Raw genomic sequence first — 55,179 nt, 5'->3', positions numbered from 1 at the left:
GCGAAGAGTCGGGGATGCGCCGGTAGAGCGCGATGGCGCCCTCGCCGTCTTTCAGCTGTTCGGCAACGGCGGCGAGTTGCACGAGGGCCGCATCACTATCGGGCTTCAGAGCCAAGGCGTATTGCAGATAGAGGCGCACGAACGGCTCGCCCCCGCCGCGGTTGAGCGCGGTGGCAAGATCGAGCAGGATTTCAGAAGCGCCGTCGGACGGACCGGATACGAAGGGCGCGATCTTCTCGCCCTTGTCGATCTTGTCGCGCAAGGCGACGATTTCCAGCTTGCCCGGCGAAAACGCCTCGGCCTGATCGAGTACCGAGATCGCCTTGGCCTTGTCGCCCTTGCGGGCCAGGAACGAGGCATAGGCCTGCGCGTTGCGCATCCAGGTTTCGGGAGCGGCGCCGCCCGCGGCGGTATCCTGCATCGTCGCGGCGTAGATCGCCTCGGCCTTTTCGGGCATGTTGGCGGCATCGGCGATCAAGGCGCGGTGGAAGGATTTGAACAGGCCGAACCAGTCCGGTCCCCGCAGCTTGTCGATCGATGCCATTGCGTCGACCGCCTGACCGGCACCCTGCTGGGCCCAGCCGGACATGACACCGGAGATCAGCCTGTCGAGATCGGATTCCAGCGATAGCTTGAGCCAGTACTGCGCCTTGCTGAAGTCCTTCTTGTGGAAGGAATCGACAGCCAGCGCCAGGCGCGAGAAGCGCTCGACATCGGGCACTTCCTTGAGCTTGTCGGCATAGACCAGCGATTCGTCGAAGCGCCCTTGAGCGATCAGCGACAGCATCAGGCTCTGCTGCAGTGTGGTGTCGTTCGGATTGAACGCCAAGGCCTGCTTGTAGTACGCGATGGCGCTGTCGAGGTCGTTGTCGCCTTCGGCGATCCGGGCAGCCAGATATGCGCCCGAGAACGACGATATCTTGACCGGTTCGGTGGATTGCTTGGCATAGGCCGGCAAAGCCGAGATCGCCATGCCCGTCACAATTGCCAGCCTTGTCAGCCAGCGCGCACGTCCTTGCTGCATCGTATCCCTTTCAGCCATGCGCCATCTCCGCGTCAGCGGGATCGACCCAGACTCGATCTTTCCGGGCAAAGCATGGCCTTTTTGGGGTCGCGCTTCAATCCGCCCGAAATTCACAATCGGGTCACCCGATTAACAAATCATGGCTAGAAGGGACAGCTTGGCGCGTCAACAAGACGTTGCAGCCGCGTATCGCGATAGCCGCCGCTTGCGACCGCGCCGCACAGCCCGCTCCATTCGCAGCCGCCGCATGCCTTGCGCACGTGGCCGGCCGAGAACGCCCGCCGTAGCCGTATCAGCATCGCGCCATCGAGATCGAGGCGGACGCCGTCCCGGATCGGACGCGCCAGCAGCGCTTCCACCTCATCCGCGGCCTGCCGGTCCCGCCCGGACGCGCCGTCGCGCAGGCAGTGCGGTTCCGGCCCGTCAAGCAACGGAGCGCATATGTCGTCCGGACCGGAAACGAGGAGGATGTCCTCGCCCCGGCTCAGCCGCTCCGCGATCTCGTCATAATTGGCGGTGAAAGCGGGGCTGTATCCCTTGCCCACATAGGTGAGCAGGCAAAGGAGGTGATGCGCGCGCAGCCTGATCGTCACGGCCCGATAATCACATATTGGCCGGCTTCGCCTTGCCGCCGCGAAGAGCCATGAGCGTCGCCGCACCGAGCGCCGACTTGAGCAATCCGCCGACGATGAACGGCACGAAGCCGAAGGTGATGGCCTTCTCGGTACCGATCATGACGGCAAGCCAGGCCGTGCCGAGAACCAGGCAGGCGAGATTGCCGAGCAGCATGGCGGCGAAGGCGAATAAAACCCTGTTGCCGTTCCAACCGCGTTCGGCCAGCCAGCCGACCAGCGCGCCGGTGACGGGGAAGGCAAAGAGATAGCCGCCCGTCGGGCCGACGAAATGCTGTATCCCGGCAGCGCCGCCGGCCAGGACCGAGAAGCCGGCCGCGCCTTCGACCAGCCATGCGGCGATCGTCACGGCGCCAAGCCGCCAGCCGTAGAGCGCGCCGATAAGCGTCACGGCGAACGTCTGCATGGTCACCGGAACCGGCACCATCGGCACCTCGATGTAGGACGACAGCGCCAGGAACAGCGTGCCGAGCATGACGGCGCCGGCCTGCCAGCCGAGCGATCGTTGCTGCAGGCGCAGCGGGCTGAAGGACGGTCTGGCGGACGAGAATGCGAGGTTGGTCATAGGCTTCCCTTCGATCGATCTAAAATTATAGATAATTTCTGTGTTCGATCTATTATCGAATCCACATTTTTGGATCGGTAGCAAGCCCGAGGTGGGGAAAAGGTCGCTCAACCCACGATGGCGAAGGCCTCGCGCGTGGCGCCGGAGGCCGTCCTGACCGGTTTGCGGCCAATCCATTGGACATGCCGCCCCAATGTCGCAGCGGCCGATTCGGCGTTTCCCTGCCGCAAGGCGGTGAGGATCGCCCGGTGGTCCTGGTCGGTGCGCGTCTCCCACTCCGAGCGCCAAGCCGCGAACAGGAAGCGGGCGCTTGCCGCGTGCAGGTCATCGATGGTGGCAAGCAGGCGCGGCATGCCGCAAGGCGTGAGGATCAGCCGGTGAAAAGCCCGGTTGGCTTCTTCCCATGACCTGACGTCGTGGGATTTGTCGCCGGCTTTTGTCGCCTCCTCGGCCCGGTCGAGAATGGCCGAAGTCAGATGCGGCGCGGCGTGGCGCAGTGCCAGCACTTCGAGCGCGGCCCGCATTTCGGCGACTTCCTTGACTTCGCCGAGATCAAAAGCCGCGACACGGACGCCACGGCGCGGCTCGCTGACGGCGAGGCCTTGCGCCTCGAGGCGGCGGAAGGCCTCGCGCACGGGTACATGGCTGGTGTTGAATTCCTCGGCGACATGATCCTGCCGCAGCCTGGCCCCCGGCTCGATCGCGCCGGAGATAATGCGGTCCGCCAGTGCCTTGCTTATGCGCACCGCTATGGTGTCGTCCGTGCCCTTTGCCATGGTTTATAGATAATTTGCGGCAAGGTGGCTTGTCGAGGCCGCAGGGACGAATTCGAAGGCGTCCTTCTACCGATGCAGCCCGGAAGAAGCCGCCGTGACAGTCGGTCTCCTCAGTTCACCCGGCTGATGCAGAAATCGATGACGTCGATCAGCGCCGATTTCTGCGGCGTCTCTTCAAGCGGCGCCAGCGCGTCGCGGGCGATCTCGCCGAAATGGCGGGCGCGCCCGATCGTGTCGGCAATCGCGGCGTGGCGGGTCATCAGGCCGATCGCCTTCTCCAGCCCGGCGTCATCGACGACATTGTCCTCGATGGCACGCTTCCAGAAGGTGCGTTCGGCCTTGCTGCCACGCCGGTAGGCGAGGATGACCGGCAAGGTCACCTTGCCCTCGCGGAAATCGTCGCCGACATTCTTGCCGAGATCCTTGCTGGTGCCGCCATAGTCCAGCGCATCGTCGATAAGCTGGAAGGCTAGGCCGAGATTCATGCCGTAGGAGCGCAGCGCCGCGCGGTCGTTGCGGGTCGCCAGGGCGATGACCGGGCCAACCTCGGCGGCGGCCGAAAACAGCGCGGCGGTCTTGGCCTTGATAACGGCGAAGTGCTCGTCCTCGGTGGTTTCGAGATTCTTGGCGGCGGCGAGCTGCATCACCTCGCCCTCGGCGATGATCGAGGCGGCGCTCGACAGGATGTCGAGTGCTTCGAGCGAGCCGACATCGACCATCATGCGGAAGGCCTGGCCGAGCAGGAAGTCACCGACCAGCACGCTTGCCTGGTTGCCCCAGATCATGCGGGCGGTTTTCTTGCCGCGCCGCATGCCGCTTTCGTCGACGACGTCGTCGTGCAGGAGCGTGGCCGTATGCATGAACTCGACCGAAGTGGCGAGCTTGACATGGCCCTCGCCGGCATAGCCGAACATCTGCGCCGCGGCGAGCGTCAGCATTGGCCTCAGCCGCTTGCCGCCGGACGAGATCAGATGGTTGGCGACCTCGGGAATCATCTCGACGTCGGAGCCCGCCTTGGACAGGATCAGTTCGTTGACGCGCCCCATATCGGCCGCCGTCAGATCGATCAGATCTTTAATGGAGGCGGGTTCCCGCTTCCCGTTTTCGATGTTGAGAACGACACCCACGACAATCACTCCCGTCTTGGTATAACGCGTGCGACGGCACCCTTAGTCCCGGCATTGACTCTAGGGCGGCGGATGCGGACACGGCAAGAGGCGAATTGGCGCGGCGGCGATGACAGCGTGTCAACTCCGGGAAATGCGGGAATGGGGCCACACGTTTACATGCATGCTGCAACCTGCGAGTTTCCTGCGATGGTAGAGCTCATCCGCACCAACGACGCCGTCATCATCTCCTTTGTCGAATCGCTGATGCGCGATGCCGGCATCGGCTGCTTCGTCGCCGACCAGAACATGAGCGTGCTCGACGGCTCGCTCGGCATCCTGCCGCGGCGCGTCATGGTCGACGCGGACCAGGCCGACGCAGCGCGCCGCATCCTGACCGATGCCGGCATCGCCAACGAGATCCGCCAGAAGTAATGTCCGCCGCGCCATCCGCCCTCGCCACGGATACGCCGGCCCACACGGTCGATGCCTTCCACCGCGGCCGGTTCTGGCTCGTGCAGCCCAAGCATGGCGGCCATCGCGCCGGGATGGATGCGATGATGCTGGCCGCAGCCGTGCCATCCTCCTTTGGCGGACGTCTCGCCGATTTCGGCGCCGGCGCCGGCGCTGCCGGTCTGGCGGTGCTGTCGCGCTGTCCGGGCGCCCAGGCTGTGCTGGTCGAACGCGCGCCCGAGATGGCGGCGTTCGCGGCGGCCACGCTTGCCCATCCCGGCAATGCGCACCTCAGCGATCGGGCGGCCGTGCTCGTCGCCGATGTCACCGTCTCGGGCCGGGCGCGGGCCGCGGCCGGCCTTGCCGACAATGATTTCGACTTCGTCATCATGAACCCGCCTTTCAACGCCGCACGGGACCGCGCCACACCGGACCGTCTGCGGAAACAGGCCCATGTCATGGAGGATGGGCTGTTCGAAAGCTGGATCCGCAGTGCGGCGGCGGTTGTCAGGCCGCGTGGCGGGCTTGCCGTCATCGCCCGGCCAGAACAGCTCGGCGCCATTCTCGACGCGATTTCAGGCCGCTTCGGCGAAGCCGAGATGCTCGCCGTGCATCCGCGCCCGGACGCGGCGGCAATACGCATCGTCGTGCGGGCGGCGCTTGGAGCACGGGGAAAGCTCGCCATCCGTCCGCCCCTGATGCTTCACGCCCGATCGGGCAACGGCCCCGACGAGCGCAGCGAAATGATCACCAACGGGCTCGCCTCGCTGTTCGGAGACTGAGCTGATCCTGGCTTGCTCATTGCCCTTGGCGGGGAAATTCCTACATCCCTGCAACCATCGCCGGAGACCACGTCATCGTGAAACGTCTTTTCAACCGTCTGCTGCCGAAGTCCTGGCGCTCCACCGTCGTCACCATCCCGGTCATCCGGCTGCACGGCACCATCATGGCCGGCGGCGGCCAGTTCCGGCCGAGCCTGTCGCTCGCCTCCACCGCCGGACTGATCGAAAAGGCGTTCTCCTTCGACGCGCCGGCGGTCGCCCTGTCGATCAATTCGCCGGGCGGCTCGCCGGTGCAGTCGCGGCTGATCTTCAGGCGCATCCGCGATCTTGCGGTCGAGAAAGACAAGAAGGTGCTGGTCTTCGTCGAGGATGTCGCGGCGTCTGGCGGCTACATGATCGCGGTCGCCGGTGACGAGATCTTCGCCGATCCCTCCTCCATCGTCGGTTCGATCGGCGTGGTGTCGGCCTCGTTCGGCTTTCCGGAACTGATGAAGAAGATCGGCATCGAGCGCCGTGTCCACACCGCCGGCCAGAACAAGGCGGTGCTCGATCCGTTCAAGCCCGAGAAGAAGGAAGACGTCGAGCGGCTGAAGGCGCTGCAACTCGAAGTGCACGAGACCTTCATCGATCTGGTCAAGGAACGGCGCGGCACCAGGCTCAAGGACGATCCGGACCTGTTCACCGGCCTGTTCTGGACCGGCAAGCGAGGCCTGGAGCTTGGTCTCGTCGATGCGCTCGGCGACATGCGCACGGTGCTGAAGACCCGTTTTGGGCCGAAGACCCGGCTCAGGCTGGTGGCGGCGCCGCGCGGTCTGTTCGGCCGCTTCGGCCTGTTCGGCTCAAGCAAGGGCTTTTCGGCGCCCGACATCGCCGCCGCTGCCGCCAGCGGCATCATCGATGCGGCGGAAGAGCGCGCATCGTGGGCGCGCTTCGGGCTTTGAAAAACCCATGAAAGCGTCTAGCATGGCTGCCCGAAAGACCCGATCGGCCGCCCTTACCGGCCCAGCGTGGCAGGAGTTTTGAACATGCCGCAGCTCATCTTCTTCGCCGTCGTCGGCGTCGCAGCCTATTTCGGCTACCGCACCTTCGTGCGCGAGGCTGAACGCGTGACCGCCAAGGTGCGGCGGACCGAAAAACAGGCGGCCAACGGCGCGATGGGAACGCTGGTCAAGGATCCGAAGACCGGCGAATACCGGCTGGCCAAGGACTGACCCTCATTTCACTCGCAATCGAGACTGTGGAATCCGGTCCGCGTGTCCGGACATGGGCGGCACCCGCCAAGATAAACCTTGCCCTGCATGTCACCGGCAGGCGCCCCGACGGCTACCACTTGATCGAAAGCCTCGCTGTGTTCACGCGATTTGGCGACCGGATCGAGATCGCGCCGGACGAAAGCGACGATTTCAGCGTGTCCGGCCGCTATGCGCCCGACGTTCCGCTCGATGGCGGCAATCTGGTGCTGAAGGCCCGCGACGCATTGCGGCATGCCGCCGGCATTCGGAGCACGCCGCCCGTGGCCATCAGGCTGGAAAAGAATCTTCCAGTCGCATCCGGCATGGGTGGAGGATCGAGCGACGCGGCGGCCGTGCTGCGCGGGCTGGCGGAGAGCTGGGGGCTGGACATCGATAGCGCCGAGCTGGCGCGGATCGCACTTTCGCTTGGCGCCGATGTGCCGATGTGCCTGGCGGCAAAGCCGCTGGTGGCACGCGGCATCGGTGAGGAGTTGTCGATGGTGCCGGATTTTTCGGCGGTGGGGCTCGTGCTGGTCAATCCGGGGATGCCTATCTCGACGGCGGAAACCTTCGCCGCGCTGTCCCGTCGCGACAACGAGCCACTGCCGCCGCTGCCGCGCGGCGTCGACTTTCACAGCCTGCGCAACTGGCTGGAGGTCACCCGCAACGATCTTCAGCCGGCGGCCCTTGCGATGCAGCCCGCCATAGGCAGGGCGCTTTCATGGCTTGATAAGGCCGGATCGGGGTTTTCACGCATGTCGGGATCGGGCGCGACATGCTTCGGCCTGTTCGAGACCGGCAATGTCGCCAAGCGCGCTGCTGCCGAAATCCGCAGCCGCCAGCCCGACTGGTTCGTAGCGGCAACGCGCAGCATGGCATCGGAGGCCGGGTAAGATGGCCAGGATCGACGAGAGCCGTGCCTTCATTCCGGTGCGCATCGCGGTGCTGACGGTTTCCGACACACGCAGCCTCGCCGACGACAAATCCGGCCAGACGCTTGCCGATCGCATCACCGCGGCCGGCCACATCCTAGCCGGCCGCAAGATCGTCACCGACGACCGCGAAAAAATTCGCGACACCGTTTTGGCATGGTCGCGGGACGAGGCCATCGACGTCGTGATCACCACCGGCGGAACCGGCTTCACTGGCCGCGATGTGACGCCCGAGGCGTTGGAGCCCATCTTCGAAAAGCGCATGGACGGCTTTTCGGAGGTGTTCCACCGCATCTCCTACGACAAGATCGGCACTTCGACGATCCAGAGCCGGGCGACCGGCGGTGTCGTCAACGCCACCTTCGTCTTCGTGCTGCCAGGCTCGCCCGGCGCCTGCAAGGACGCCTGGGACGGGATCATCGAGGCGCAACTCGATTATCGGCACATGCCCTGCAACTTCGTCGAGATCATGCCGCGCCTGGACGAGCATCTGCGGCGCGGCAAGACCGCTCCATAGCAGCCGAGGCGCGCACTCGTTCCAAACCGGATCTTGGAGAACAACAACTGCTCGTGAAACGCCGCAGGCGACAACGAGAGCAATGACGGCTTCGGACAATCAGCTTCAGCGAATGACCGGTTCGCCATGAAAGCGCCGGCGCGACGGACGAGAAACACCGAAGCCGACTTCCATCATCAGCCGTGGCGTCCGCGTCGGCACGGTGCCCATGTGGAAACCGAAGGGGTCCTCGACGAAGCCGAGGCCAGCCTCTCCAGTCAGGGTCACCGGGCTCTGCTCGCCATAGACGTCCAGCACCTCCTGGGCGGGATGGCCGACCAGCAGCGTCAGCTGATGTTTTATGGCGCGGCGCCTGTGGCTGCCCCTGACGTAGACATGCGGGCCGGTCTCGGCGTCGACCGGCAGCAGATAGAAGAAGAATTTCAGCATCCGCCAGTCGTCGAGATCGAAATGATACTTGCCAAGCGAGGCCAGGTTCTTGTCAGCGTCGGAGGCCTCGCCTGTCGGAAAGCTCCACCAGACGCGCGTCGTGATCAGCTTCGCCTGAGCGCCGAGATAGTGCGCCGCGATGTCGAGCAGCAGCGGATCGCGCTGTATGGCAAGGGCCGCCGGGCAGTCGAGGATGCGCTCGAAATAATGTCCGCTGAGCAATGAGCGGCCCAACCGCTTCTCGGCTTCAGCATGGTCGCCCGGCATGAATTCGAGCCGGCGGTCGAAATTGCCGTAGCAGGGCGTGCGCCGGGCGAAACCTGCAATCTCCTGGTGGATATCAGGCGGCAGGATCAGCCCCGAGAATAGCCCGTCCGACCGCAACGCGCCGACGACGGCCTCGCGCTCGACGCCCCTGAACATCGTATCCCCTGCATTGTCGGCCGGACGAGGGCGCTTCGCGGCCAGCCAGTGCAAGCGGCGCCCGGGCATGGTGCGCGCCAGCACGAACATCGGCAGCCAGGCGGGGTTTTCACGCAGGTCCTTCAGATAGGTCGGGATGCGCACGGCGATGCGGCGCAGCAGGCTGCCATTGCGTGCGATCGCTTCGAGACTCGCCGTGCCGGATTTGTCAGGGGTCGAAAGCTTCATCGGATCCTCGGCTGCGATAACGCCACCCATGCCGCGTCAGTACTTACAGCCCGGCATGACCCAAACCCAACTTGCCCACCTTGCAGGAAGGCTATCCCCGCGTCGGTTCTTGTGCAACGCACTATGGACAGAGCAGTTGCAAAAATTATTTCGAGGAGCGGTGCTGATGCCTTGGCGGCGCCGCCCATATCTCGGCGTCGAGTTTCCTTGTCGCCAGGCCGCGCGCCAGCGCCTCGGCGTTGCCGGCACTTTTCGACAAGGAAGCGGCCTGGCGCTTGCTGATCACCAGCCCGTCAGCCAAAGCACGGTTTCCCGAAAAGACCCGGGCCAGGAAGGGCATGCGGTTGCCGCGTGCGCGAGAAAAGCGCGCCGCCATGGTTTGCCTGGCGGTGTGGGCGACGACCGCCTCGATCCAGCCCTCCGCCAGCCGCGCCCCAGGCTCCAGCAACAACAGCCAGTCGCCCTTGGCCTGTTTTATCCCGGCGGCGATGCCGCCGCTTCCCAGATACTGGCAGCCGGCATGCTCGGCGACACGATGCGTCTGGTCGGAGGAACCGGCGTCGCAGACGACGACCTCACGCACCACGCCTTCGACCGCGCCGCCAATCAGCGTCGCCAGCGTGCGGGCGAGCCCCTCCTCGTCATTGCGCGTTTCGATGAGAACACTGAGCATCATTAGCCGAATAGCGGAAAGCGTTGGGCGACGCCAGTTTTTGCAGCGCACCATAGAAAGTTCTTGCTTTGTTCTCATCAAGCAAATAGGAATAATTTCATGAGCAGAGCGATTCGACACAACATGGACAGTCCCTGGGAGCGGGCGAAGATGGAACCGATCATGCGCGCCGACATTGCAGCCTTCGGGGCAGGACGAGCCGAGATGGCCAACGCGATGATCGAGCAAAGTGGCATGCGGGTCCGTCCGGATCGCAACCGCGGCCGGTCGGCAGGCATCAATCCGTCCGGCCGGTTCGAACCCGTCAGCCGGCATGTCTTCGACGACGGCTGGAGTTCGCTGGAGGAACTGCCGCCGTTCAAGACCGAAGTGCAGGTAGAGAAGCCGCGCACCATCATCACCCGCAACGAATCGCCCGACATCTCCTTCGATCGGTCGATCAACCCCTATCGCGGCTGCGAACACGGTTGCGTCTATTGCTTCGCGCGGCCGACGCACTCGTTCATGGGCCTGTCGCCGGGCCTGGATTTCGAATCCAAGCTGTTCGCCAAGCCGGACGCTGCACGCCTGCTCGACAAGGAGTTGTCGAAGGACAGCTATCAGCCGCGCACCATCGCCATCGGCACCAACACCGATCCTTACCAGCCGATCGAAAAGCAGTACCGGATCATGCGTGAAATCCTCGAAGTGCTGGAGGCACGCGGCCATCCGGTCGGCATCGTCACCAAGTCGGCCCTGGTGGTGCGCGACATCGACATCCTGTCGCGCATGGCCGAGCGCGGGCTCGCCAAGGTGGCGCTGTCGGTGACGACGCTCGACCGGATGCTGGCGAGGACAATGGAACCCCGCGCATCGACACCGACCAAGCGGCTGGAGGCGATCAGGCAGCTTTCGGATGCCGGCATCCCGGCATCGGTGATGGTGGCGCCGATCATTCCGGGCCTGACCGACCAGGAGATGGAGCGCATCCTCGACTCGGCATACCATGCCGGTGCGCGCGAGGCTGGCTATGTGGTGCTGCGCCTGCCGCTGGAGGTCAGCCCGATCTTCAAGGACTGGCTGCTGCGCCATTATCCCGACCGCTATCGCCACGTCATGTCGCTGATCCGTTCGATGCGCGACGGCAAGGACTACGATTCGGAATGGGGCAAACGCATGAAGGGCGCCGGACCCTATGCCTGGCAGATCGGCCGGCGCTTCGAGATCACCGCCAAGCGGCTCGGCCTCAATGCCGAACGGCGCACGCTGCGGACCGACCAGTTCATCGCCGCCGGCAAAGACCAGGAGCAGTTGATGCTGCTCTGAAGCCGAAAACCGCCGCGGCTGTCACTGCCGCCGTTGCAAGAAATTCCGTCCGGCCTGCCCCGGCCCGCAGACGGTGCCCTCCCGGTCCGGCGCCCCACCCGACCCGGAGGGACTTGCGGAGAATCGGAGCCGATGCGAACCTCGCCGCAACATGGCTCGCGCGCGTTCCGATTCTCCGCTTCTCTTCGAAATGGTAGAGAAACCCGATTTCTCCTTCGAGACGAAGGCGATGGCCGATGGTTTGTGGCCGGTCGCCGGGATGGATGAAGCCGGCCGGGGCCCGCTGGCCGGTCCCGTCGTCGCGGCGGCGGTGGTGCTCGACCCAGCCAACATTCCCGATGGGCTAGACGATTCCAAGCGGCTTAGCCACTTGCAACGCGAAGCGCTGTTCCTGCGCATCATCGGTTCCGCGCTCGGCGTCTCGATGGCGTCGATCAGCGCAGAGGGCATCGATGGCAGCAACATCCTGAAGGCGAGCCTCGAAGCGATGCGCCGCGCGCTGGTCGGGCTGCCGGTTCAGGCGAAGCTCGCGCTCGCCGACGGGCGCGACGTGCCGCCGGGATTGCCCTGCGAGGGGCGCGCGCTGATCAAGGGCGATCAGCGCTCGCAATCGATCGCCGCCGCCTCGATCGTCGCCAAGGTCATGCGCGACCGCATGATGTGCGGCTGCGGCAGCCATCACGACCGCTACGGCTTCGAAGTCCACATGGGCTACGCCACGGCCCGGCACCGCACGGCGATCGAGGCGCATGGCCCCGTCGCTCGGCTGCACCGCGTGTCCTTCGCGCCCTTCAGGCTTGGTGGGGTTGAAGTCGAAGAAGAGAGCCTCGCAGGGCTGGATTAAACACTTAGTCCGCTATCGGCCACTTCCCGCATAACGCGCAGCCGAATGGCTGCTTCCGGTTTCGATTAGCCAATAACGGCATCGACCGGCGCTGACCGCCAGAGGGTCGCGATTTCATTGGGTGACCACCAAGGGTTAGGCTCAGCGCTGACCTTGTCGCAGCAACGGCCCAAGACAACTCAGCCGCTGTCCAGTGATTTCCCACCAGCTTTCAGGTGTGCACCGCTCCCATCGCGCGATTCTCACCCTTGGGAGCATTGAATACGAAGGTGACCAGGAGAACCGCAGCGCCGTTTGCCCAGTAGTACAAGGCGTCCAGACCCTGGAGGCCGAGCGCGAAGGGCACTGCGACGAAAACAATTCCGACGAGACGGTCAACCGCCAAATGCAGCCAATATGGCAGCACACGGAACACACCGGTCCTATGATCGGTGAACAGGGTCAGGATGAACGCGGCCATGCCGGCTGCGACCGACACCCAGAGCGCCGGCGGATTATCGCGGCCAAGTCCGAGCAGGAACGGCGTGGCTGCCAGGCTCAGCGCAACGGGATAGTCGAGGAAGGCGTGAACGGTCTTTGTGACGAAACGAATATTCATGACACTCTCCGATTGCGTTTGAAGGTTTTGAGGCAAACGGGCGCGGCGCCGGACCGATTGTGCGCCGCGCCCATCGGGTCAGGCGGCAGAGCGCAGTTCGACGTCGACCTTGGGGAAATCGATCTCCGTCAACGCGACGTTGTTGGTGTAGTTGGTCAACACATTGATGGCGACATTTGCGACAACCTCGATGATGTGCGCATCGCCGAGACCGGCCGAACGCGCTGCGACAAGATCCGCATCCAGAACCTGCCCCCGCACGTCAATGAGACGACGCGCCAACGAGGCAACGGCGGCGTCCAGCGCGGTTTCGGCGTTGCCCTCGCGGGCTTTGCGAATTCCTTCCGGGGACAAGCCTGCGCCCTTGCCCATCAGCGTATGAGCCGAGAGACAATAAGAGCATTCGTTCGCCTGCCCGACAGCGAGCGAAATGATCTCGCGTTGCTTCGCCGTGAGCACGCCCTTGCCAAGGGCATCGGACAAAGCGAGGTAGCCGTTCAGCACGGCGGGCGATTGGGCGAAGGTGGAAAAGAGATTCGGCACCATGCCGATTTTGGCTTTGACGCCCGCCAGCGTGGTCAGGACGGCAGCGTCGGCATGGGCAGTGTCGATAGGAGCGATACGGGGCATGTCAGAGTTCCTTGTGTTGATTGCACGCCACTCCTATATGCAGCACTCCAAGTACTCTTCGGTGCCAATAACTTTGCTGATCGTCCCAATGGACCCGTTAGCCGCCCTCTTTACCCATGTTACGCCAACCGCTCGGACGTTCTTCACCGGGACCTTGTGCCAGGCGCTGCAATTCACTGGTGTGGGTCATCTGCACATGCTCAAGGCTGGCGAGCTCAGGGTCAGCCGGAGCGGAGAGGCCGATCTTGAATTCCTTGAGCCAACCCTGCTGTTTTTTCCGCGTGGGCGGACCCATGACTTCGCAGTTGATTCCAGGCGCGGGGCCGACCTCGTGTGCGCAACCGTCGAACTCGGGGGTGCGGAGGGCAATCCCATTGCACTGGGCCTGCCAGAATGCGTGGTCCTGCCGCTCGCAGAGCATCCGGCGCTGCGGCCGGTTTGTGACCTGCTGGTCGGCGAAGCGTTCGCGGAAGGTGGTGGTCGCCAGACGGCGCTCGACCGGCTCTTCGAGTATCTCCTGATCCTGATCGTGCGACACGTCATTGAATGCGGCGTTGTCTCGACTGGCGTTCTCGCCGGGCTCGCCGACCCACGCCTCGTCAAAGCGCTGACGGCGATACACGAAGCGCCGAAGAAGCCCTGGAAGCTCGAGGAGCTCGCCGAAGTCGCAGGCATGTCACGCACGCGTTTCGCCGAGCGTTTTCGGAAGCTGGTCGGTCGGCCACCGATTGAATACCTGACGGTCTGGCGCATCACGATCGCGCGCCAGCTTCTTGGTAAGGGCAAACCTGTCAAGACCGTCGCAGCACAGGTCGGCTACGACAGCGCGGCCGCCTTCTCGCGGGTGTTCAGCCGAGTCACCGGGCACCCGCCGCGCGATATTAGCCAACCACAGTAGGATGCTCGCCGAAACCTTCGAAGGCGGCGGCTCCATTGCCTCCTCGCAGTCGGAACGGGAGAGATTATCGCTGCACAACAAAAAAGCCGCCAGGTTGCCCGGGCGGCTTCATGTCGGCGGCTTAGGCCCGCTCAGTTCAGCTTGGCCTTCACGTCCGCGAGCGAAGCCTTGAACAGGTCGGCCCCGGCCTTGACGTCGATCTTGGCGGCGAGCAGCGCGCGGGCGGCCTCGACGGCGATGTCGACGGCGCTGGCGCGCACTTCGCCGATCGCCTCACGCTCAGCCTGGCCGATCTTCTGTTCGGCCAGCGCGGTGCGCCTGGCAACGTAATCCTCGGTCTTCTTGTGGGCATCGGCGGCGAGCAGTTCGGCCTCGCGCTTGGCGGCCGCGACAATGTCGGCGGCTTCCTGCTCGGCTTCCTTGCGCTTCTTCTGGTACTGGCCGAGCAGTTGCTGTGCTTCTTCGCGCAGTTTGCGTGCCTCATCGAGCTCACCACTGATCCTGGCGGCGCGGGCGTCGAGCGCCTTGGTGATCATGCCGGGTACCTTGATGTAGACGGCGATGGCCAGGAAGATGATCAGGGCGATCGTGGCCCAGAGCGTTGCGAGAGATGTAGCGTCCATGATGCGCTCCTCACCGGGCCACGGATTTGACCGCGGCCGCGATCTCGGCCTTGCTGGCCTTGCCGCCAACGAGTGCCTCGACGATCGCCGAAGCGGTGTCCTCGGCGATGCTGCCGACTTCCTTCATGGCATTGGCCTTGATGGCGGAAATGCGCGCCTCGGCCTCGCCAAGCTTCTCGTCGAGCGCGGCCTCGATCTTCTTGCGCGCGGTATCGGCTTCCGCCTTGGCCGCATCGTTGGCCTGCTGGCCGATCGAGTTGGCGTTCTTCTTGGCCTCAGCCAGTTCCTGCTCGTAAGCGGCAACGGCGGCATCCGCCTCGCCCTTCAACCTGGCTGCCTGGTCGAGGTCCTGGCTGATGCGGTCGTTGCGGACATCGATGATGCCACCGACACGCGGCATCACCACCCTCTTCAGGAAGAGGTAGAACAGCCCGAACGTGATCGCCAGCCACAGAAGCTGCGACGGAAACGTCTCCGGATTGAATGGCGGAAACGTGCCGTGCGCTTCGGCAGGCACGCTGGTGCCGGAATGCGTGTCGCCTCCGGTCGCAGCGTGGCTGGTGTCGGCGGCAGGCGCGGACTCTTGCGCGAAGGCAGATGTCACGAACATGGACTATCCCCAGATATCAGGCCCGCCGCTTGCGCGGCCGGCCTGTCCAATCTTCCCAGTTCTCAGCCGAACAGGGCCAGCAGTGCGATGAGAAGCGAGAAGATGCCCAGAGCCTCGGTCACGGCGAAGCCGAAAATCAGGCGGCCGAACTGGCCGTCGGCAGCCGACGGATTGCGCAGCGCGCCCGACAGATAGCTGCCGAAGATGTTACCCAGGCCAATGCCCGCGCCACCCATGCCCAGGCAAGCGATGCCGGCGCCGATGTACTTTGCTGCTTCTGCGTCCATTTGTTCAACTCCTTTGATCTGAAAATTCTGTTGCGATTTCATCCGGCACCAAAGTTGAAGACTCTTGGGCCGAAACTCTTGCCTCAGTGCCCGGGATGCAGGGCGTCGTTGAGATACATGCAGGTCAACACGGCAAACACGTAGGCCTGCAAGAAGGCGACCAACAGTTCAAGTGCCGTCAGCGCCACCGCCATCGCCAACGGCAGCACCGAACCCGCCACACCGACCGCGCCCAGCGCGGAAAGGCTGACGACGAATCCGGAGAACACCTTGAGCGTGATGTGGCCGGCGAGCATGTTGGCGAACAGACGAACCGAGAGGCTGACGGGTCGCGATACGAAGGAGATGACCTCGATCAGCACCACCAGCGGCAGCAGGAACGCCGGAACGCCATGCGGCACGAACAGCTTGAGGAACCCAAGACCATGCTTCATGAACCCGTAGACCACCACGGTCCCGATCACCAGGACCGCGAGGCCGAAGGTGACGATGATGTGGCTGGTAACGGTGAAAAAATAGGGGAACAGGCCGAGCAGATTGGCGACCAGCACGAACATGAACAGCGAGAAGACGAAGGGGAAGAATCTCATGCCCTGAGTGCCGGCGGCGTCGCGCAGCATGTTGCCGACGAATTCATAGGCCATTTCGGAGACCGACTGCAGCCGGCCGGGAACCAGGCTGCGGCTCGACGTCGTCAGGAACAGGAACGCCGCGGCAACGACCACCGTGGCGACCATGAACAGAGCGGAATTGGTGAAAGACAGGTCATAGCCGCCGATCTCGATCGGTATCAGCTTGTTGATATGGAACTGGTGGATCGGATCGACCTTGTCAGCTGCCACGTTCAAACCCCGTCAATGCCGCGTACGGCCAAATTACCTTTGCCGCAGGAAGCGGCTATTTCCAAATGCCGCCTGAAGGGCGGCTATTTGCTTTCGTCCCGGTCAGAGCGCGATTTATTGCCCTGTCCGAATTCTGCCACAACGCCTGCGGAACGCATGACATTGAGCACGCCAGCGCCAAAACCAAGCAGCAGGAAAACGATCAGACCCCACGGCGATGTCCCCGCCATACGGTCGATGATCCAGCCGATCCCGGCGCCCACCACCACCCCGGCGACAAACTCGCTGGACAGCTTGACCGCCTGACCGTATCCGGTCACTGGTTTCGCGTCGTCTTTCCCCTCGAGCCGTTTCGGCAGCCTTGTCGCAAGCGATGCTTCAAGTTCACGCCGACGTCGTTCAAGATCGTCATCGCGGATACCGGTTTCATGCTGATTGCCGCGGCCGGTTTCTCCGGTTCCGTCTGGCCTGTTTTTCTTGGCCATCGCAACCCCCCTGCCCGGGCAGACCGTCACCGTCCGTCCGCTTCTAAAGTCGCCGGCAACATAGTTAGAGGGTTTGCGCCCGTCAAGCCACGGATGGAAGTTCATCGCCATGTATTTTAGCTAATAAAATCAGCCCACTAGCGAGGTGCGACATCGTGCCCGCCGTGGTGACGGGGATGCATCGCGCGAATCCCCGCGGCAATGGCTCGCCAATCGACCGCCCGGCCTCCTGAAAAGACCAGCGCGCCGCGGCTCGCTCAGCTCCAGCCGCCGCCATAGGTGCGGTAGAAGATATGCAGGCCGATCTTGGTCATCTTCTGCATCGTGCGCGCCCAACCGGGATGGACATAGTTGGCATAGTAGTGGGTGGACGACCCGACCTCCGGGATGAAGATCTTGCCGGCGGTCACAGCCATGCCGACATCCTGGGCGGTCTTGTAGGCGACAGGATTGTCGATGCGCTTTTTCCTGCCGTCGCAAGCGAATGAAAACTGACAGCGGTTGAACCAGTTGTCGTTCTGGTAAACGACGCCGCAGATCGAATCCGGATAGGCGGGATTGCGGACCCGGTTGAGGATGACCTGGGCAACGGCGGCCTGACCGCGCACGGTTTCGCCGCGCGCCTCGAAATAGATGCCGTTGGCCAGGCATTTCTGCTCCGGCTTCGAGAAGACGCTTGCCGGAAGCGGATTCTGGATCCAGGCGTGATCGCCCTTGGCCATCGGCGGAATGAAGCGGCCGTTGTTGGGCTCTTCGTCCTGAAGCAGGGCCTCGAACGGCGAAGCCTTGGCATAGTCCGGTTTGGATTGCGCATAGGCGGTCGCCAGCACATCGGGATGATCGTTGTTGACCAGGGCGGCAAGCATGGCCGGCACGCCGGGATCCGGCTTCTTGTCCTCACGGACATGGAATTCCGCTGCGATCTGGATCTCCTTGCCTTTGATCTGGGGCTTGGCGAACGCCATTTTCAGGCCGCTGTCCATGCTAGGCCGCATCAGCGAGGAGGTCCGCTGGAAGATCGAGCCGGCATTGAAGTTCTTCGGCGGGGCCACGGGGGAGACCTGGACGATGCGGCCCTTCTTGTCGGCGCGCACGACGCGATCCTCGTCGGGCGATCCGCTGACCTTGCCGCCCTTGCCCCGGAACGAGACGGAGCCGATACCGGGAAGGCGAACGCCGGAACCCGAGATCGAGCCGGTGACGTCGGAATCGACGAAGGGCATCTCGGCGGCGTGGACCGAGCCGGCGACCGATTTCTCGACATAGGAATTCCAGCGCGTGGTCGGCGATTCAAGGCCGGAAACGAGGCTTGTCATGTCCTGGTAGGCGACGACGGTCGGAAAGCCGATCCAGATACCGAGACCGATGATGAACGGAGACACAAGGCCGCGTTTCTCACCGGCGGCGGCCAGCAGCCGCTTCAAGACACGTCGATGCACGGAACTCTCTCCAGGAACGCTACTGACCCCACTGGAGAGCAAATTGATGCATTAACCTTGATGGGACGTTAACGGGATTGGTCGGGTTTTCTCAGTCGGCTAGCGGTCGTGGCTTCGAAGTCGGGCGATTGTGCGGCGGAAGCTCAGGCCCGCCTCAGGAAGATCGGCCAGGCGACCAGGGCGCAGGCGGCTGCCGACAGCCAGACGCCGGGCCATGACCAGAGGCGCAGCAGGCCTGGAATGGCCACCGGAACCAGGAAGAAGCCGACGAAGACAAAGCTGTTGGCAAGGCTGAGAGCCGTTCCGACATGGCCGGCACCGGCCAGCGTGGCAAGCTCGGTATAGGCAACGCCGTGCCAGGCGGAGACGGAGATGCCGGCAGCGACAAGCACCAAGGGCAGGATGGCGATCAGGGAGGAATGGCTGGCAGGCATTGCGGGAACGGCCAGAACCAGCAGCCACAGCATCATGAAGGCCAGTGCACTCAGCGCACTGCACCAGCGAAGAAACTGACGGCGGTTGCCGTGGCGGTCGGTAAAGCGGCCGCTCCAGACGCGCATGACCATGGCGCCGACCTGTACCGCCGCGAGGCTCGCGCTGATCGCCGCCGTGCCAAGTCCGGCGAAGTCGTGCAGGAACACCGAGGCGAAGGTGAGAACCGCCACTTGCGGAAAGCAGAGCAGGCCGATCGCTGTCGAGATGCGCCAGACCTCGACGTTGCGCAAAGGCACCGGCCCGGTCACACCAGAGGAAACGGCATGACCGCCAACCGCTGCCTGCGGTTCGTGCAGCCAACGCCAGGCGAACAGGGCCGAGAGAGCGGATGCCGCCGCCAGGAGCCCGAACACGGCCGAAAAGCCGAAAGCCAGGGCAAGCGAAGGCAGGATGAGCGCGCCGAGGCCGCCGCCAAGCGGCACCGCCGTCTGCCTGATGCTCATGGCAAAACCGCGCTCATTCTCCCGGAACCACACCATGATGGCGCGGCCGCTCGAGCCGTTGACACTGCCGCCGAGCAGTCCCGTGACGAGCAGGCTCATTGCCAGCAGCATGACATCGGGAATGCCCGAGCTTGTCGGCACGACGAGCAATGCCATCGCAAGCAGCCACGCCGCCGTCGCGCCGAGGCCGATCAGAAGCACGCGGCGATCCCCCCAGCGGTCGGTGAGCAGGCCCCACGGCAGTTCGCTGAGCGCAACCCCCAGCCCGAGCAGGCCGAGCGCCAGGCCAAGTTCGGCATTGCTCAAATGATAGTTCTGGCGGAGCACGACCGCCGTCGCCGGTATGCCCGAGAAGGTGGCCGAGAAGCCAGCATTCGCCGCAACTCCGATGCCCAGGACCTTCCAGCGGTGGTTGGGCCCGAAGGTTCGGCCGGCCGCGGCGGTGGCGGCGGCGCCTCGCCCGGATGGCTGGCAGTCGTTGCGAGAGACGGTGGCAGACATGATTCCATTCCCGTGACGCCGGTCGAGCGGCTTGACGGAAGGGATGTAGCGCCATAGCTTCATCCACAAAATCAGGAAGTTTTTGATAAATAGTCCTGAAAACAAGGACGACCGCATGCGACGTGTCACGTTCGATCTCGACGTTCTGAGGACTTTCGTCACCGGCATGGAGCTGGGAAGTTTCGCCCGGGCGGCCGAGCGGCTTGGCCGCTCGACCTCTGCTGTCAGCGCGCAGTTGAAGAAGCTGGAGGAACAGGCCAATACGCCGATCTTCCGCAAGGCCGGGCGCGGCCTGTCACTGACCGAAGCCGGCGAGACGATGCTCGGCTATGCGCGGCGCCTGATCGAACTCAATGACGAGGCGGCCTTCGCCATACGTGACGTCGAACTGGAGGGCTGGGTGCGACTGGGCCTGCAGGAGGATTTCGGCGAGGCCGTGTTGCCGGAAGTGCTCGGGCGCTTCACCCGCGCCCATCCCAAGGTTCGGATCGAAGCACGGATCGGACGCAGCCACGAATTGGCCGAGCGTGTTCTCTCCGGCAACCTCGACATTGCGCTCGCCTGGCATGACGGCACGACGCTGCCCTACAGCCGGCATGTCGCCGACGTGCAGGCGCGCTGGATCGGCCCGGCGAAGCCCATGGAGGCAGGCCCCCACAATGGCGAGGCGCTGCCGCTGGTGGCGTTCGAGGCGCCTTGCCTGCTGCGCACCGTGGCGACCGAGACGCTGGATCGTGCCGGGAGGCCCTGGCGCATGGCGTTCTCCAGCCCCAGCCTTGGCGGCATATGGGCGGCGGTGGCGGCAGGCCTCGGGCTGACGATCCGCACCGATGTCGGCCTGCCCGCCAATGTCAGGGCGCTCGCGCCCGGAATGCTCGGGCTGCCGCCGCTGCCGAAGATGGTGCTGCACCTGCATCAGAAGGATGCCGAACTCGATCCGGTCGCGGCGCGGCTGGCCGACATCCTGCTGCAATCGGCGATCGAGGCGTTGCCCGAAGACGCCGAGATGAAAGAAAACCCGCTGAAGGTCGCTTAACGCGGCCTCTCGGCGTCGTCATCTCAGAGCGAAGCTCCTCGTAGAGATCCGGGATGAGGCTCGGATGGGCGTTGCCGCCCAAAATCTCAGCGCTTCTTCGCCCGGCCGGCGAAGGGGTTATCGGATGTCCTCAACGCGATGCGGATCGGCACCCCCGGCATGTCGAAGGCTTCGCGCAGGCTGTTCGAGAGATAGCGCACATAGCTTTGCGGCATCGCGTCCGGCCGCGAACACTGGACCACGAAACCCGGCGGCCGCGTCTTGGCCTGGGTGACGTATTTGACCTTCAGCCGGCGCCCGGCGACGGCGGGCGGCGGATGATGCGTCAGGATGGCTTCAAGCCAGCGGTTTAGCTTGCCGGTGGAGACACGGCTGTTCCAGACCTTGTGCGTCTTCAGCACCGCATCCATCAGCTTGTCGAGGCCGCGGCCGGTCTCGGCCGAGACCGGCACGGCCTGGATGCCGCGCGCCTGCGGCAACAGCCGCTCGGTCTTCTCGCGCAGTTCGGCCAACAGCTCCTGAGGGTTGTCGATCAGATCCCATTTGTTGAAGGCGATCACCGGTGCCCGGCCCTCGCGGATAATCAGGTCGGCAATCTGCAGATCCTGCTTTTCGAAGGGAATGGTGGCGTCGAGCACGATGATGACGATCTCGGCGAAGCGGATGGCGCGCAAGCCGTCCTGCACCGACATCACTTCCAGCTTCTCGTGAATCCTGGCCTTGCGGCGCATGCCGGCCGTATCGAACAGCTTTATGCGGCGGCCGCGCCAATCCCAGTCGACGGAGATGGAGTCGCGGGTGATGCCGGCTTCCGGTCCGGTCAGCAACCGTTCCTCGCCGATCAGCGCGTTGATCAGTGTCGATTTGCCGGCATTCGGCCGGCCGACGACAGCGATGCGCATCGGCTTGGTGTCGTCATAGGCCGGCGCATCCTCGGCGTCCGGATCGGTGATATCCTCGCCGATCAGCACTTCGCTGGCGGCGATCTCCTCGTCATCGCCGTCTTCATCCTCGCCGAAAGCACGCGCCTCGCCCAGAGCCTCGATAACCGCGTCACGAAGGTCGGGCATGCCCTGGCCGTGCTCGGCCGAAACTGGGATCGGCTCGCCAAGCCCGAGCTCCCAAGCCTCCAGCATGCCGCCTTGCGCGCCGCGCGCCTCGGCCTTGTTGGCGACCAGCACCACGGGCTTGCCGGATTTGCGCACGATCTCGGCAAAGGTCCTGTCATCCGGCAACAGGCCGGACTTGGCGTCGATCGTGAAAAAGATCAGATCCGCATCGCGGATGGCGATTTCGGTCTGCGCACGCATGCGGCCCGGCAAGGTCGAAGCGCCGGCATCCTCGAAGCCCGCGGTGTCGATGACGTCGAAATGAAGATCGTAAAGCTTGGCGGCGTGGACGCGGCGGTCCCGGGTGACGCCCGGCGTGTCGTCGACAAGCGCCAGCTTCCTTCCCACCAGCCGATTGAAAAGCGTCGATTTGCCGACGTTAGGTCTGCCTATGATGGCGACTTTGAAGGTCACGATGCACTGCCCGACCCGCGAATCAACTCGGACATCAAGGTCGCCCGCTCGCGCGCGTTGCGCGGGGCGCCGTCATCGGCGGCGATCTGGTCGAACAGCTTCAGCGCGTCCTGGGCCTTGCCTTCCTTCCAGGCGGCAAGCCCGAGCGCCTCACGCGCCGTGGCGCGCAACGGATTGGTGTCCGAGGTCAACGCCTCGACGCGGCTGGAGACATCCGCGAAAGAGCCGTGATCGACGAGCAGCAGCGCCGCCCTCAACCGCGCCATGTCGCGCAGGCCTTGGGGAATTGCGGTGTCGGCGGCGACATCGTCGAAATCCTTGACGGCGGCATCGACGTCGCCCTTGTTGGCCTTGACGGTCGCGGCGCGCATGCGGGCGAGCAGCGGATAGGCGCCGTAGCCATCCTTTTCCAATTGATCGAGCGCGGCCAGCGCGTCATTGCTCTTACCATCATTGGCAAGCTTCAGTGCCTGCGAAAAGGCATCGCCGGAGCGGTTGGCGCGCGTTTCGTCCCAATAGCGATAGCCGACGACGGCGGCGGTGCCGAGCACCACGAGGACGGCAACCACAAGCAAGGCCGGGCCGAAACGGTCCCACAGCTTCTGCGCCTGCTCGCGACGCATCTCGTCATTGACTTCACGGATAAAACTGTCGTCGGACATCAATCAAACCATTCCTGCCCCGGGCCGGGGCGGTTCATGAGCCCGCGTTTTAGCGAAATTTTGTCGGCATGGAAGGGGTTCGAGCGGAAAATCGGCCATTGCCGGGGCAAAGCCACGAAAACCCCAATCGCACCCGCGCCACATTTTCGCGATAGCCGGCTTGCCGACCACCCGGAGCCTTGAATCTGCCGATGCTTTGTTTGTCCCGCGTTGTTGCGTTGTCGCTTGCCTCGCTCGCCGCCACCGGCGCGGCCTTGGCCGACCCGCCCGCGCCACCGGCATCGGCAAAGCCGAAGCAGATCGTCATCATCTCCTTCGACAGCGCCCGCGACATCTCGCAGTGGAAACGCAGCCGGGCGCTGGCCCAACGCACCGGCGCGCATTTCACCTATTTCCTGTCGTGCGTCTTCCTGTTGTCGCCCGAGACACGCGGCCAATACACCGCGCCAGGCAAGACCGCGGGCAAATCCAATATCGGCTTTGCCGCCTCCAGGCAGGAAGTGGCCGAGCGGCTGGAACAGATCGGCCTCGCCGTCCATGAGGGCCACGACATCGCCAGCCACGCCTGCGGCCATTTCGACGGCAAGGACTGGAGCAAGGCCGACTGGCTGAAAGAATTCGCTTCGTTCGAGCACATTTTAGAGAACGCCTATGCGATCAACGGCATTGCGCCCGAACCCGAGGGCTGGCGCGATCTCGCGCGGCATGCGGTGCTGGGTTTCCGGGCGCCGTATCTGTCGACAAGCAAGGCGCTTTACGAGGCACTGCCGGCAGCCGGCTATCATTTCGACGCCAGCGGCGTTTCAAACGGCCCTGCCCTGCCGCCAACCGTCGGCGGCATAACCCGCTTTTCCCTGCCGCAGATCCCGGAAGGGCCGAAATCGCGGCCGGTGATCGCCATGGACTACAATCTCTATGTCCGGCATTCCGGCGGCTTCGAGCGACCGAGCGAGGCGAGCGAATTCGCCGACCGGACCTACCAGGCGTTTCGCGCTGCCTTCGACACGCAATATCAGGGCAAACGCATCCCGCTGGAACTCGGCTTCCACTTCACGCTGATGAATGACGGCGCCTATTGGAACGCGCTGGAGCGCTTTGCCGGCGATGTCTGCGTCAAGGCCGACGTCGAATGCATCAGTTTTCGCGACTATGTCGAGCGGCGGGACGGCAACCAGACACAGTCGACGATTGGCGGTTGAGCCGCCACCCCTCTTTTTCGAAGCATTCTCAAGCCGGATCCTCGGCGCCCCGTCTTGCCAGATAGCGCTGATCGATATCAGGCAGTGGTTCGCCCTGCAGCGTCGCCTCGAAGGCACGCAGGCGTTTGTGCACCGACTGAAGTTCGACGATTGTCGACCAGGAGGTCAGCAGGAATTGCAGCGAACCCGTCACCTTGCCGAATGCGTTCGATATCTGGTTCAAGGCGCCGAACGTTATCTTGTGCGCGACCAGCGATGGACCCAGGATCAGCAGCGAGAAAATGTTGTCGGCCTGCAGGTAGGTATACCGGACGACGTTGAAATAGATGTAGTGGAAATAGAGCCGGAAATAATTGTGCCGGACATTTGCGAACAGCTCTGCGGTGGTGGCGGGTTGCGCCCTGTCCATATGGTCCTCGCCATAGACCAGTTCCTTGCGGTAGGCGGCTTCGACGCGCTGGTTGCGGAACTGTAGCCCCGGAAGCTTCATGCCGGCAATCATCACCGAGATGGTGCCGAACAGACACCAGGCAAGCGCCGCAACCACCAATGGCTGAGGGATCGCGCCGATGATCGGCAGTTCGCTGATGTGGGCCTGCAACTGGATCATCACCGGCAGGAAGGCGATCAGGGTCATGATCGACTGGACGAAGCTGGAACCGAGATCCTCCATGATCTGAGAGAACCGCATCGTGTCTTCCTGGATACGCTGCGAGGCGCCCTCGATATGGCGAAGCCTGCTCCAGTTCTCGATAAAGTAATTGTTCATCGCAGTGCGCCAGCGGAAGATCCAGTGGCTGACGATGAAGGCGTTGACCACCTGCACGTTCATGCCGACCAGCGCCAGCCATGAGAAGTCGGCCAATCCGGTGTAGAACTCCGCATTCGTCGACTTTCCGGTCCCCGACATCAACCCCTGTACATAGTCGAAGAACGGACCGTACCAGGCGTTGACGGCGACGCTGACCTGCACGTTGAAATAGATGAAGAACAGGATGACCGCCGTCATCAGGATCGACCAGCGCTGCCATGGATGCGGCGAATACCAACTCCAGAACGCGTAGAAGATGGCCACGCAGGCCACGAAATAGATATAGAACCAGAGGAACGGCTTTGACACCAGAACAGCGATGCCAATGATCGGCGGCGCCCCCGCGGCGGCCGGCGGCAGACCGAAAACCGCTCCCAATTGCTCACCGCCGAAAAACCAGAACAAGACCGCCGCAAGACTCCAGATGGCGGCCGAGGAAAAGAAGAGCTTCGGCTGCGGGAAGAAGGATACGAACACTGTGGCGAATTCCTCGGTCGGTGCGCAAATCAGCTGACTATCGCGGGCATAAGGTCACACATTAGAGGGAAAGAAAATGCCTGCCCGGACCCAGGTGCAGAGCAAGACCACAATCATGGCGATTTTGGCGCAGCCGACCACGTGACGGCGCCGGACACGACCAGGACGGCCGCGGCGACGATGGAGGCGAGGAAGAAATTGCCCGACGCCTGGGCCAGAAGCCCGGCCGCGATCGGGCCTATGATCTGGCCAAGACCGAAGGAAGCGGTCATCAAGGCAAAGATGCGCCGGGGTGACCCTGGCGCCTGTTGCCGTGCCGCCTGCAGGCCCAACGCGGTGACCGCGATGAAGGTGCCGCCGAGCAGTACGCCCCCAAGCAGCGGCCCCGTGCGCCCGTCGGCGGCAACACTCGCGGTAACACCGACAACTTCGACGAAGCATCCCAAGGCATAGGCGGCATAAAGCCCGATCCGCGCCGATATCTTCTGCCACAGCCAGACCGAAGGGAAACCGGCAAGGCCGGCAACCATCCACACCACGGCCTCGAAAACGCGGCTGCCGCCGCCTTGCCGCACGATGGCGACGAGGAAGGTCGCCGTTACCACATAGCCGAAACCAAACAGGCCATAGGCAACGATCAGCTTCATCAGCGACCGGTCTTTCGGCAGCGCCGGTTCATGGCGGGCTGCGCCGTCGGTGAGCGGACCCTGGTCCACCAGCAGCGCCACGGCGACGAAGCCGCAAGCCGAAATCGCGCCCGACCACAGCCAGCCCTGCGCCCAGCCGGCATGCTCGGTGACCAGCACGGCCATCATTGCCGCCGATATCGCGATGCCGAGGCCGACGCCGCCGAAATGCCAGGCCTGCAGGTCGCCACGCCGGGCCGCCCCGATATGGCTGAAGACGATGCTGGCCATGAATACCATGACGAAGGCGCTCGCCAGACCGGCCAGAAAACGGATGGCGAGAAAGGCGGCCATGGCGCCGGTCAGGCCCATCAGGGCGGCCAGCACGGCACTTGCGCCAAGGGCGGCCAGCATCAGCAAACGCTCGCGTCCATGCGCCCAGTTGCCCGCCGCCACCAACGCGCCGACGAGGTAGCCGAGATAGTTGGCGGAAGCGATCCAGCCGGCATCGGCGGGCGACAGATGCAGTTCCTCCATCATGCCGGGCAGGATCGGCGTGTAGACGAAGCGGCCTATTCCCATGGCGACGGCCATGGCGATCATGCCGGCGAAGGCGTAGCGAAGCGCTGTCGATGAGGCCGAGTTCATTGCAGTGCACAATAAATGCGCGAGCGGGTGAAACAATCCGCCTTGTGTTGGGCCAGTGCAGGGGTCGCGCGTTCAGCAGCGCCCGCCGAAACCGGCGCTCAGCGAAATAGTCTCATGCAAGGTCCGCCGCGCCGTCAACCGGAATGGCACATCACCAAGCTCGCGCTCCGACATCGCCTCCAGCGCGGGATGCGCAAGCGGATCGGTCAGCCACCTCAGCGTATCGATGTCGCCGCGTGTGTCATCCGACGAAATGGCGAACAGGGCTTTCAGCGACGACAGCATGCTCAGCATTTCCGGCTCCGCGGGTCTGGCTCCCACCGATAAAGTCCACCGTTTCGGCATGTCTTTCAATTGAGATTTCAGCCGGAACGGTTTAGAAAATCTCAAATGGCCATCCTCAACCGCGTTCATCTCAACGGCCTTCGCGCCGTGGAAACCGTTGCCCGTCTCGGCTCGCTCGCGACCGCCGCCGGTGAACTCAACGTTTCCGTCAGCGCCGTCAGCCAGCAGATCAGCCGCACCGAAAAACAGCTCGGCCAGGCGCTGTTCGAGCGCACGGCGAGCGGTCTGGTGCTGACCGAGTTCGGCGCCGTCTTCGCTGCCCGTCTTGGTGCTGGATTTCGCGAGCTTGCCCAGGCCGTGGCACTGGCCGACGAGGCAACCCAATGCACTTTGGTCGTTTCGGCAGCACCGGCCTTTGCTTCCAAATGGCTGCTGCCCAGGCTGTCGCGGCACTTCGACCGTCATCCCAACGTGCTGCTGCGCATCGATGCCTCGGTGCGCCTGGCCGATCTCGATCACTCCGACATCGACATCGCCATCCGGCTTGGCGACGGCAAATGGCCGGGCGGGAAGGCTGAACTGCTTTTGGCGCAGGAAGTCTTCCCGGTCTGCGCGCCTGGCATTGCAAGAAAACTGAAGTCGATCGGCGACCTTGCGCGGACCTGCGCCATCACCGACGAACGGGCGATGATCAACTGGGAGAGCTGGTTCGCGGCCGCCGGCGTTCAGCCCGTCACCTTCCAGAAAGGCGCGCGCTTCACCGATCCGATGCTGTGCCTGGAATCGGCGATCGCCGGCCATGGCGTCATGCTGGGCTGGCAATTGCTGGCGGCGGACGCGCTGGCCGACGGACGGCTGGTGGCGCCGTTCGGAATCCGCGCCCAGAGCGGGCTCGGCTACTGGCTGGTGACCTCAGCCACCAAGGCCGAGAGCCGCAAGGTCCGGGACTTCAAGATCTGGATCAAGGAAGAGATCGCGGCGACGATGGCGCGGTTCGGATCGTTTGTCGCGGAGCCCAGCGGCGCGATCGCGGTGGAAAGCAGTGCGGCGCCGGTCTATGTTCAATCAGACATCCCACTACGACAGGCAGGATCATGACCACACATTCGCGCGGCGTTTCCGCAACGATCGACCCGGTGAAGCTCGACAGGCTGGCGGAAGTCGCCATCAAGGTCGGGCTGCAGTTGCAGCCCGGACAGGACCTGGTACTGACCTCCTCGATCGCGGCGCTGCCGCTGACTAGGCGCATCGTCGAACACGCCTACAAGGCCGGCGCGGGGCTGGTGACGCCGATCTTCAACGACGACGAGATGACGCTCGCGCGCTACCGCTTCGGCGCCGACGCCGGTTTCGACCGCGCCGCCGGCTGGCTCTACGAAGGCATGGCGAAGGCCTTCTCCAACAATGCCGCTAGGCTCGCCGTGCGCGGCGAGGATCCATCGCTGCTGTCGGCGCAGGACCCGGCGAAGGTGGCGCGCGCCAACAGGGCCAATTCGATGGCCTACCAGCCGGCTCTGGAGAAGATCACCGGTTTCGACATCAACTGGAACATCGTCGCCTATCCGGATCTGGCCTGGGCCAGGCAGGTTTTCCCCGGCGACGCCGACGACGTGGCGGTGGCGAAACTCGCCGATGCCATCTTTGCAGCCTCGCGGGTGGATGTGGAGGATCCGATCGGCAACTGGAAGGCGCACAATGCAGCGCTACGCGGGCGCACCGAATGGCTGAACGGCCACAACTTCCGCGCCCTGCACTTCACCGGGCCGGGCACCGACCTGACCGTCGGTCTGGCGGACGGCCATGAATGGATGGGCGGCGCCTCGACCGCCAAGAACGGCATCACCTGCAACCCCAACATCCCGACCGAGGAGGTCTTCACCACGCCGCATGCGAGGCACGTCGAAGGCCATGTCTCCTCGACCAAACCGCTCTCCTACCAGGGCACGCTGATCGACGACATCTCGGTGCGCTTCGAAGGCGGACGGATCGTCGAGGCCAAGGCTTCGAAAGGCGAGGACGTGCTGAAGAAGGTGCTCGACACCGACGAAGGCGCGCGCCGCCTCGGCGAGGTGGCGCTGGTGCCGCATTCCTCGCCGATCTCGGCCAGCGGCCTGCTGTTCTTCAACACGCTGTTCGACGAGAACGCCGCCTGCCACATCGCGCTCGGCCAGTGCTATTCGAAGTGCTTCGTCGACGGCGCCTCGCTCAGCCAGGACGAAATCGCGGCGCGCGGCGGCAACAAGAGCTTCATCCACATCGACTGGATGATCGGGTCGGACAAGATCGACATCGATGGGGTCAGCAAGGACGGCAGCCGCGTGCCAGTGATGCGCAGGGGTGAATGGGCCTGACAGCCGCCACGATTCCCCGAGGTGTCCATGGCCTTCGATTTGGCGGTTAAGCGGATCTACGAGCCATCGGATCGAGGCGATGGGCTGCGTGTGCTGGTCGACCGCATCTGGCCGCGCGGCGTCAGCAAGGAGAACGCCGCGCTGACGCTATGGCTGAAGGACATCGCCCCGAGCGACGACCTGCGCATATGGTTCGGCCATGAGCCGGCGCGGTGGGAAGAGTTCCAGAAGCGTTACCGAGCCGAGCTGGACGGCAATGACCGGGCAGTGGCGGAGTTGCGCGCCTTGCTTGGCAAAGGCCGAGTGACGTTGCTCTACGGAGCGCATGACGAAGCGCACAACAATGCGGTGGCACTGGCGGGGTATTTGCGCGGAGATTGAAGCGGTTTTCGGAAGCCGGCGGGACAGAGGGGGCGCGAAGGGCCGCCTATCTACTTTGCACCAACCACCTGCTCATAAACATCCGGCTTGAACCCGACGAGAATACTGTCCCCTACCTCCAGCACCGGCCGCTTGATCATCGTCGGCCTGGCCAGCATCAGCGCCTTGGCCTTGTTTTCGTCGAGCGACTGCTTGTCCGCCTCGGGCAGCTCGCGGAACGTGGTGCTGCCCTTGTTGAGCAGCTTTTCCCAGCCGACCTTTCCGACCCAGCCATTCAACCTGGCTGCCTCGATCCCTTCGGCACGATAGTCATGGAAACGATACGGCACCTCGTGACCCTCCAGCCAGACGCGCGCCTTCTTGATCGTGTCGCAGGTGGTGATGCCGTACATGGTGACCGTCAAGACGTGCTTCCTTTGGGCTGACGTTCGAATCCGTTTTCGCAACCTAAAACCGTCCGTCCCGCTTGGCCAGCAGCTCTCGAAATCTGCCACCATGGCGGCCAGGGGTTGCCCGGCCGCCATGTTCATTTTTCCAACTTGCCGCGAAGAGAGTAAGGTTCGGAAGACCTGGTTTCCGGCCTCAGTAGTAAAAGCGCTCTTCGGTGATCTTGCCGTCCTTGACCGTGTACAGGCCCACCTCGTCCATGGTGACACGCTCGCCGGTGGCCTTGGGCGTTATGTCAAACGTGAAGCGCACCGCGAACTGGTCGCCATTGACGTAGGGACCCTCGACCGAGCCGCCATGGACTTCGTTGTTTTCTTGCCACCACTGGCTCTTCTGCTTGAGGGCCGCCTTGCCGTGGCTGACGGCCATCGGCCCCTCCATGGCCTCGTAGCTGGCGATATCGTCGGCATTGTACTTCTCGGCAGCGCCTTGATTGTTGCCCTGCTTGAGAAGTTCGGTGAAATCCTTGGCGATTTCGGTGATGGTCATTTGTGTTCCTCCTGTTCAGACCCATTGAAAATAGGGAGCAACCCGCTGGACTGCCATCGGCTGACCGGTCGATAGCTGACATGGCCCTGTCAGGATGATGGCGCGAAATACGCGACGACGATGTAAGGGCGATCGGTCGATCACGTCGCGCCAAGCGGCCAAGCTTCCGGGAAATTGTACTTCGTCAAGCCGCGCAGGCTGTGAACAAGGACGAACTCCCGGGCAACAAAGCTGATCGGGCCGATAGGCTGTTGCGGAACAAGTTTCTGGTCATATGCAAGCGTCAAGTGCGGAACGAAACCGTCTGATGCCTTGAGCCCTTCGCGCAGCATTTCGGCGCCGAGCTTCCTACTCAATTCACAAACCGGTCCATCGTCGGCGAGAAGCACGAAGGGATGCTTTGCCGGACTGCTCCTTGTCGCCGGACGGCCGGGAAAGCTCCTGAAATGGCGAAAGGTGACCTCAAAGCCAGACATCGCGATGCGCCGCCCGGATCGGGCGGCTGCGAAGATGACTTTCTCTCGCAGTCTCTTGTAATCACCGACGTGCTGCAGGCTGACGTGAAACCGGTGATACAGCAAACGTGAGCCGGTTATCTCACATTGGTCGCACAGCTGGCCTTGGCAATCCGCAAACCGCGAATAGTCCTTCTGCTGCAAAAACAAGCCGTAGAAGACGCGCTCCGGCCGCTTAGGCCGCCATGGCGGCTCTGGAATTCCGAAATCGAACTCGCCTTGGTACATGCGCGTACGCTCGCAAAGGAACGCTCCTATTTTTGCCCTAACGTATAGAACGAAACAGGAACGAAGTCTTTAAGTCAAGCGTGAATAGTCTGAACCTGCGCCTCGCAGCAGATGATGCCCTTGACCTTGAGGAAATCATGAATCGCCGTCAGCGTATTCGTGGCCGGCTTGTAGCCGCCTATGGGCCAGTTCAGCCGGGCAGCATAGGGCAGTTGGCGCCACGGCGAAGGCTGACATGCGCCACATCGCCGACGCTGAATTGAAAACCCTCGGCTTGGCGCGGCGCATCGATGACGATAGGTGCGCCTTTCCCAAGTTCGGCATGCAGCCGCAGCATGCGGCCATGAAAGACGATGCTGTTGACGCGCGCCGGCGCCGTGCCGGGCGCGGCCTCGGTCGTCGCCAGCAAATCCTCTGGACGCACGCCGATGGTCCGCACCTCGCCTTGCCCGGGTGACTTACCAGTTTCAGAAGTTGCCTCCAGCGCCAGGGCACCGGCGGTGAAACGCAGGCGATCTCCGTCGCGGCCGACAAAATGCGACTGCAGGAGATTCATGGTGCCGATGAAGCTCGCCACAAACTTCGTTGCGGGTCGATCATAGAGTGTTGCCGGTGGCGCGATCTGTTCGATGCGGCCCTTGTTCATGACGACGATGCGGTCGGAGATCGACAGCGCTTCGGTCTGGTCATGGGTAACCATGACGAAGGTGGTGCCAAGCCGCGATTGCAGCCGCTTCAACTCGACCTGCATCTGTTCGCGCAGGTGTGCGTCGAGCGCCGACAGCGGTTCGTCGAGCAGGAGCACGCGCGGTTCGCAGACGATGGCGCGTGCGAGCGCGACGCGCTGGCGCTGACCGCCGGACAGTTCGGAAACGCGGGCGCGAAGCTTGTCGGAAAGGCCGACCATGTCAAGCGCCTCACCGGCGCGTTTTGCCTGTTCGGCTCCCGACAATTTGCGCAGCGACAGACCAAAGCCGACATTCTCGGCGACGTTCATGTGCGGAAACAGCGCGTAGTCCTGGAACACCGTGTTGACCGGCCGATCGAAGGGCCGAAGCGCGGTGATGTCGCGGCCGTCGAGCAGCACTGCGCCGCTCGACGGGCTTTCGAAACCGGCGATGACGCGCAGGCTGGTGGTCTTGCCGCAGCCGGACGGCCCGAGCAGCGTAATGAATTCGCCGCTGATGATGTCGAGATCGACGGCGTCGAGCCCGACAATGCCGCCGGGAAAAATCTTCGAGACAGCCTGCAGCCGGACGAGCGGATCAGGCGCCATCACGAACCTCCGAGGGTTTCGTGGTGTTGACCCAGAGGATCCGGCATTGCTCGCCACCGGGATTGCGGAAAGCGTGCAACAGCGTGCTCTTGAAGGCAAAACTGTCGCCGGTCTTCAGCACGTATTTTGTCGAGTCCACCACCAGTTCGACCTCGCCCGAAAGCACCAAGCCGAATTCATGGCCGGCATGCGCGTATGCTTCCGCCGTGCCACCACCGGCTTCCACCGTCACCAGCATGCCGGTCAGCGTCGCGCCCGGCGGCGACAGCAGCGCCTTGGCGATGCCTTCGGACTTCACAGGAATGGCGCGGCGGCTGTTGGCGCGCACGCAATAAAGATCGCTGACGGCATCGTCGCCGTCGGCGATCAACGCCGAGGGTTCGATGTCCAGAGCCGCCGCGAGCGGCCAGATCACCTTGACGCGCAACGAGGACATGCCGCGCTCGATCTGGCTCAGCGCACCGATGGATACGCCTGCCCTGGCGGCAAGCTCCGCCAGCGAAAGGCGGCGCTCGAGCCGTAGTGCCCGCACGCGCCGGCCGACGCGAACGTCGGCATCGTCTTTGGGCTTCTCGGCGGCTTCGTCAAGCATGTCCATCGGTGATCCTTGTTGCGTTTTATTTGCGGGCGCGGCGCAGCGCCGAGAGGGCCTCCCTTCTCCCCTTGTGGGAGAAGGTGTCGCCGAAGGCGACGGATGAGGGGTGTTCCAGCTTGGCAAGGACGGCGATCCTTCACTCACCCCTCATCCGTCTCGGCGCTGCGCGCCGATCCACCTTCTCCCACAAGAGGGAGAAGGAAGAACCGCGCTTACCCGCCGGCCTTCACCTTCTCGAACATCTTCGCCATATCGTCGTTCTGCTTCATCGGGCCGGTGAAGATGGTGCTTTTCAGCATGACTTCGGGGTCGGACGGCAGCTGCAGCTTTTCCAGTTCCTCCTTCGGCACGCCGGCGAAGGCGGTGCTGAGTGAACTGCCATAGCCGTAGGACTCGATAAGGAACTTGCCCGACTCGGCGTCCAGCCGGCTGTTGATGAAGTCGTAGGCGAGATCGACGTTCTTGGCGTCCTTGAGCATGACGAAGCCGCAGGCCCAGGTCAGCATGCCCTCCTTCGGCTTCATGAACTCGACCGGCACGCCCTGCTTCTTGAGCGAAGTGGCCGACGCGTTCCAGGTCATGGCGGCGACCAACTGGCCGCTGGCCAGCGCCTGTTCCACCGACGTCATGTCGGTGGTGTAGCTCGACAGCAGCGGCCGCTGTTCGCGCAGCTTTTCGGCGACCTTGTCCATCTGGTCCGCCGTCATGTCGAAGGGATTCACGCCGGCGAGCAGCGCCGCGACGATGGGCGTGTCGTGGACGGCGTCTATAGTCGCCATGCGGCCGGCATACTGCTTGTCCCACAGCATGTTCCAGCTCGCCTCCGGGTTCTTCACCAGATCGGTGCGATAGAGGATCGAGGTGTTGCCCCAGTCCCACGGCACCATCCAGACCTTGCCGTCACCGGCCTGCAAATCGGGCAGGTTCTTGAAAACCGGGAAGATCGAATCCCAGTTCTTGATGCGCTTGGTGTCGATCGGCTGCAGCAGGCCTTCCTTGTTCCAGCGTGCCACCTTGTCGTAGCAGGGATGCGCTATATCGGGGCGGAAGCCTGCCTTGACCTTGGTGAAGGCGTCGTCGTCGTCGCCAAAGATCGAGGCCTCGACGCCATCGGGATGGGCGGCAAGGAAGCTCTTGTTGAAGTCGGGCAACTCATAGCCCGACCAAGTGAAATATTGCAGCTTCTCGGCGGCCAGCGCCACGGTCGACGACAGTGCGAGCACCAGTGCGGCGAGGCCGGCCCTAGCCTTGTGTCCGGCTATCGATTTCAGGTGGAATGCCATTTTCGTTCTCCTCTTCTTTGTTGTGATCGGCGTTGTGGTCATGCTGGATTTGCAAGTGTCCGGCGCACCGCACCGAGCCCGCGATGGCGCAGGATCTCGGCGGTGCCGGCAATGATGAAAGATACGGCCAGGATCATCGTCCCTAGCGCCATGACGGTCGGCAGGGACCGGGGAAAGCGCAGTTGGCTCCAAATGTAGAGCGGCAGTGTCGGCTGCGTGCCGGCAAGGAAAAAGACGACGATGAATTCGTCGAAGGAGATCAGGAAGGCGAGCATGAAGGCCGACAGCACCGCGGGCAGGCTGAGCGGCAGCATGACGCGCCGGAACGTCGTCCAGTCGGAGGCGCCAAGGTCGAGGGCCGCCTCGCGAACCGTCTTGGGAATGGCGGCAAAGCGGCTACGCATGACGACCACCGTGGTCGGCAGCGCCACCAATATATGGCCGAGCACGATGGCGATACGCGACGGTCCGAGGCCGACGAGGTTGATCAGGATCAGCAGCGATATGCCGACGATGACGCCGGGAATGAGGATCGGCAGCCGCGCGATGGCGCTGATGGTGGCGGCCAAGGGCGAGCGGCCGTAGAGGTCCATGTAGGACACGGTGATGCCGCACAGCGTGGCGCCGGTGGCCGCGATGACGCCGATGACGAGACTGTTCAAGAGCGCGCCGGAGAGGGCCGAATTGCCATAGAGGGTCGCGTACCACTGAAGCGTGAAGCCCTGCAGCGGAAATGCCGCCTGGATGGAGTCGTTGAAGGAAAACAGCGGTATCAGCAGGATAGGCAGATAGAGAAACACCAGATAGGCAAGAACATAGAGGCCGAGCCAGCGGCCGTCTGGTTTCGCGGTGAAGCGTGCGACCTTCATGTGCGGCTGCCAAATCTGCGGTCGGCGCCGCGTGCGACCAGCACCACGACCAGGATCACCAGCATGACGCAGACCGACAGAGCCGCGCCGAATGGCCAGTCATTGGCCTTGCCGAACTGCGACTGGATAAGCGTGCCTATCATGGTGCTGGCCGGGCCGCCGACCATGGCCGGCGTGACATAGTCGCCCACGGTCGGCACGAAGACGACCAGAGCCGCGGCCAGGACGCCCGGCATCGAGTTCGGCAGCACGACACGGCGAAAGGACGTGAACGGCCGCGCTCCAAGGTCAGAAGCTGCCTCGATCAACGATTTCGGAATGGTCTCCAGCGCCACATAGATCGGCAGGATGGCGAAGGGCGCGTAGGCGTGGGCGAGCGTGACGACGACAGCGGCCGGAGTGTTGAGAAAAGCCAATGTCGGCTGGGACCAGATACCGCTTTCGATCAGCGCCGAATTCAAGACGCCATTATAGGCGAGCACGATCTTCCAGGCGAAGACGCGCAGCAGGTAGCTGGTCCAGAACGGCAGCGTCACCAGGAACAGGAGCAGGCCGCGACGACGCCCGGCGTAGAACGCAAGGTAGTAAGCAACGGGGTAGGCGGTGACGACCGTGGCCAGGGTGACCAGCGCGGCGATGACCAGCGAGCGCAGCGTCACCGTCCAATACAGCGGATCGAAAACCACGGCGGCGAAATTCGCCAGGCCGAAGCCGCTGCCCAGCAGCGAACCGTCATTGCCGCGGAAGGCAAGGAAAAGCACGAGGCCAAGCGCAAACAGGATCAGCAGGAAGGTGACCAGCGCCCCCGGCAGCAGCATGGCGAAGCGGAAGCCCGACGAAGACCGGGCCTCGGACATCTGTGCTGCAGCCGGGGTCGACATCGATCGGCTCACCCCAAGATTGAAATTGCCGAAGAGTTTTTCATATTCATGAAACTGTCAAGTGGAATCCCAAAGCTAGAACGGTTGTGACTGGCGTCAGAGGTTCATTGAACCACGTCGACGAGGCCTAAACGCCTCGCGTAAAAGACCCCCGCAAGTTTCATGTTCTTGAAAAGAACCAAGCCGGTTCTGACGGTGCCCGACGCGCCCCCGCTGCCGGAGAGCCGCAATTTCATGGGACGAAACAGCAGTTTGGATCACCCATTGAATGGGATAGACCTTTGGGCGGAATCCGGTGAAAGTGCCGCGCCGACCCGGCAAGTTCCACATTTCGACGATCAGAGGATCGCGCGCATGACGAACCCGACGCATCTGCCGACCGAGGGCCTTTTTGTCGGCCGCGCCAGGAGCAGCGCCGCCTCGCATCCCCTGGTGGTCACGGTGCGTGACGGCACCGTCTTCGACATCACGTCGAGCGGGGCGCCCACCGTGCGTGAGGTCTGCGAATTGGCCGATCCGGCCGGCCATGTGCGCTCGGCCAAGGGCACGCCAATCGGTTCACTCAACGATATCGCAGCCAACAGTTTCGAGGCCACGCGCGATCCGGCAAAACCCTATCTGCTTTCCCCGGTCGACCTGCAGGCGATCAAGGCATCCGGCGTCACCTTCGTCGTCAGCCTGCTCGAACGGGTGATCGAGGAACAGGCGCGCGGCTCGGCGGAAAAGGCCGACGCCATCCGCGCCGACATTGCCGGGCTGATCGGCCATGACCTGTCCAAGCTCAAGCCCGGCTCGCCCGAGGCGATGGAAATCAAGGCCAAGCTGATTTCGCGCGGCGCCTGGTCGCAGTATCTGGAAGTGGGCATCGGCCCCGACGCCGAGATCTTCACCAAGTGTCAGCCCATGGCCTCTGTCGGCTTCGGCGCCGATGTCGGCCTCCACCCGGAGTCGACCTGGAACAATCCGGAGCCGGAGATCGCCATGATCGCCGCCTCGAGCGGCAGGATCGTCGGCGCGACAATCGGCAACGATGTCAATCTGCGCGACGTCGAAGGGCGTTCGGCGCTGCTGCTCGGCAAGGCCAAGGACAACAACGCCTCCGCCTCCCTCGGCCCCTTCATCCGCCTGTTCGACGACGCGTTCTCGATCGATGACGTGAAGCGCGCCGTCGTGCGCCTGAAGGTCGAGGGCCAGGATGGATTCTCGCTGGAAGGCGCAAGCTCGATGGCCGAGATCAGCCGCTCGCCGGAGGAACTGGTCGCCGCCGCCATGGGACCGCACCACCAGTATCCGGACGGGCTGGCCCTCTATCTCGGCACCATGTTCGTGCCCTCGAAGGACCGCGGCGAAAAGGGCAAGGGCTTCACGCACAAGGTCGGCGACATCGTCACCATCTCGTCGGAGAAATTCGGCGCGCTGGTCAATCGCGTGCGGCTGTCGCCCGATTGCCCGCACTGGACCTACGGCGCCAGCCATTTGATGCGCGATCTCGCCAAGGCCGGCCTGCTCTGAGCGGTTCTTCAGGGGCCTTCACCCCAAATGACCGCCCGAACAAGGCCAGGACAGTTCGCCTGGCTGAGGCGGGGTGACAATCATCCGATGCCCTGAGAAAATCATCCCAACTGATGCGATCTGATGGGGTCGTTGATGGCGCCGCGTCATGCGCCAACTACATCTGCGGATGGAGGCTTGCCATCCGTCGAAAAAGGGAATGCTCTTAGGCATTCGATCGCGCTGGCAAAGGACGCAAATCCGGCTGAAGCCGGAACAAGGGACGGATCATCTTCAACCGGGAGGAAATCAAATGCTGACAAGACTGAGACTTGTGCTCTACGGCCTGCTGATCGCGCTGACGGTCCTACCCGCAGCCGCGCAGGCCAAGACGTTCTACTGGATTTCACATGGCGGGCCGGCCGACCCGGTCTGGACCTACTTCCTTGCCGGCGCCAAGCAATGGGCCAAGGACACCGGCAACACCGTCAACACCTCGTTCCACAATGGTGACGTCGCCTCGCAGCAGGAGGCGGTCCGCGCCGCCCTCTCCGCCAAGGCCGACGGCATCGTCACCACCAGTCCCGATCCGGGCAGCCTGGTCGAAATCGTCAAGGAAGCGCGCGCGGCCAACGTCCCGATCATCAACTTCAACACGCCCGATCCCAAGGCCAATTTCAACGCCTATGTCGGCGGCGACAACGTCACCTTCGGCAAGCACTGGGCGCAATATCTGGTCGACAAGGGCCTGGTGAAGAAGGGCGACTTCGTCTGGATGCCGGTCGAGATCCCCGGCGCCACCTACGGCGTGCAGGAAGAAGAAGGCATCAAGAGCGTCTTCGGCCCGCTCGGCATCACCTATGAGGTGACCGAGGCGACGCTCGATCAGGCCGAGGTGATCAACCGCATGGTGGACTACCTCACCGCCCACAAGGGTAAGGTCAACGCCATCATCGGCCTGGGCGACCTCGTCACCGGCTCGATCAAGCGCGTGTTCGACCAGGTCGGCGTCAAGCCGGGCGAAATCCCGGTCGTCGGCTGGGGCAACTCGCTCGACACCACCCAGGAAGTGCTGAACGGCTATGTCAACGCCGGTCAGTGGCAGGACCCGCAGGCGACCAGCTACGTCGCGCTGTCGCTCGCCAACATGGCGGCCAGCGGCATTCCTCCGGGCTTCAACGTCATCACCGGCGCGCTCTATGAGAAGGACACCGCCGGCGTCTACGACAAGATCCTGTCCGGAAAATAATCCCGCGATCCTGGCGCCGTGCATCCTCGCACGGCGCCAGATATCTTCCTGCGCCGCGACCTCTCCGCCCATTGCGGTGGCGGTCGCGGCCCGTTCCAAACATGTCGCGGGTTGCCTGTGGAAAATCATTCGCTCATCCAACGCCTGGTCGCGCGGCCGGAATTCGGACCCTTCGTTCTGCTTATCGCCGAGGTCGCCGTTTTCTGGGGCTTCAATCACGATTTCCTGTCACCGCAGAACATCTCGAACACGCTGGCCTTCACGGTCGAACTCGGCCTGATCGCGCTGGCGATGACGCTGTTGATGACGTCGGGCGAATTCGACCTCTCCGTCGGTTCGCTGTTCGGCTTCTCGCCGGTGCTGATGTGGACGCTGTTCAACGCCGGCGCCACCTCGCTGGAGATGGGCTTCGTCGTCGCTCTGGTGGTCGCCGCCTTGATCGGCCTGGTCAATGGCTGGTTCGTCACGCAGCTCAAGATCCCGTCGTTCCTGGTGACGCTCGGCATGCTGCTCGTGGTGCGCGGCAGCGCGCTTTTCATCACCGACGGGTTTCCGCAGCGAACCTGGAGCGCCGAAGGCAGCTGGCTGGCGCAAGCGCTGGTCGGCGACTTCTTCATCGGGCCGTTCCGCATATACATGTCGCTGTTCTGGTTCGTCGCCGCGGCCATCGCGCTCGGCTATGTGCTGACGCAAAGCCGGACTGGCAACTGGATCCAGGCGGCGGGCGGCAATCCCAGCGCGGCGCGCGCACGCGGCGTCAACGTCAACCGCGTCAAGGTCGGCCTGTTCGTGCTGTCTTCGGTCATGGCCTCGCTTGCCGGCGTCATCTCCTCGCTGCGCACATCCGCGGCCAATCCCAACAGCGGCACCGGCTACGAGCTCGAAGTGATCGCCATGGTGGTGATCGGCGGCACGGCGCTGACCGGCGGGCGCGGCACCATCATCGGCACCGTGCTCGGCATCCTGATCCTGCGCGTCATGCGCAACGGCATCGTGCTGATCGGCGTGCCGGGCCTTGCCTACAACATCTTCATCGGCGCGATCATCCTTGGCATGATGGCGCTGCATTCATGGCTGGAACGCCGGCACCAGGCGGGGACTTGAACCATGGCCGAGCCATTGATCCGCATGCGGAACATCCGCAAGTCCTATGGGCGGGTGCAGGCGCTGGTGGACGCCAACTTCCATGTCAACGAACGTGAGATCGTCGGCCTGCTGGGCGACAATGGCGCCGGCAAGTCGACGCTGATCAAGGTTCTCTCCGGCGCGGTGCCGCTGACCAGCGGCGACATCTTCATCCGCGGCAAGAAGGTCACCCTGCGCGACACCAGCGACGCCATCGCCCATGGCATCGAGACCATCTACCAGGACTCCGCCCTGGTCACGCAATTGTCGATCGCGCGCAACCTGTTCCTGGGGCGTGAACCGATCAAGCCGCCGCGCTTCCTCAACCGCATGGACCAGGACGCCATGAACACGGTAGCCCGCGACCTGCTCAAGCAGGTCGGCATCTCCAAGAACATCCCGCCGACGACGCCGATCGGCTCGCTTTCCGGCGGCGAGCGGCAAGCCGTCGCGATCGCGCGCGCCATGCATTTCGACAGCGACCTGATCATCCTCGACGAGCCGACCAACAATCTCGGCGTCGCCGAAACGCAAGGGGTCCTCAGTTTCGTGCGCAACGCACGTGATTCCGGCCACTCCTGCATCTTCATCGCGCACAACATCCACCATGTCTTCCAAGTGGTCGACCGCATCGTCGTCATGCGCAGGGGCAAAGTGGTCGCCGACGACATCGATCCGAAGACGACGACAGTGACGGAAGTCGAGCGCATCATCACCGGCATGTCGGACAAGGACATCCACGACGCCATCGCCGACGACGAGCCTGGGCGTTGAGAAGGGGCATCGGCGCATAGGGTCGCGGCATGAAGGCCACCGTCTTCGACATTGCCAGGAACTGCGGGCTGTCGACCGCCACGGTCGACAGGGTGCTCAACAATCGGCCCGGAGCGAGCGCCGCCAATAGGCAGCGCGTCATGGAGGCCGCCAAGCAGCTCGGCTATCTGCCGGTCGCCGGCCAGGTGACGCTTCCCTCCAAGCCCGCGAACCTCGAGTTCTTCCTGCCCATCGGCAGCAACGCCTTCATGCACGACCTGGCAAAGCATATCGAGAACTACGCCTCACGCCTGCCGCTGGTGGCGTCCTGCCGGATCCACAATCTTGCCGGCATCGCGCCCAATGCGCTGCAGACGGCGGTCGAAAAGCTGTCGTTGCGGGCCAATGGCGTCGGTGTCATCGCCGTCGATCATCCCAGGACACGCAACATCCTGCGCGACATGGTCGAGGCCGGCATCCGCCTGGTGACGTTGGTATCCGATATTCCGGCCGCCCCCCGCTCGGCCTATGTCGGGATCGACAATCGCGTGGCGGGACGGACGGCGGCACTTCTGATGGGACGCTTCCTCGGCGGCCGCGAGGGACAGTTGGCGATGGTCGTCGGCTCGCGTTCCTATCGCGGCCATGAGGAGCGCGAAATGGGCTTCCGCTCCGTTCTCGGCGAGGAGTTTCCCAACCTCGCCGTCAGCAGCGCCGTCGAGATCAACGACGAGCCGGATGCCAGCTATGCCGAGACCATGAAGGCGCTGCGCAATGAACCGGAACTGCTCGGCATCTATTGCGTCGGTGCCGGGCGCTCGGGCATTGCGAAAGCCATCCGGGAGGCGCGGCCCAACCGCAAGCCGGTGTTTATCTGCCACGACCTGACCAGGGAGACGCGCGGCTACCTCGTCGACGACCTTGTCGATGTCGTCATCGACCAGAACGCCAGGCTGATCGCCGAGCAGTCGGTGATTCAACTGCTCGGCTCGATCGCATCATCGGCGCCTTATCTGACGCGTAAATTCATCGAGCCCAGACTGATTTTCAGGGAAAACGTGCCGGTGCAGTGAGGTCGCGCTTACCGAATTGACGCTCCGCCATGGCGAATCTGCACAGCAGCTATGCACAATTCATCGTTGCCGAATCGTTGGGCAACTCGTAGCTTCTGGGTGTCGGCCATCTACTCCTCCCAGATGCGATGCCGGCCTTGAATGGGGTGCACCTCCTCCCGCGCCACATTCGAAATCGAGCCCGCTGCCACCTCCTCCCGGCAGCGGGCTTTTTTCGTTCTGGTCGCAAACGGGCGTGGCGCCGCCAAGACGCAAAGAGCGCCCGTTCCGGTATAGCGCAACGCCGTCGGGGCCGGCAGATGTCAGCCTGCCGCGGTGCCCCTGAAGGAAACGATCAGCCCCTCGGCCATACGCACGAACTGCGTGCTCGGCCCCTCGGTGCCCACGGTCTGCACGCTGACGCGCGCGCCCTCAAACAGCAGCGATAGCGTATCGGCGAGAAGTTCGGCCTGGCCGATGCCGGCATCCCGGCACAGCCCGACCAGGCGTTCGCGCTGGGCTTCCTTAAGTTCCTTGATGACACGTCTGGCCGGATGGTCCGGCTCGGTCAGTTCGGCCGCGGCATTGGCCATGTCGCAACCTCGGCCGTCAGCGTTGAGCATGGCGGCCGCCTTGCGGACCCAGGCGTGAAGCTGAGCAAGCTTGTCGCCGGGAAATTCGGCCTCGAAGGCCTCCCACATGGCGCCGGCCTTGGCCGCGTTGGCGCGCAGGCACTCGACGATGAGATCGTCCTTGGATTCGAAGTGACGATAGAGCGTCATCTTGTTCGTGCCGGCAGCCTCGGTGATCGCGTCGACGCCGACGCCCTTGATACCGTGCTTGTGGAACATGTCGCGTGCTGTCTCCAGAATCCGATCCCGGGGACGAGAGCGCTCCACGACGCCGTCTGTCATCATGATCTCCTTTCGTTTCCAAAAAACTCTCGGCCACCTCTTGACTAGGGTGTTACCGGTCTGTAACTTCCAGAATGTTACTTACTGGTAACACCTATAGCGTCCATCGTCAATAACAAGGTCGTGAGTTGGTCCTACCACATCGAGATGGACGAAAAGATTGCCAATCATGCGGCCTCGGCCGGTGAAGAGATGAAAAACGGTTCGCGAGCATGGCTGCGAATCGACAGACAAGGAGCCGGCCAATGCCACAGCGCCGCGATCTTACCATAGATGAAGCCGTCCGGGATCCGATGATCCGGCTGGTCATGAAAGCAGATGGGGTCGACCCCCGAGCCTTCGAGAACATGCTGCGCTCGCTTGCCGACGGGCAGCGTCGCGAGGTGCCGTTGCTGCGTTCACGGGAAGTGTCTCGTGACGGTCACGGCCAGTTGTCCAGGGTCGCCAGCGCCTTCGGGCGGGCGAGAGCGGCCGGAGAGGCGTGCGTGTCGTGGTAAACTTCTTCATCCATCGTCCGATCTTCGCCTCGGCGATCGCCATCATCATGGTGCTCGCCGGGACGATTTGTTATTTCCTGCTGCCGGTCTCGCAGTTTCCCGACATCACGCCACCCCAGGTCGTGGTCAGCGCCCACTATCCCGGCGCCAGCGCGCAAGTGGTGGCCGACACCGTGACGACGCCGCTGGAGCAGCAGATCAACGGCGTCCAAGGCATGACCTACATGTCGTCGACGAGCTCGAATGACGGCTCGTCGACCATCACCATCACCTTCGACGTCGGCTATTCCCTGAGCACCGCTGCTGTCGACGTGCAGAACCGTGTCTCGCAGGCGGCCTCGTCGCTGCCGGCAATCGTCAACCAGGGCGGCGTGACGATCAAGAAGCAGAACCCGAATTTCGTCCTCATCGTCAACCTGACCTCGCCAGACAAGTCTGTCGATCCGGTTGCGCTCTCCAACCTTGCCTATCTGCAGGTCGTCGACCCGCTGAAGCGACTGCAAGGCGTTGGCGACGTCCAGATCTTCGGCGAGCGGCGCTATTCGATGCGCATCTGGCTCGACCCGGACAAGCTCGCCAATCTCGGCATCACCGCGGTCGACGTCCAGAACGCCATCGCCGAACAAAACGTCCAGGTGGCGGCCGGCAAGATCGGCCAGTCGCCGGCGCCGGCCGGCACCGCCTTCGAGATGCAGGTCAACGCCGTCGGCCGGTTGAGCGACCCGAAGGAATTCGGCGATATCGTCGTGCGTGCCAACACCGATACGGGTTCGCTGGTGCGGCTGCGTGACGTCGCCCGTATCGAACTCGGCGCCCTGCAATATTCGTCCTCGGCCTTCTTCGGCAAGGACCCGACCGTCGTGCTGGCCGTCTACCAGATGCCCGGCTCCAACGCGCTCGATCTGCAACAGCGCGTCAAGGACAAGATGCAGGAACTGTCGGCCCGTTTTCCCAAGGGCGTCGATTATGCCATGCACTACGACACGACACGCTTCGTCTCGGCCTCGATGCATGACGTGCTGATCACGCTCGGCGAAGCCCTCGTGCTCGTCGTGGCGGTGGTGTTCATCTTCCTGCAGAGCTGGCGCACAACCATCATTCCGACCATCGCCATCCCGGTGTCGCTGGTGGCTACTCTCGTCATCATGGAGATGATGGGTTTCTCGCTCAACATGCTCTCGCTCCTCGGCATGGTTCTGGCAATCGGCCTTGTCGTTGACGATGCCATCGTCGTGGTCGAGAATGTCGAGCGGCAGCTCGAGGCCGGGCTGAAACCACTGGCGGCGACGAAAGCCGCCATGGCCGAGGTTACGGGCCCCATCATTGCCACCACCGCGGTGCTCATGGCCGTGTTCGTGCCGGTTGCCTTCATTCCCGGCGTCTCCGGAAAGCTCTACAACCAGTTCGCGCTGACAGTGGCGATCTCCGTCGGTATCTCGGCCTTCAATTCGCTGACGCTCAGCCCGGCGCTCAGTGCCGCCTTCCTGCGCCATCGCGGCGAGACGCAATTCTTCCTGTTCCGCTGGTTCAACACAGGCTTCGACAGGCTGTCGCATACCTATGCCAATGGCGTGCGCATCCTGATCCGGCTGCGCTGGATCATGCTCGGTCTGTTTGCGGCCGGCCTGGTCGCCACCTACTTCGTCTGGCAAAAGCTGCCCTCGACCTTCCTTCCGGTCGAGGACCAGGGATATTTCTTCGTCGTCATTCAGCTGCCCGACGGCGCTTCGCTGGAGCGCACCGACGCGGTGGCACAGAAGGCGCGCGACATCCTGCAGGCGACACCCGGCGTCGACATCGTCGGTTCGATCAGCGGCCTGAACTTCCTGACCAGCGCCGCGCAGTCGAACTCGGCGGTGGAGTTCGCCATCCTCAAGCCATGGGAGGAGCGTGGCCCCGACCAGAGTGCCTCGAAGCTCGTCGCCGACGTGCGCGGCAAGCTGCTGCAGATTCCGGAAGCCTTCGCGCTGTCCTTCGATCCGCCCTCCATCCCCGGCATCGGCACCACCGGTGGCTTCGAATTCGTCGTCGAGGACCTCACCGGTCGCGGCAGCACGGCCCTCAACGATGCCACGCAAGCGGTGATCGCGGAGGCACGCAAGCAGCCGGAAATCAATCCCCAACAGCTGTTCTCGCCGTTCTCGACCTCGACGCCGCAGTTCAACTACGACCTCGACCGCGCCAAGGCGAAGCTGCTCGGCCTCAACCTGCCCGACGTCTTCAACACGCTGCAGATCTATCTCGGCTCGCTCTACGTCAACGACTTCAACCTGTTCGGCCGAACCTTCCGGGTGACCATCCAGGCCGACAAGGATGCACGTGCGGGTGCCGCCGACATTTCGCGGCTTTACGTGCGCAACGCTTCCGGCGGGATGGTGCCGCTCAGCACGCTGGGCAAGCTGGTGCCGTTCGTCGGTCCGGAAACCGTGCCGCACTACAACAACAACGCCTCGGCCACCATCAATGGCGGCGCCGCGCCCGGCTACTCGTCGGGCCAGGCGGTCGCCGCCATGGAACGGGCCGCGGCGACCGCGCTGCCCAGGGACTTCGGTTTCGAATGGACCGGCATCACCTTCCAGGAGCTCAAGGCGGGGTCGATCGCGTCGGTGGTCTTTGCGCTGGCCATCGTCTTCGTCTTCCTGATCCTGGCGGCGCAGTACGAGAGCTGGGCGATGCCGTTCATGGTGCTGCTGGCGGTGCCGCTCGCTCTGTTCGGCGCGTTCGCCGCGCTCTGGGCGCGCGGCATGCAGATCGACGTCTATTCGCAGATCGGCTTCGTCATGCTGATCGGCCTGGCGGCCAAGAACGCCATTCTGATCGTCGAGTTCGCAAGACGGCGGCGCGAGGAAGGCCTCAGCATCGTCGAGGCGTCGATGGAGGCCGCGCGGCTGAGACTGCGGCCGATCCTGATGACCGCGTTCGCCTTCATCCTCGGCGTGGTACCGCTGATGATCGCCACCGGCGCGGGTGCGGCAAGCCGTCAGTCGATCGGCACCACCGTGTTTGGCGGCATGGTGGCGGCGACCATCCTGTCGCTGGTGTTCGTGCCGGTCTTCTACGCGGTCATCGAACAGTTGCGCGAACGGCGTGGCGGCGAAGAGCCCGCTTCTCAACACACTGAACCAACGGCCAACCCCGCCTACCCGCCCCTGGCGGAAGCGGCCGAATGAAATTGGAGACTGATCATGCGTAAATGGAAAATCGCGTTGGGAACCGCTGTCGCGCTGGGCGCGATCTCAGTGGCAAGCGTCCACCTGCTGGACATGGGCAACCTGCGGCTCAGCGCCGGCACGGCCGGAGCGGCGACGCCGGCTCCAGCCGCGTTCGTCATGCCGGTGCCGGTGGCGAACGTCGTCAAGAAGACGATCCCGATCTACCTCGATTATGCCGCGCGGATCGAGCCGATCCGCAGCATCACGCTGCAGGCGCGCGTCCCCGGCTACCTGCAGGAACAGACGGCGCAAGACGGCGCCGATGTGCGGCAGGGCGATCTGCTCTACAAAATCTCGCCCGACGACTTCCAGGCCGCGCTCGACCAGGCGAAGGCTCAGGTGCAGCGGGATACGGCGACACTCGATTATGCGCGGTCCAATCTCGGCCGCGGTACCGAACTCGCCAAGAGCGGTTACCTGGACAAGGACAGCTTCGACCAGCGCACCAGCACCTTGCGCGAGGCGCAGGCGTCGCTGGCGCTCAACCAGGCGGCCGTGCGCACGGCCGAGCTCAATCTGAGCTACGCGGAAATCCACGCACCGTTCGCCGGACGTCTGGGCCGCAACCAGGCTTCCGTGGGAACGCTGGTCAGCGTTGCCGGCACCGTGCTCAACACGCTGGTGCAACTCGATCCGATCTACGTCACCTTCAATCCGAGCGAGACGGATCTGGCGCAGATCGAGGAGGCGCGTGCCGCCGGCCCCATCGAGGTCGAGATCCTGCTTCCGGGTGAGACCGAAGCCCACCAGAAGGGCGAACTCACCTTCATCGACAACACGATCGACCATTCGACCGGTACGATCACCGCGCGCGCCACCATCGGCAACGCCAAGTTCACGCTCTTGCCTGGCCAGTATGTTCGGGTGCGGCTGCACGTCAAACAACAGCCGGATGCGCTGATGGTGCCGCAGGTCGCGCTCGGGTCAAGCCAGCTCGGCAAATATCTCTACGTCGTCGGCAAGGGCAATACGGTCGACCAGCGGCTGGTTTCACTGGGGCCGACCAGCGGCGACATGGTCGCCATCCTCAGCGGCGTCAGCGAAGGCGACCAGGTGATCACAGGCAATCTGCAGAAGATCGGCCCCGGAATGCCGATTTCTCCCCTTCCACAGAAACCGGCTACCTGACTCCCCCGCAGGCCCGGTTTCCGCGCGGCGCCCCCGACCTTTTCTCAGGTCGAGGGCGCCGTTTTCACGAGCAGGCCGACCAGAGCGGCGACATCGGCGCGGTCGGCCTTTGCCGGCGGCATGAAGGCGCAATAGGGGTGTCCCAGGCGCACCGAGACGGAAGAAAGCGCAATCAGGCGGCCCGCATCCAGGTCCGCCTGCGCCACCACCCGCTGTCCAAGGGCAATGCCAAGGCCCAACCGCGCCGAGCTTATCGCCAGGCTCGACAGGCCGACGCGGCGCCCATGCGACGGATCGGGCGAGCGGCTGCCGCCGCACGCCGCGAACCAATCGGCCCAGGTCGGATGCGAGGCATAGTTCGGTCCCCAGTTGGTGTGGATGAACAGGCTCTCGTGAAAATCGACGAGGCTCGCATCGTCGTTGCCGTGCCGCCGCCAGAATTCCGGCGCGCAGACCGGCAGGACATCATCATGGACTAGGCGGACCATCCGCAGGCCGGGATAGTGGTAGTCGCCATAGCTGATGCGCACGTCGACATTCCAGCGCATCAGGTCGATGGGATCATCCTCGGCGCGCACGTCGATCGCCATGTGCGGGAAGGCATCGAGAAGCACGGCCAGTCTCGGCGCCAACCAGAACTCGGCCAGAGAAAACGGGACGCTGACGACAAAGGCGCGTCCGCAAGCCGCCCTCCAGCATGCGCTGGCCGATGGCGGCGATATCGCCAAGCGCCCGCGCGGTCTGCGGATAGATGGCGTGGCCGGCGTCCGTCAGCGTGATGCGGTTGCCCGTGCGCACGAACAACTGCTTGCCGAACCAGGTCTCGAGGTTGCGAATCTGCTGGCTGACCGCCGCTGAGGAGACGCCAAGCTCGCTGGCGGCTAAGGTGAAGCTGCCGGCGCGGGCGGCGACCTCGAACGCCTTGATCGCATTCAGCGGCGGCAACCTTTCCATCTCCACCTCCATTAAGTTTTTCTTGCCCATTCCTAATAATTTTCCGCGTTGAGAGAAAGAATTTTTTGCCGTCCTATGTGCCCAACCGATGGAGCACGCGACATGAAAGACATTCTCGATCTCGACCGTTATCCGCTCGACCGTGAAGGCAGCCCCGAATGGAACCGCCTCGTCGAGCAGTCGCTCGCCGCACTCGAAGCCGACGGCATGTTCAATCTCGAAGGTTTCTTAAGGCCCGGCGTCGCCGAACAAGCGGTGCGGGAAATCAAGCCGGTCATGGACTCACGGTCCCATGTCCACAAGCGCATGCACAACATCTACTTCAAGCCCAGCATTCCCGAACTCGCGCCTGGCCACCCCGCGCTACGCCAGGTCGAAACCATCAGCCACACTGTCTGCGCCGACCAGATTGCGGGCAGCACGGTGATGGCAATCTACGAATACGAACCGCTCGTGCGTTTCCTCGCGGCCACGATGGGGAAGGCAAAGCTGCACGTCATGCAAGATCCGCTGGCCCGCGCCAATGTCATGGCCTATCGCGCCGGCGAAGCGCTGAACTGGCACTTCGACCGCTCGGAATTCACGACGACCTTGCTGCTGCAGCAGGCGCAACGCGGCGGCGACCTCGAATACCGCACCGATCTCAGGTCGGATGACAACCCGAATTACGAGGGCGTCGCCCGGCTGCTCGAAGGGCGTGACCCCGACGCCAGGATCCTGCGCATGAAACCGGGTACGCTGAACGTGTTTCGCGGCAAGAACACCGCGCACCGCGTCACCACGGTCGAGGGCGAACGCGAACGCATGATCGCGGTGTTCTCCTACTATGAAAGGCCGGGTGTGATGTTCAGCGAAGAGGAGCGCGTCGGCTTCTATGGCCGCGCGGCCTGATCTGACCCACTCGCATCCGGCCGAGCCGCCAAGCAACGATCAGAAATTAGAGCATGGCCCCTTGTTAGATTGTCGACAATCTGATTGTCTTGCTATCTGCTCTTGCTTGGAGTGAGCCGGATGGTGAAGACGGAGTTCAGTCCGATTGCCGACACGACGCGCCGTGCCGAAATCGTGGCACTGCTGCGGCGCGCAATCCTGACCGGTCAGCTCCAGCCAGGCCAGAAGCTGAACGAACTCAGGATTTCCGAACAGATGCGGGTCAGCCGCGCGCCGCTGCGCGAGGCGATGCGCGAGCTGGTGCAGGAAGGCGTCCTGACCAGCATCCCCTATGCCGGCACCTTCGTCATCAATGTCACCGCCAAGGACATCGACGATGCCTATTCGCTCAACAAGGTGCTGGACGAATTCGCCATCGAGCGGATGTGGAAGCTGCGCGACCAGCGCTTCTTCGACGAGCTTGACCGGCGCCACGAGGCAGTGAAGCAGGCGACGCGCGACCGAGACACCACAAGGCAGATCGAAACCGCCCTGCAACTGCATGGCCTGATTCATGAATGGGCCGATAATTCGGTGCTCCTGGAAACCTGGCAAAGGCTGACCAGCCGTTTGCAGATGTACTTCGCCCTGCACCAGCAGGCGCGCAGGGAAGCCGTACCGGCCGAGGATGTCCACGAGACCTATGTGGCGCGGCTAAAGGGCGGCGACATGCGTGCCGCCCAGCGCCATGCACGCGAGCATATCGACCTCGATTTCGAAGAGCTTCTTGCCTATGCGCGCGACCTCGAACGGCGTCCGTCGAAAGGCGCCTGACCCTTCCCCTCATCCGGATAATGGATACCCACGTGCAGATCGAAACCATCAAAGCCTATCATGTCGTGCAGCCCTTCGTGGACGGCCCCTATCGCATGTCCAAGGGGCGCGTGGCCGACTGCTTCGACGCCGTGATCGTCTCCATCACCTCCGACAGCGGCATCACCGGATGGGGTGAGATGGCGCCGCTCGGCAACTTCTACTCGGCCGCCTTCCCGGCCGGCACCCGGGCCGGCGTGCCGGAGATCGCGCCACACCTTATCGGCCAGGACCCGTGCGGGCTGGCCAGCATCGGCCGGCTGATGGACACCGTGTTCAAGGGCCATCCCTACATCAAGGCGGCGCTCGACATGGCCTGCTGGGATCTGGCGGCGCGCGCGGCCGGCGTGCCGCTGGTGACGCTGCTCGGCGGCAGGGAAAGCGACACGGCGGAACTCTACAAGGTCGTCACCCATGGCACGGTCGATCAGATGGCGGCTCTTGCCAGGCGCATCGTCAAGGACGGTTTCCACCGCTTGCAGGTCAAGGTCGGCGGCAACGTCCATGACGACATCGAACGCGTCACCGCGGTCGCCGCTTCGGTGCCGAAAGGCACCGTCATTTTCTGCGACGCCAATGCCGGCTGGACGCCGTACCAGGCGCGGCAGTTCGCCGACGCCACGCGGGCGGTCGACTATACGTTCGAGCAGCCCTGCATGACGATCGACGAGAACATGTCGGTGCGCCGCATGCTCGACAAGCCGATGGTGCTCGACGAATCCGTCACCTCGCTGGAGGCTATGCTGGAAATCCATCGCCTCGGCGCGGCGGACGGACTGACGCTGAAGATCTCGCGGATCGGCGGCGTCACGAAGACCCGGCTGATCCGGGATGTCGCCGTCGACCTCGGCTTCATGATCACGGTCGAGGACACAGGCGGCGCCGAGATCGACACATCAGCCATGGCGCACCTGTCGCTGTCGACGCCGGAGGAGCGCCGGCTGCACGCTATCGCCTTCCACGAATGGGTGACGGTGCGCACCGCCTCGAACGCACCGCCGGTCACCGGCAGCCGCATGGGTGTTCCCGCCGGGCCAGGCCTTGGCATCGACGTCGTTCCCGACCTGCTTGGCAAGCCCTTCTTTGAAGTTGGACGATAAGATGAAGATCTGCGGCATCAAGGCCACGCCGATCAACCTTCGCCTCGAGGCGCCTTATGCCTGGGTGTTCGGCGAGCTCGATGGTTTTTCGCCGACCATCGTCGAAGTCGAGACCGAGGACGGCCTTGTCGGGCTGGGCGAAGCCCCGACGCCGGCGGCGGCCGCTATCATCAACGATGTTCTCGCCCAACGGCTGGTCGGCCGCGACGCCTTCGATATTGCCGGTGCCGAACATGTCTGCCTGCCCTTCTGGACCGGCGTGCAGTCGATCAACGACCGCGCCCGCATCATGGCCTTCGGCGCCATCGAAATGGCATTGTGGGACCTGCGCGGCAAGGCATGGAACCAGCCGCTTTACCAGCTGCTTGGCGGCGCCGTGCGCAAGGACATTCCCTTCACCGACTATTTCTCGCTGCGCGGCAACGGGGCTGATGTGAGGGGCGAGACGACGCCGGAAGAAGTCGCCGACTATTGCGTGGAACTGCACGAACGGCACGGAACGACCTTCTTCGAAGGCAAGTTCTCGACCGACGACCCAAGGGTCTCGCTGAGAATGGTCGAGCTGATCCGCAAGAAGCTCGGCGACGATGCCATGATCCGCATCGATTCCAACCAGGCTTATTCACTTGCCACCGCCCGGCGGCTGGCGCGGCCGCTGGAAGAGTTCGGCGTACGCAACTGGGAGGATCCGGTGGCGACGATCGAGGAGATGCGCGAACTGCGCCGCCATTGCTCCATCCCGTTCTCGACCCACAACATCGACATTGCGCGCGCCATGGACCTCAAGGTGCCGGATGCTTTCGTCGGCAACCCGACGGCGCATGGCGGCATCGGCCGGATGCTGCGGTTCGTCGGTGCCTGCGAGCACGCGGGCATCGATTTCTGGTGCTACAGCGGCGACAGCGGCATCGGCAGCGCGGCCTACCTGCATCTGTGCGCGGCACTGGGCTGGATCCGGGAGCCGAACCAGTCGCTGTTTCGCATGCAACCAGTTGATATCACTGAACAAGGGCCATTTTGCCCGAAGAACAACGTCGTGCGCGTGCCGGAAGGCGCGGGTCTCGGCGTCACGCTGTCGCGGCGGAACCTTGAAGCCTGCCATCGTGATTTCGCAGAGAACGGTCCCTGCAACAAATATCACGACCCGGCAAAGCCCGGAACCTATCGCCGTTTGCCGCTGAACTAGAGAACGTCACGGGAAAGGAGACGTATTCAAGAACAAGAATCGGCCGCCGCGATCGGATGGGCGGCTGCAGGACCGGTCGATGGAAGCATCCTTCAAGAAAATCTGACCGCGGCGCCGCAAGGATCGGATGGACCAGGGAAAACCGCATGCTACAGTCCCAATCGACTGACACCCTTGAAGGCCGGGACAGGAGAACTCCACGGACTTTCGTCAACTGAAAACGCATTCGTCAATCATAAGAAACAGGGGAAAGGGTTAAACCCATGAGCAAGAACTATCGCATTCTCGACCTTATCCGGCGCAGCCGTTCGCCGCTCGAAAATCACCTGATCGACGGTCTCGTCGACGGCCGCGTCAGCCGCCGCGACTTCATCCGGCATGGCAGCCTGCTCGGCCTGTCGCTGCCGCTGCTGGGCGGCATCACCACGGCCGCCGGCTTCGGCGGCATGCCATCGCTTGCCCGCGCCGCTGGCGCGGCTGGCGCCACCATCCGCGTTGCCAGCAGCGTGCCGGCGGCTACGATCGACCCGGTCACCATTGCCGACGCCGGCGGCCTTGTGGTCATGCAGCAGGTCGCCGAGTTTCTCTGTGTCGACGGCCCCGACCTCGTGCTGCAGCCCGCTCTTGCCGAGAGCTGGAAGCCGAACGACAACGGTACGGTGTGGACCTTCAAGCTGCGCAAGGGCGTCAAATTCCACAGCGGCGGCGAGATGAAGGCCGACGACGTGGTGGCCAGCATCGACCGCCTTGCCGACCCGGCGAATTCATCCAATGCGCTGTCGGTGTTCACCGGCATCCTGCAGAAGGGCGCCACCAAGAAGGTCGACGACTATACGGTGGAATTCCACCTCGACGCCCCGAACGGCAACTTCCCCTACATGGTCTCGTCCGACAACTACAACGCCGTCATCATCCCGGCGAGCTACAAGGGCGACTACGAAAAGAGCTTCGACGGCACAGGGCCTTTCAAGATCGAGAAATACACGCCGAAGGTCGGAGCTTCCTTTGTCCGCAATGAGGACTATTGGGGCGAAAAAGCCCTGCCGGAACGCACCGAATTCACGTTCTTCACCGATGTGCAGCCGATGATCCTGGCGCTGCAAGGCGGTCAGGTCGACATCATCAACCAGATGCCGGTGCTGGCGGGCGTGGCGCTGCTCAACGATCCGAACTTCGAAATCATCAGTTTGAAGTCGTCGGCGCACCAGCAATTGCATATGCGCTGCGACGACGGCCCGTTGAAGGACGCGCGCGTACGCCGCGCCATCGCGCTCTGCCTCGATCGAGACAAGCTCGTGGCCGGTCTGATGAAGGGACGCTCGGCGCTCGGCAATGACAGCCCGTTCGCCCCTGTCTATCCTTCGACCGATGCCAGCGTGCCACAGCGCAAGCAGGACATCACGCAGGCCAAGCAACTGATGGAAGCAGCCGGCGCCGGCAAGGGCTTCAAGATAACGCTGACCACCGAACGCTACCTCGAAATCCCTGAATATGCCCAGCTCATCCAGAACTGGGTCAAGGAAATCGGCGTCGAACTCGATCTCAACATCCTCGACCAGGGCGCCTATTACGGAGACGCGGTGTTCGGCAAATCAAACTGGCTGGATTCGGTGATGGGCATCACCGACTACGGTCACCGCGGCGTACCGAATGTCTATCTCGCGGCGCCACTGAAGAGCGACGGCACCTGGAACGCGGCGCACTTCAAGAACAAGGACTACGACACGCTGGCGGCCAGCTACATCGCAGCGCTCGACCTCGAAGCGCAGAAGGCGACTGCGGGCAAGATCCAGAAGCTGCTGCTCGAGGAAACGCCTGTCATCTTCGGCTATTTCTACGACTACCTGACGGCGACGGTGAAGGGCGTGGCCGGCGTGCAGCCGACAGCCATGTCGCAGCTGTTCCTCGAAAAGGCGTCGAAGGCCTGAGCAAAAAGGGAAGCCAATCCTTTAACAGCCAGCTCCCGCAAGGGGGCTGGTTCCATAGGGAGTTTTAGCCATTCTCTCCTTCTTTGCCCGGCGTATCTCGCTGTCACTGGTGACGCTGTTCCTGCTGAGCGTGATGGTGTTCCTGGGCGGCCAGGTCCTGCCCGGCAATGTCGGCCGCGCGATCCTGGGTCCTTTCGCCGACCAGCGCGCGGTCGACGCGCTCAATCACACGCTCGGCGTCGATCGCCCGCTGCTCACCCAGTACTGGAGCTGGATCTCCAACTTCGTGCAAGGCGACATGGGCACCTCCTACATCTTCCGCTCGCCGGTGGCGCCCTTCGTCATCGATGCGCTCGGCAATTCGATGAAGCTGGCGGCCGTGGCTTTTGTCCTGGTCGTTCCGATCGGCATTCTCGGCGGCGTTATTGCCGCGCTCAACCTCAACCGCCCGCTCGACCGCATCATCAGCCTTGGCGGCCTGTCGGTGACGGTG

Annotated in this window: 60 protein-coding genes (2 of these 60 running past the window's edge); 28 read left to right on the top strand and 32 right to left on the bottom strand. The window is 63.6% G+C overall.

The features are described from left to right. The 5 genes from LB556_RS17710 to LB556_RS17690 all read right to left on the bottom strand — a co-directional run. Nucleotides 1-1,024, bottom strand: partial view of a tetratricopeptide repeat protein gene (locus LB556_RS17710; protein WP_224569094.1) — the 5' portion only. Its footprint begins 752 nt before the window's first position; only the first 1,024 of its 1,776 coding nucleotides appear in the window; the start codon lies at nt 1,022-1,024; its stop codon lies off the left edge, out of view. 143 nt (nt 1,025-1,167) lie between these two features. Further along, the gene (locus LB556_RS17705) at nt 1,168-1,617 is read right to left on the bottom strand and encodes a DUF1284 domain-containing protein (protein ID WP_224569014.1); all 450 of its coding nucleotides are present in this window, start codon (nt 1,615-1,617) and stop codon (nt 1,168-1,170) included. A gap of 10 nt (nt 1,618-1,627) precedes the next feature. Beyond that, a complete protein-coding gene (locus LB556_RS17700; protein ID WP_224569013.1) occupies nt 1,628-2,221 on the bottom strand; it encodes a biotin transporter BioY in 594 nt (197 codons plus the stop codon). Nucleotides 2,222-2,328: 107 nt separating this feature from the next. After that, nucleotides 2,329-2,997 carry a GntR family transcriptional regulator gene (locus LB556_RS17695; RefSeq protein ID WP_224569012.1) on the bottom strand — a complete coding sequence of 223 codons (669 nt, stop codon included), beginning with the start codon at nt 2,995-2,997 and terminating at the stop codon, nt 2,329-2,331. A gap of 110 nt (nt 2,998-3,107) precedes the next feature. Next, a complete protein-coding gene (locus tag LB556_RS17690) occupies nt 3,108-4,124 on the bottom strand; it encodes a polyprenyl synthetase family protein (RefSeq protein WP_224569011.1) in 1,017 nt (338 codons plus the stop codon). 189 nt (nt 4,125-4,313) lie between these two features. On the opposite strand from LB556_RS17690, the gene LB556_RS17685 reads away from it, so the two are divergent. The 6 genes from LB556_RS17685 (at nt 4,314) to moaB (ending at nt 8,019) form a co-directional block, all read left to right on the top strand. Continuing rightward, complete coding sequence (locus LB556_RS17685) at nt 4,314-4,538, top strand: DUF2007 domain-containing protein (protein ID WP_224569010.1); 225 nt, start codon at nt 4,314-4,316, stop codon at nt 4,536-4,538. Beyond that, complete coding sequence (locus LB556_RS17680; RefSeq protein WP_224569009.1) at nt 4,538-5,338, top strand: tRNA1(Val) (adenine(37)-N6)-methyltransferase; 801 nt, start codon at nt 4,538-4,540, stop codon at nt 5,336-5,338. Before LB556_RS17685 ends, LB556_RS17680 begins: the two co-directional genes overlap by 1 nt. Before the next feature lie 77 nt (nt 5,339-5,415). Beyond that, nucleotides 5,416-6,279, top strand: coding sequence for a S49 family peptidase (locus tag LB556_RS17675; RefSeq protein ID WP_224569008.1), 864 nt, complete (start codon nt 5,416-5,418; stop codon nt 6,277-6,279). Between the two features lie 84 nt (nt 6,280-6,363). After that, nucleotides 6,364-6,549, top strand: coding sequence for a hypothetical protein (locus tag LB556_RS17670; RefSeq protein ID WP_224569007.1), 186 nt, complete (start codon nt 6,364-6,366; stop codon nt 6,547-6,549). A 26-nt stretch (nt 6,550-6,575) separates the two neighbouring features. Next, nucleotides 6,576-7,463, top strand: coding sequence for a 4-(cytidine 5'-diphospho)-2-C-methyl-D-erythritol kinase (locus tag LB556_RS17665; RefSeq protein WP_224569006.1), 888 nt, complete (start codon nt 6,576-6,578; stop codon nt 7,461-7,463). A 1-nt stretch (nt 7,464) separates the two neighbouring features. Then, nucleotides 7,465-8,019, top strand: coding sequence for a molybdenum cofactor biosynthesis protein B (gene moaB, locus LB556_RS17660; protein ID WP_224569005.1), 555 nt, complete (start codon nt 7,465-7,467; stop codon nt 8,017-8,019). 105 nt (nt 8,020-8,124) lie between these two features. On the opposite strand, the gene LB556_RS17655 is transcribed toward moaB, so the two are convergent. Together LB556_RS17655 and LB556_RS17650 are read right to left on the bottom strand one after the other, a co-directional pair. Next, on the bottom strand, nt 8,125-9,099 hold the full coding sequence (locus tag LB556_RS17655) for a hypothetical protein (RefSeq protein ID WP_224569004.1): 975 nt from the start codon (nt 9,097-9,099) through the stop codon (nt 8,125-8,127). A gap of 145 nt (nt 9,100-9,244) precedes the next feature. Further along, nucleotides 9,245-9,772: a glycosyltransferase gene (locus LB556_RS17650; RefSeq protein WP_224569093.1), complete on the bottom strand. Its 528-nt coding sequence runs from the start codon at nt 9,770-9,772 to the stop codon at nt 9,245-9,247. Between the two features lie 150 nt (nt 9,773-9,922). Here LB556_RS17650 and LB556_RS17645 point away from each other — a divergent pair, with 150 nt between their 5' ends. Beyond that, nucleotides 9,923-11,077: a PA0069 family radical SAM protein gene (locus tag LB556_RS17645; RefSeq protein ID WP_224569092.1), complete on the top strand. Its 1,155-nt coding sequence runs from the start codon at nt 9,923-9,925 to the stop codon at nt 11,075-11,077. Nucleotides 11,078-11,228: 151 nt separating this feature from the next. Then, a complete protein-coding gene (locus LB556_RS17640) occupies nt 11,229-11,921 on the top strand; it encodes a ribonuclease HII (protein WP_224569003.1) in 693 nt (230 codons plus the stop codon). Nucleotides 11,922-12,132: 211 nt separating this feature from the next. Here LB556_RS17640 and LB556_RS17635 read toward each other — a convergent pair whose 3' ends face one another. Next, nucleotides 12,133-12,519, bottom strand: coding sequence for a hypothetical protein (locus LB556_RS17635; protein ID WP_224569002.1), 387 nt, complete (start codon nt 12,517-12,519; stop codon nt 12,133-12,135). Nucleotides 12,520-12,597: 78 nt separating this feature from the next. After that, complete coding sequence (locus LB556_RS17630) at nt 12,598-13,149, bottom strand: carboxymuconolactone decarboxylase family protein (protein ID WP_224569001.1); 552 nt, start codon at nt 13,147-13,149, stop codon at nt 12,598-12,600. Between LB556_RS17630 and LB556_RS17625 the strand changes: the two genes are divergently transcribed. Then, nucleotides 13,148-14,047, top strand: coding sequence for an AraC family transcriptional regulator (locus LB556_RS17625; RefSeq protein WP_224569000.1), 900 nt, complete (start codon nt 13,148-13,150; stop codon nt 14,045-14,047). The genes LB556_RS17630 and LB556_RS17625 overlap by 2 nt on opposite strands. Nucleotides 14,048-14,178: 131 nt before the next feature. Here the strand turns inward: LB556_RS17625 and LB556_RS17620 are convergent, their stop codons facing one another. From LB556_RS17620 to LB556_RS17590, 7 genes are all read right to left on the bottom strand, one after another. After that, nucleotides 14,179-14,670 carry a F0F1 ATP synthase subunit B gene (locus LB556_RS17620; protein WP_224568999.1) on the bottom strand — a complete coding sequence of 164 codons (492 nt, stop codon included), beginning with the start codon at nt 14,668-14,670 and terminating at the stop codon, nt 14,179-14,181. Between the two features lie 10 nt (nt 14,671-14,680). Beyond that, nucleotides 14,681-15,280: a F0F1 ATP synthase subunit B gene (locus LB556_RS17615; protein ID WP_224568998.1), complete on the bottom strand. Its 600-nt coding sequence runs from the start codon at nt 15,278-15,280 to the stop codon at nt 14,681-14,683. Nucleotides 15,281-15,342: 62 nt separating this feature from the next. Beyond that, the gene (locus LB556_RS17610) at nt 15,343-15,567 is read right to left on the bottom strand and encodes a F0F1 ATP synthase subunit C (RefSeq protein ID WP_013896722.1); all 225 of its coding nucleotides are present in this window, start codon (nt 15,565-15,567) and stop codon (nt 15,343-15,345) included. A gap of 83 nt (nt 15,568-15,650) precedes the next feature. Then, nucleotides 15,651-16,409 (bottom strand): F0F1 ATP synthase subunit A, encoded by a 759-nt coding sequence (locus LB556_RS17605; RefSeq protein ID WP_224568997.1) that lies wholly within the window; start codon nt 16,407-16,409, stop codon nt 15,651-15,653. Nucleotides 16,410-16,492: 83 nt separating this feature from the next. After that, the gene (locus LB556_RS17600) at nt 16,493-16,894 is read right to left on the bottom strand and encodes an AtpZ/AtpI family protein (RefSeq protein WP_224568996.1); all 402 of its coding nucleotides are present in this window, start codon (nt 16,892-16,894) and stop codon (nt 16,493-16,495) included. A gap of 257 nt (nt 16,895-17,151) precedes the next feature. After that, entirely contained in the window at nt 17,152-18,333 is a 1,182-nt protein-coding gene (locus LB556_RS17595) for a cell wall hydrolase (protein ID WP_224568995.1), read from the bottom strand. Between the two features lie 143 nt (nt 18,334-18,476). After that, nucleotides 18,477-19,772: an MFS transporter gene (locus tag LB556_RS17590; protein ID WP_224568994.1), complete on the bottom strand. Its 1,296-nt coding sequence runs from the start codon at nt 19,770-19,772 to the stop codon at nt 18,477-18,479. A 115-nt stretch (nt 19,773-19,887) separates the two neighbouring features. Between LB556_RS17590 and LB556_RS17585 the strand changes: the two genes are divergently transcribed. Then, nucleotides 19,888-20,808, top strand: coding sequence for a LysR substrate-binding domain-containing protein (locus LB556_RS17585; protein WP_224568993.1), 921 nt, complete (start codon nt 19,888-19,890; stop codon nt 20,806-20,808). An 86-nt stretch (nt 20,809-20,894) separates the two neighbouring features. On the opposite strand, the gene der is transcribed toward LB556_RS17585, so the two are convergent. Together der and LB556_RS17575 are read right to left on the bottom strand one after the other, a co-directional pair. Next, nucleotides 20,895-22,331 carry a ribosome biogenesis GTPase Der gene (der, locus tag LB556_RS17580; protein WP_224568992.1) on the bottom strand — a complete coding sequence of 479 codons (1,437 nt, stop codon included), beginning with the start codon at nt 22,329-22,331 and terminating at the stop codon, nt 20,895-20,897. Then, nucleotides 22,328-22,993, bottom strand: a complete 666-nt coding sequence (locus LB556_RS17575) for a tetratricopeptide repeat protein (RefSeq protein WP_224568991.1) — start codon at nt 22,991-22,993, stop codon at nt 22,328-22,330. The genes der and LB556_RS17575 overlap by 4 nt, the downstream gene beginning before the upstream one ends. Nucleotides 22,994-23,184: 191 nt before the next feature. Here LB556_RS17575 and LB556_RS17570 point away from each other — a divergent pair, with 191 nt between their 5' ends. After that, complete coding sequence (locus tag LB556_RS17570; protein WP_224568990.1) at nt 23,185-24,192, top strand: polysaccharide deacetylase family protein; 1,008 nt, start codon at nt 23,185-23,187, stop codon at nt 24,190-24,192. 28 nt (nt 24,193-24,220) lie between these two features. Here the strand turns inward: LB556_RS17570 and sbmA are convergent, their stop codons facing one another. The 3 genes from sbmA to LB556_RS17555 all read right to left on the bottom strand — a co-directional run bounded on the left by sbmA (nt 24,221) and on the right by LB556_RS17555 (nt 27,048). After that, a complete protein-coding gene (gene sbmA / locus LB556_RS17565) occupies nt 24,221-25,480 on the bottom strand; it encodes a peptide antibiotic transporter SbmA (protein ID WP_224568989.1) in 1,260 nt (419 codons plus the stop codon). A 113-nt stretch (nt 25,481-25,593) separates the two neighbouring features. After that, nucleotides 25,594-26,754, bottom strand: coding sequence for a YbfB/YjiJ family MFS transporter (locus LB556_RS17560; protein WP_224568988.1), 1,161 nt, complete (start codon nt 26,752-26,754; stop codon nt 25,594-25,596). Between the two features lie 72 nt (nt 26,755-26,826). Further along, the gene (locus LB556_RS17555) at nt 26,827-27,048 is read right to left on the bottom strand and encodes a hypothetical protein (protein ID WP_224568987.1); all 222 of its coding nucleotides are present in this window, start codon (nt 27,046-27,048) and stop codon (nt 26,827-26,829) included. A 96-nt stretch (nt 27,049-27,144) separates the two neighbouring features. Between LB556_RS17555 and LB556_RS17550 the strand changes: the two genes are divergently transcribed. The 3 genes from LB556_RS17550 to LB556_RS17540 are packed head-to-tail and all read left to right on the top strand — an operon-like array spanning nt 27,145 to nt 29,771. Continuing rightward, a complete protein-coding gene (locus LB556_RS17550) occupies nt 27,145-28,137 on the top strand; it encodes a LysR substrate-binding domain-containing protein (RefSeq protein WP_224568986.1) in 993 nt (330 codons plus the stop codon). Next, nucleotides 28,134-29,390: an aminopeptidase gene (locus tag LB556_RS17545; protein WP_224568985.1), complete on the top strand. Its 1,257-nt coding sequence runs from the start codon at nt 28,134-28,136 to the stop codon at nt 29,388-29,390. Before LB556_RS17550 ends, LB556_RS17545 begins: the two co-directional genes overlap by 4 nt. A 27-nt stretch (nt 29,391-29,417) precedes the next feature. Beyond that, the gene (locus tag LB556_RS17540) at nt 29,418-29,771 is read left to right on the top strand and encodes a DUF488 domain-containing protein (RefSeq protein WP_224568984.1); all 354 of its coding nucleotides are present in this window, start codon (nt 29,418-29,420) and stop codon (nt 29,769-29,771) included. Nucleotides 29,772-29,821: 50 nt separating this feature from the next. On the opposite strand, the gene LB556_RS17535 is transcribed toward LB556_RS17540, so the two are convergent. The 8 genes from LB556_RS17535 to LB556_RS17500 form a co-directional block, all read right to left on the bottom strand. Then, nucleotides 29,822-30,175: an ArsC family reductase gene (locus LB556_RS17535; RefSeq protein ID WP_224568983.1), complete on the bottom strand. Its 354-nt coding sequence runs from the start codon at nt 30,173-30,175 to the stop codon at nt 29,822-29,824. 178 nt (nt 30,176-30,353) lie between these two features. Then, nucleotides 30,354-30,707 (bottom strand): nuclear transport factor 2 family protein, encoded by a 354-nt coding sequence (locus tag LB556_RS17530; protein ID WP_224568982.1) that lies wholly within the window; start codon nt 30,705-30,707, stop codon nt 30,354-30,356. 140 nt (nt 30,708-30,847) lie between these two features. Next, nucleotides 30,848-31,450 carry a 2'-5' RNA ligase family protein gene (locus tag LB556_RS17525; protein WP_224568981.1) on the bottom strand — a complete coding sequence of 201 codons (603 nt, stop codon included), beginning with the start codon at nt 31,448-31,450 and terminating at the stop codon, nt 30,848-30,850. Nucleotides 31,451-31,640: 190 nt separating this feature from the next. Beyond that, nucleotides 31,641-32,726: an ABC transporter ATP-binding protein gene (locus LB556_RS17520; protein WP_224568980.1), complete on the bottom strand. Its 1,086-nt coding sequence runs from the start codon at nt 32,724-32,726 to the stop codon at nt 31,641-31,643. Then, the gene (locus LB556_RS17515; RefSeq protein WP_224568979.1) at nt 32,716-33,324 is read right to left on the bottom strand and encodes a cupin domain-containing protein; all 609 of its coding nucleotides are present in this window, start codon (nt 33,322-33,324) and stop codon (nt 32,716-32,718) included. The genes LB556_RS17520 and LB556_RS17515 overlap by 11 nt, the downstream gene beginning before the upstream one ends. A gap of 209 nt (nt 33,325-33,533) precedes the next feature. Continuing rightward, nucleotides 33,534-34,604 (bottom strand): ABC transporter substrate-binding protein, encoded by a 1,071-nt coding sequence (locus tag LB556_RS17510; protein WP_224568978.1) that lies wholly within the window; start codon nt 34,602-34,604, stop codon nt 33,534-33,536. Nucleotides 34,605-34,642: 38 nt separating this feature from the next. Beyond that, on the bottom strand, nt 34,643-35,473 hold the full coding sequence (locus LB556_RS17505) for an ABC transporter permease (protein ID WP_224568977.1): 831 nt from the start codon (nt 35,471-35,473) through the stop codon (nt 34,643-34,645). Continuing rightward, nucleotides 35,470-36,354, bottom strand: coding sequence for an ABC transporter permease (locus tag LB556_RS17500; RefSeq protein WP_224568976.1), 885 nt, complete (start codon nt 36,352-36,354; stop codon nt 35,470-35,472). The genes LB556_RS17505 and LB556_RS17500 overlap by 4 nt, the downstream gene beginning before the upstream one ends. A 354-nt stretch (nt 36,355-36,708) precedes the next feature. Between LB556_RS17500 and LB556_RS17495 the strand changes: the two genes are divergently transcribed. The 5 genes from LB556_RS17495 (at nt 36,709) to LB556_RS17475 (ending at nt 42,045) form a co-directional block, all read left to right on the top strand. Then, complete coding sequence (locus LB556_RS17495; RefSeq protein WP_224568975.1) at nt 36,709-37,866, top strand: fumarylacetoacetate hydrolase family protein; 1,158 nt, start codon at nt 36,709-36,711, stop codon at nt 37,864-37,866. Nucleotides 37,867-38,158: 292 nt separating this feature from the next. Then, nucleotides 38,159-39,094 (top strand): substrate-binding domain-containing protein, encoded by a 936-nt coding sequence (locus LB556_RS17490; protein ID WP_224568974.1) that lies wholly within the window; start codon nt 38,159-38,161, stop codon nt 39,092-39,094. A gap of 117 nt (nt 39,095-39,211) precedes the next feature. Further along, the gene (locus LB556_RS17485) at nt 39,212-40,198 is read left to right on the top strand and encodes an ABC transporter permease (protein WP_224568973.1); all 987 of its coding nucleotides are present in this window, start codon (nt 39,212-39,214) and stop codon (nt 40,196-40,198) included. Nucleotides 40,199-40,201: 3 nt separating this feature from the next. After that, nucleotides 40,202-40,993: an ATP-binding cassette domain-containing protein gene (locus LB556_RS17480; protein WP_224568972.1), complete on the top strand. Its 792-nt coding sequence runs from the start codon at nt 40,202-40,204 to the stop codon at nt 40,991-40,993. 29 nt (nt 40,994-41,022) lie between these two features. Then, nucleotides 41,023-42,045, top strand: a complete 1,023-nt coding sequence (locus LB556_RS17475) for a LacI family DNA-binding transcriptional regulator (protein ID WP_224568971.1) — start codon at nt 41,023-41,025, stop codon at nt 42,043-42,045. A 302-nt stretch (nt 42,046-42,347) separates the two neighbouring features. Here the strand turns inward: LB556_RS17475 and LB556_RS17470 are convergent, their stop codons facing one another. Further along, nucleotides 42,348-42,938 carry a TetR/AcrR family transcriptional regulator gene (locus tag LB556_RS17470; protein WP_140733719.1) on the bottom strand — a complete coding sequence of 197 codons (591 nt, stop codon included), beginning with the start codon at nt 42,936-42,938 and terminating at the stop codon, nt 42,348-42,350. A 245-nt stretch (nt 42,939-43,183) separates the two neighbouring features. On the opposite strand from LB556_RS17470, the gene LB556_RS17465 reads away from it, so the two are divergent. The 3 genes from LB556_RS17465 to LB556_RS17455 are packed head-to-tail and all read left to right on the top strand — an operon-like array spanning nt 43,184 to nt 47,775. Beyond that, nucleotides 43,184-43,435, top strand: coding sequence for a hypothetical protein (locus LB556_RS17465; protein ID WP_224568970.1), 252 nt, complete (start codon nt 43,184-43,186; stop codon nt 43,433-43,435). Then, complete coding sequence (locus LB556_RS17460; RefSeq protein WP_224569091.1) at nt 43,429-46,605, top strand: efflux RND transporter permease subunit; 3,177 nt, start codon at nt 43,429-43,431, stop codon at nt 46,603-46,605. The genes LB556_RS17465 and LB556_RS17460 overlap by 7 nt, the downstream gene beginning before the upstream one ends. A gap of 15 nt (nt 46,606-46,620) precedes the next feature. Further along, nucleotides 46,621-47,775 (top strand): efflux RND transporter periplasmic adaptor subunit, encoded by a 1,155-nt coding sequence (locus LB556_RS17455; RefSeq protein WP_224568969.1) that lies wholly within the window; start codon nt 46,621-46,623, stop codon nt 47,773-47,775. A gap of 44 nt (nt 47,776-47,819) precedes the next feature. On the opposite strand, the gene LB556_RS17450 is transcribed toward LB556_RS17455, so the two are convergent. Both LB556_RS17450 and LB556_RS17445 read right to left on the bottom strand, forming a co-directional pair. Further along, nucleotides 47,820-48,407, bottom strand: coding sequence for a LysR substrate-binding domain-containing protein (locus tag LB556_RS17450; RefSeq protein ID WP_263485324.1), 588 nt, complete (start codon nt 48,405-48,407; stop codon nt 47,820-47,822). Continuing rightward, entirely contained in the window at nt 48,337-48,759 is a 423-nt protein-coding gene (locus LB556_RS17445) for a LysR family transcriptional regulator (RefSeq protein WP_224568968.1), read from the bottom strand. Before LB556_RS17445 ends, LB556_RS17450 begins: the two co-directional genes overlap by 71 nt. A 72-nt stretch (nt 48,760-48,831) precedes the next feature. Between LB556_RS17445 and LB556_RS17440 the strand changes: the two genes are divergently transcribed. The 6 genes from LB556_RS17440 to LB556_RS17415 form a co-directional block, all read left to right on the top strand. Further along, nucleotides 48,832-49,620: a 2OG-Fe(II) oxygenase gene (locus LB556_RS17440; protein ID WP_224568967.1), complete on the top strand. Its 789-nt coding sequence runs from the start codon at nt 48,832-48,834 to the stop codon at nt 49,618-49,620. 120 nt (nt 49,621-49,740) lie between these two features. Beyond that, on the top strand, nt 49,741-50,433 hold the full coding sequence (locus LB556_RS17435) for a GntR family transcriptional regulator (RefSeq protein WP_224568966.1): 693 nt from the start codon (nt 49,741-49,743) through the stop codon (nt 50,431-50,433). 32 nt (nt 50,434-50,465) lie between these two features. Beyond that, nucleotides 50,466-51,572, top strand: a complete 1,107-nt coding sequence (locus LB556_RS17430) for a mandelate racemase/muconate lactonizing enzyme family protein (protein ID WP_224568965.1) — start codon at nt 50,466-50,468, stop codon at nt 51,570-51,572. Between the two features lies 1 nt (nt 51,573). Beyond that, nucleotides 51,574-52,758: a mandelate racemase/muconate lactonizing enzyme family protein gene (locus LB556_RS17425; RefSeq protein WP_224568964.1), complete on the top strand. Its 1,185-nt coding sequence runs from the start codon at nt 51,574-51,576 to the stop codon at nt 52,756-52,758. A gap of 263 nt (nt 52,759-53,021) precedes the next feature. Next, nucleotides 53,022-54,686 carry an ABC transporter substrate-binding protein gene (locus LB556_RS17420; protein WP_224568963.1) on the top strand — a complete coding sequence of 555 codons (1,665 nt, stop codon included), beginning with the start codon at nt 53,022-53,024 and terminating at the stop codon, nt 54,684-54,686. A gap of 70 nt (nt 54,687-54,756) precedes the next feature. Then, nucleotides 54,757-55,179, top strand: the 5' end (the start) of a protein-coding gene (locus LB556_RS17415; RefSeq protein ID WP_224569089.1) for an ABC transporter permease. Its footprint extends 531 nt past the window's final position; 423 of the gene's 954 nt are visible here — the first part of the coding sequence; the start codon lies at nt 54,757-54,759; its stop codon lies off the right edge, out of view.

This window comes from Mesorhizobium sp. ES1-4, from assembly GCF_020164745.1.
Classification (GTDB): Bacteria; Pseudomonadota; Alphaproteobacteria; order Rhizobiales; family Rhizobiaceae; genus Mesorhizobium.
This window is presented reverse-complemented; position numbering and strand designations above follow the sequence as displayed.

Excerpts from the sequence above, each read along its gene's own strand:
- LB556_RS17600 (WP_224568996.1), bottom strand. The coding sequence starts at position 16,894 with ATGGCCAAGAAAAACAGGCCAGACGGAACCGGAGAAACCGGCCGCGGC.
- LB556_RS17445 (WP_224568968.1), bottom strand. The coding sequence starts at position 48,759 with ATGGGCAAGAAAAACTTAATGGAGGTGGAGATGGAAAGGTTGCCGCCG.
- LB556_RS17670 (WP_224569007.1), top strand. The coding sequence starts at position 6,364 with ATGCCGCAGCTCATCTTCTTCGCCGTCGTCGGCGTCGCAGCCTATTTC.
- LB556_RS17455 (WP_224568969.1), top strand. The coding sequence starts at position 46,621 with ATGCGTAAATGGAAAATCGCGTTGGGAACCGCTGTCGCGCTGGGCGCG.
- LB556_RS17425 (WP_224568964.1), top strand. The coding sequence starts at position 51,574 with ATGAAGATCTGCGGCATCAAGGCCACGCCGATCAACCTTCGCCTCGAG.
- LB556_RS17500 (WP_224568976.1), bottom strand. The coding sequence starts at position 36,354 with ATGTCGACCCCGGCTGCAGCACAGATGTCCGAGGCCCGGTCTTCGTCG.
- LB556_RS17585 (WP_224568993.1), top strand. The coding sequence starts at position 19,888 with ATGCGACGTGTCACGTTCGATCTCGACGTTCTGAGGACTTTCGTCACC.
- LB556_RS17545 (WP_224568985.1), top strand. The coding sequence starts at position 28,134 with ATGACCACACATTCGCGCGGCGTTTCCGCAACGATCGACCCGGTGAAG.
- LB556_RS17620 (WP_224568999.1), bottom strand. The coding sequence starts at position 14,670 with ATGGACGCTACATCTCTCGCAACGCTCTGGGCCACGATCGCCCTGATC.
- LB556_RS17505 (WP_224568977.1), bottom strand. The coding sequence starts at position 35,473 with ATGAAGGTCGCACGCTTCACCGCGAAACCAGACGGCCGCTGGCTCGGC.
- LB556_RS17420 (WP_224568963.1), top strand. The coding sequence starts at position 53,022 with ATGAGCAAGAACTATCGCATTCTCGACCTTATCCGGCGCAGCCGTTCG.
- LB556_RS17575 (WP_224568991.1), bottom strand. The coding sequence starts at position 22,993 with ATGTCCGACGACAGTTTTATCCGTGAAGTCAATGACGAGATGCGTCGC.
- LB556_RS17650 (WP_224569093.1), bottom strand. The coding sequence starts at position 9,772 with ATGCTCAGTGTTCTCATCGAAACGCGCAATGACGAGGAGGGGCTCGCC.
- LB556_RS17555 (WP_224568987.1), bottom strand. The coding sequence starts at position 27,048 with ATGCTGAGCATGCTGTCGTCGCTGAAAGCCCTGTTCGCCATTTCGTCG.
- LB556_RS17590 (WP_224568994.1), bottom strand. The coding sequence starts at position 19,772 with ATGTCTGCCACCGTCTCTCGCAACGACTGCCAGCCATCCGGGCGAGGC.
- LB556_RS17520 (WP_224568980.1), bottom strand. The coding sequence starts at position 32,726 with ATGGCGCCTGATCCGCTCGTCCGGCTGCAGGCTGTCTCGAAGATTTTT.
- LB556_RS17640 (WP_224569003.1), top strand. The coding sequence starts at position 11,229 with ATGGCTCGCGCGCGTTCCGATTCTCCGCTTCTCTTCGAAATGGTAGAG.
- LB556_RS17570 (WP_224568990.1), top strand. The coding sequence starts at position 23,185 with ATGCTTTGTTTGTCCCGCGTTGTTGCGTTGTCGCTTGCCTCGCTCGCC.
- LB556_RS17480 (WP_224568972.1), top strand. The coding sequence starts at position 40,202 with ATGGCCGAGCCATTGATCCGCATGCGGAACATCCGCAAGTCCTATGGG.
- LB556_RS17475 (WP_224568971.1), top strand. The coding sequence starts at position 41,023 with ATGAAGGCCACCGTCTTCGACATTGCCAGGAACTGCGGGCTGTCGACC.
- LB556_RS17435 (WP_224568966.1), top strand. The coding sequence starts at position 49,741 with ATGGTGAAGACGGAGTTCAGTCCGATTGCCGACACGACGCGCCGTGCC.
- LB556_RS17700 (WP_224569013.1), bottom strand. The coding sequence starts at position 2,221 with ATGACCAACCTCGCATTCTCGTCCGCCAGACCGTCCTTCAGCCCGCTG.
- LB556_RS17645 (WP_224569092.1), top strand. The coding sequence starts at position 9,923 with ATGGAACCGATCATGCGCGCCGACATTGCAGCCTTCGGGGCAGGACGA.
- LB556_RS17525 (WP_224568981.1), bottom strand. The coding sequence starts at position 31,450 with ATGTACCAAGGCGAGTTCGATTTCGGAATTCCAGAGCCGCCATGGCGG.
- LB556_RS17515 (WP_224568979.1), bottom strand. The coding sequence starts at position 33,324 with ATGGACATGCTTGACGAAGCCGCCGAGAAGCCCAAAGACGATGCCGAC.
- LB556_RS17540 (WP_224568984.1), top strand. The coding sequence starts at position 29,418 with ATGGCCTTCGATTTGGCGGTTAAGCGGATCTACGAGCCATCGGATCGA.
- LB556_RS17490 (WP_224568974.1), top strand. The coding sequence starts at position 38,159 with ATGCTGACAAGACTGAGACTTGTGCTCTACGGCCTGCTGATCGCGCTG.
- moaB (WP_224569005.1), top strand. The coding sequence starts at position 7,465 with ATGGCCAGGATCGACGAGAGCCGTGCCTTCATTCCGGTGCGCATCGCG.
- LB556_RS17465 (WP_224568970.1), top strand. The coding sequence starts at position 43,184 with ATGCCACAGCGCCGCGATCTTACCATAGATGAAGCCGTCCGGGATCCG.
- LB556_RS17685 (WP_224569010.1), top strand. The coding sequence starts at position 4,314 with ATGGTAGAGCTCATCCGCACCAACGACGCCGTCATCATCTCCTTTGTC.
- LB556_RS17635 (WP_224569002.1), bottom strand. The coding sequence starts at position 12,519 with ATGAATATTCGTTTCGTCACAAAGACCGTTCACGCCTTCCTCGACTAT.
- LB556_RS17655 (WP_224569004.1), bottom strand. The coding sequence starts at position 9,099 with ATGAAGCTTTCGACCCCTGACAAATCCGGCACGGCGAGTCTCGAAGCG.
- LB556_RS17530 (WP_224568982.1), bottom strand. The coding sequence starts at position 30,707 with ATGACCATCACCGAAATCGCCAAGGATTTCACCGAACTTCTCAAGCAG.
- LB556_RS17470 (WP_140733719.1), bottom strand. The coding sequence starts at position 42,938 with ATGACAGACGGCGTCGTGGAGCGCTCTCGTCCCCGGGATCGGATTCTG.
- LB556_RS17625 (WP_224569000.1), top strand. The coding sequence starts at position 13,148 with ATGTCAGAGTTCCTTGTGTTGATTGCACGCCACTCCTATATGCAGCAC.
- LB556_RS17680 (WP_224569009.1), top strand. The coding sequence starts at position 4,538 with ATGTCCGCCGCGCCATCCGCCCTCGCCACGGATACGCCGGCCCACACG.
- LB556_RS17495 (WP_224568975.1), top strand. The coding sequence starts at position 36,709 with ATGACGAACCCGACGCATCTGCCGACCGAGGGCCTTTTTGTCGGCCGC.
- LB556_RS17440 (WP_224568967.1), top strand. The coding sequence starts at position 48,832 with ATGAAAGACATTCTCGATCTCGACCGTTATCCGCTCGACCGTGAAGGC.
- LB556_RS17560 (WP_224568988.1), bottom strand. The coding sequence starts at position 26,754 with ATGAACTCGGCCTCATCGACAGCGCTTCGCTACGCCTTCGCCGGCATG.
- LB556_RS17610 (WP_013896722.1), bottom strand. The coding sequence starts at position 15,567 with ATGGACGCAGAAGCAGCAAAGTACATCGGCGCCGGCATCGCTTGCCTG.
- LB556_RS17630 (WP_224569001.1), bottom strand. The coding sequence starts at position 13,149 with ATGCCCCGTATCGCTCCTATCGACACTGCCCATGCCGACGCTGCCGTC.
- LB556_RS17695 (WP_224569012.1), bottom strand. The coding sequence starts at position 2,997 with ATGGCAAAGGGCACGGACGACACCATAGCGGTGCGCATAAGCAAGGCA.
- LB556_RS17615 (WP_224568998.1), bottom strand. The coding sequence starts at position 15,280 with ATGTTCGTGACATCTGCCTTCGCGCAAGAGTCCGCGCCTGCCGCCGAC.
- LB556_RS17510 (WP_224568978.1), bottom strand. The coding sequence starts at position 34,604 with ATGGCATTCCACCTGAAATCGATAGCCGGACACAAGGCTAGGGCCGGC.
- LB556_RS17550 (WP_224568986.1), top strand. The coding sequence starts at position 27,145 with ATGGCCATCCTCAACCGCGTTCATCTCAACGGCCTTCGCGCCGTGGAA.